At 67.1% G+C, this 57671-nt stretch carries 54 protein-coding genes (2 of these 54 running past the window's edge); 21 read left to right on the top strand and 33 right to left on the bottom strand.

Annotated elements, in window-relative coordinates:
• Positions 1-3385 carry the 5' portion of an ATP-dependent DNA helicase gene (locus tag C795_RS0110935; protein WP_017793804.1) on the bottom strand. It extends 41 nt beyond the left edge of the window, so 3385 of the gene's 3426 nt are visible here — the first part of the coding sequence; its start codon is at positions 3383-3385; its stop codon lies beyond the left edge, outside the window.
• Positions 3382-6654: a PD-(D/E)XK nuclease family protein gene (locus tag C795_RS0110930; RefSeq protein ID WP_017793803.1), complete on the bottom strand. Its 3273-nt coding sequence runs from the start codon at positions 6652-6654 to the stop codon at positions 3382-3384. The genes C795_RS0110935 and C795_RS0110930 overlap by 4 nt, the downstream gene beginning before the upstream one ends.
• A gap of 184 nt (positions 6655-6838) precedes the next feature.
• On the opposite strand from C795_RS0110930, the gene C795_RS0110925 reads away from it, so the two are divergent.
• On the top strand, positions 6839-7063 hold the full coding sequence (locus tag C795_RS0110925; RefSeq protein ID WP_017793802.1) for a DUF3107 domain-containing protein: 225 nt from the start codon (positions 6839-6841) through the stop codon (positions 7061-7063).
• A 127-nt stretch (positions 7064-7190) separates the two neighbouring features.
• Here C795_RS0110925 and C795_RS0110920 read toward each other — a convergent pair whose 3' ends face one another.
• The 3 genes from C795_RS0110920 to C795_RS0110910 are packed head-to-tail and all read right to left on the bottom strand — an operon-like array spanning position 7191 to position 10681.
• Positions 7191-8648: a bifunctional phosphopantothenoylcysteine decarboxylase/phosphopantothenate synthase gene (locus tag C795_RS0110920; RefSeq protein ID WP_026139622.1), complete on the bottom strand. Its 1458-nt coding sequence runs from the start codon at positions 8646-8648 to the stop codon at positions 7191-7193.
• A gap of 44 nt (positions 8649-8692) precedes the next feature.
• On the bottom strand, positions 8693-9943 hold the full coding sequence (locus C795_RS0110915) for a methyltransferase domain-containing protein (protein ID WP_017793800.1): 1251 nt from the start codon (positions 9941-9943) through the stop codon (positions 8693-8695).
• 18 nt (positions 9944-9961) lie between these two features.
• Positions 9962-10681, bottom strand: a complete 720-nt coding sequence (locus C795_RS0110910; RefSeq protein WP_017793799.1) for a ferritin-like fold-containing protein — start codon at positions 10679-10681, stop codon at positions 9962-9964.
• Between the two features lie 138 nt (positions 10682-10819).
• Between C795_RS0110910 and C795_RS15870 the strand changes: the two genes are divergently transcribed.
• On the top strand, positions 10820-12400 hold the full coding sequence (locus tag C795_RS15870) for a DEAD/DEAH box helicase (RefSeq protein ID WP_017793798.1): 1581 nt from the start codon (positions 10820-10822) through the stop codon (positions 12398-12400).
• Positions 12401-12496: 96 nt separating this feature from the next.
• On the opposite strand, the gene C795_RS0110900 is transcribed toward C795_RS15870, so the two are convergent.
• Positions 12497-12874, bottom strand: a complete 378-nt coding sequence (locus C795_RS0110900; RefSeq protein ID WP_157487074.1) for a hypothetical protein — start codon at positions 12872-12874, stop codon at positions 12497-12499.
• A 727-nt stretch (positions 12875-13601) separates the two neighbouring features.
• A complete protein-coding gene (locus C795_RS0110895; RefSeq protein ID WP_017793796.1) occupies positions 13602-14453 on the bottom strand; it encodes a PHP domain-containing protein in 852 nt (283 codons plus the stop codon).
• A gap of 47 nt (positions 14454-14500) precedes the next feature.
• Here C795_RS0110895 and C795_RS0110890 point away from each other — a divergent pair, with 47 nt between their 5' ends.
• The gene (locus C795_RS0110890) at positions 14501-15889 is read left to right on the top strand and encodes an aminopeptidase P family protein (protein ID WP_033349663.1); all 1389 of its coding nucleotides are present in this window, start codon (positions 14501-14503) and stop codon (positions 15887-15889) included.
• A 61-nt stretch (positions 15890-15950) separates the two neighbouring features.
• A complete protein-coding gene (locus C795_RS16655; RefSeq protein WP_157487073.1) occupies positions 15951-16502 on the top strand; it encodes a hypothetical protein in 552 nt (183 codons plus the stop codon).
• 25 nt (positions 16503-16527) lie between these two features.
• On the opposite strand, the gene C795_RS0110880 is transcribed toward C795_RS16655, so the two are convergent.
• From C795_RS0110880 to C795_RS0110870, 3 genes are all read right to left on the bottom strand, one after another.
• The gene (locus C795_RS0110880) at positions 16528-17571 is read right to left on the bottom strand and encodes an NAD(P)-dependent alcohol dehydrogenase (RefSeq protein WP_017793793.1); all 1044 of its coding nucleotides are present in this window, start codon (positions 17569-17571) and stop codon (positions 16528-16530) included.
• Positions 17572-17693: 122 nt separating this feature from the next.
• The gene (locus C795_RS15860) at positions 17694-18116 is read right to left on the bottom strand and encodes a YchJ family protein (protein WP_026139620.1); all 423 of its coding nucleotides are present in this window, start codon (positions 18114-18116) and stop codon (positions 17694-17696) included.
• A complete protein-coding gene (locus C795_RS0110870; protein WP_017793791.1) occupies positions 18113-19813 on the bottom strand; it encodes a DUF885 domain-containing protein in 1701 nt (566 codons plus the stop codon). The genes C795_RS15860 and C795_RS0110870 overlap by 4 nt, the downstream gene beginning before the upstream one ends.
• A gap of 129 nt (positions 19814-19942) precedes the next feature.
• On the opposite strand from C795_RS0110870, the gene C795_RS0110865 reads away from it, so the two are divergent.
• Positions 19943-20167 carry a hypothetical protein gene (locus C795_RS0110865; protein ID WP_017793790.1) on the top strand — a complete coding sequence of 75 codons (225 nt, stop codon included), beginning with the start codon at positions 19943-19945 and terminating at the stop codon, positions 20165-20167.
• A gap of 82 nt (positions 20168-20249) precedes the next feature.
• On the opposite strand, the gene C795_RS15855 is transcribed toward C795_RS0110865, so the two are convergent.
• Entirely contained in the window at positions 20250-21878 is a 1629-nt protein-coding gene (locus C795_RS15855; protein ID WP_083879227.1) for an aminotransferase class I/II-fold pyridoxal phosphate-dependent enzyme, read from the bottom strand.
• A 122-nt stretch (positions 21879-22000) separates the two neighbouring features.
• On the opposite strand from C795_RS15855, the gene C795_RS0110855 reads away from it, so the two are divergent.
• On the top strand, positions 22001-22915 hold the full coding sequence (locus C795_RS0110855) for a LysR family transcriptional regulator (RefSeq protein ID WP_026139619.1): 915 nt from the start codon (positions 22001-22003) through the stop codon (positions 22913-22915).
• A gap of 9 nt (positions 22916-22924) precedes the next feature.
• Here C795_RS0110855 and C795_RS15850 read toward each other — a convergent pair whose 3' ends face one another.
• The 7 genes from C795_RS15850 to C795_RS15845 all read right to left on the bottom strand — a co-directional run bounded on the left by C795_RS15850 (position 22925) and on the right by C795_RS15845 (position 30749).
• Complete coding sequence (locus C795_RS15850) at positions 22925-24376, bottom strand: MDR family MFS transporter (RefSeq protein WP_017793787.1); 1452 nt, start codon at positions 24374-24376, stop codon at positions 22925-22927.
• 87 nt (positions 24377-24463) lie between these two features.
• Positions 24464-25234: an amino acid ABC transporter ATP-binding protein gene (locus C795_RS0110845; RefSeq protein WP_017793786.1), complete on the bottom strand. Its 771-nt coding sequence runs from the start codon at positions 25232-25234 to the stop codon at positions 24464-24466.
• On the bottom strand, positions 25231-26076 hold the full coding sequence (locus C795_RS0110840; protein ID WP_017793785.1) for an amino acid ABC transporter permease: 846 nt from the start codon (positions 26074-26076) through the stop codon (positions 25231-25233). The genes C795_RS0110845 and C795_RS0110840 overlap by 4 nt, the downstream gene beginning before the upstream one ends.
• A gap of 66 nt (positions 26077-26142) precedes the next feature.
• A complete protein-coding gene (locus C795_RS0110835) occupies positions 26143-26943 on the bottom strand; it encodes an ABC transporter substrate-binding protein (RefSeq protein WP_017793784.1) in 801 nt (266 codons plus the stop codon).
• A gap of 192 nt (positions 26944-27135) precedes the next feature.
• The gene (locus tag C795_RS0110830; protein WP_017793783.1) at positions 27136-28449 is read right to left on the bottom strand and encodes an amidohydrolase family protein; all 1314 of its coding nucleotides are present in this window, start codon (positions 28447-28449) and stop codon (positions 27136-27138) included.
• A 24-nt stretch (positions 28450-28473) separates the two neighbouring features.
• A complete protein-coding gene (locus C795_RS0110825) occupies positions 28474-30090 on the bottom strand; it encodes an adenosylhomocysteinase (protein ID WP_017793782.1) in 1617 nt (538 codons plus the stop codon).
• Positions 30087-30749 (bottom strand): hypothetical protein, encoded by a 663-nt coding sequence (locus tag C795_RS15845; protein ID WP_026139618.1) that lies wholly within the window; start codon positions 30747-30749, stop codon positions 30087-30089. The genes C795_RS0110825 and C795_RS15845 overlap by 4 nt, the downstream gene beginning before the upstream one ends.
• Positions 30750-30796: 47 nt before the next feature.
• Here C795_RS15845 and C795_RS0110815 point away from each other — a divergent pair, with 47 nt between their 5' ends.
• A complete protein-coding gene (locus C795_RS0110815; RefSeq protein WP_017793781.1) occupies positions 30797-31132 on the top strand; it encodes a GNAT family N-acetyltransferase in 336 nt (111 codons plus the stop codon).
• A gap of 57 nt (positions 31133-31189) precedes the next feature.
• Here the strand turns inward: C795_RS0110815 and C795_RS0110810 are convergent, their stop codons facing one another.
• Positions 31190-31870: a hypothetical protein gene (locus C795_RS0110810; RefSeq protein ID WP_017793780.1), complete on the bottom strand. Its 681-nt coding sequence runs from the start codon at positions 31868-31870 to the stop codon at positions 31190-31192.
• 181 nt (positions 31871-32051) lie between these two features.
• On the opposite strand from C795_RS0110810, the gene C795_RS0110805 reads away from it, so the two are divergent.
• Together C795_RS0110805 and C795_RS0110800 are read left to right on the top strand one after the other, a co-directional pair.
• A complete protein-coding gene (locus C795_RS0110805) occupies positions 32052-32366 on the top strand; it encodes a DMT family transporter (protein ID WP_026139617.1) in 315 nt (104 codons plus the stop codon).
• 2 nt (positions 32367-32368) lie between these two features.
• The gene (locus C795_RS0110800) at positions 32369-32749 is read left to right on the top strand and encodes a DMT family transporter (protein WP_017793778.1); all 381 of its coding nucleotides are present in this window, start codon (positions 32369-32371) and stop codon (positions 32747-32749) included.
• 76 nt (positions 32750-32825) lie between these two features.
• Here the strand turns inward: C795_RS0110800 and C795_RS0110795 are convergent, their stop codons facing one another.
• Positions 32826-33500, bottom strand: a complete 675-nt coding sequence (locus C795_RS0110795) for a metal-dependent transcriptional regulator (protein WP_026139616.1) — start codon at positions 33498-33500, stop codon at positions 32826-32828.
• Between the two features lie 110 nt (positions 33501-33610).
• Here C795_RS0110795 and C795_RS0110790 point away from each other — a divergent pair, with 110 nt between their 5' ends.
• Complete coding sequence (locus C795_RS0110790; protein WP_017793776.1) at positions 33611-34012, top strand: DUF488 domain-containing protein; 402 nt, start codon at positions 33611-33613, stop codon at positions 34010-34012.
• On the opposite strand, the gene pdxR is transcribed toward C795_RS0110790, so the two are convergent.
• The gene (gene pdxR, locus C795_RS0110785; protein ID WP_017793775.1) at positions 34009-35433 is read right to left on the bottom strand and encodes a MocR-like pyridoxine biosynthesis transcription factor PdxR; all 1425 of its coding nucleotides are present in this window, start codon (positions 35431-35433) and stop codon (positions 34009-34011) included. The two genes, C795_RS0110790 and pdxR, sit on opposite strands and share 4 nt — an antisense overlap.
• A 93-nt stretch (positions 35434-35526) precedes the next feature.
• On the opposite strand from pdxR, the gene pdxS reads away from it, so the two are divergent.
• Positions 35527-36444: a pyridoxal 5'-phosphate synthase lyase subunit PdxS gene (gene pdxS, locus C795_RS0110780; RefSeq protein WP_033349531.1), complete on the top strand. Its 918-nt coding sequence runs from the start codon at positions 35527-35529 to the stop codon at positions 36442-36444.
• 15 nt (positions 36445-36459) lie between these two features.
• Here pdxS and C795_RS15835 read toward each other — a convergent pair whose 3' ends face one another.
• The 3 genes from C795_RS15835 to C795_RS0110765 form a co-directional block, all read right to left on the bottom strand.
• On the bottom strand, positions 36460-37251 hold the full coding sequence (locus tag C795_RS15835; RefSeq protein WP_017793773.1) for a DNA-methyltransferase: 792 nt from the start codon (positions 37249-37251) through the stop codon (positions 36460-36462).
• A 109-nt stretch (positions 37252-37360) separates the two neighbouring features.
• Complete coding sequence (locus C795_RS0110770; protein WP_017793772.1) at positions 37361-38545, bottom strand: enoyl-CoA hydratase/isomerase family protein; 1185 nt, start codon at positions 38543-38545, stop codon at positions 37361-37363.
• Between the two features lie 40 nt (positions 38546-38585).
• Positions 38586-39908: an MFS transporter gene (locus C795_RS0110765; protein WP_017793771.1), complete on the bottom strand. Its 1323-nt coding sequence runs from the start codon at positions 39906-39908 to the stop codon at positions 38586-38588.
• 195 nt (positions 39909-40103) lie between these two features.
• Between C795_RS0110765 and C795_RS0110760 the strand changes: the two genes are divergently transcribed.
• The 5 genes from C795_RS0110760 (at position 40104) to C795_RS0110740 (ending at position 44059) form a co-directional block, all read left to right on the top strand.
• Positions 40104-40940, top strand: a complete 837-nt coding sequence (locus C795_RS0110760) for a DUF3097 family protein (protein WP_017793770.1) — start codon at positions 40104-40106, stop codon at positions 40938-40940.
• 154 nt (positions 40941-41094) lie between these two features.
• Positions 41095-42006 (top strand): arginase family protein, encoded by a 912-nt coding sequence (locus C795_RS0110755; protein ID WP_017793769.1) that lies wholly within the window; start codon positions 41095-41097, stop codon positions 42004-42006.
• The gene (locus C795_RS15830) at positions 42003-42383 is read left to right on the top strand and encodes a hypothetical protein (RefSeq protein WP_017793768.1); all 381 of its coding nucleotides are present in this window, start codon (positions 42003-42005) and stop codon (positions 42381-42383) included. Before C795_RS0110755 ends, C795_RS15830 begins: the two co-directional genes overlap by 4 nt.
• Positions 42384-42392: 9 nt before the next feature.
• Positions 42393-43292 (top strand): alpha/beta fold hydrolase, encoded by a 900-nt coding sequence (locus C795_RS0110745; protein WP_017793767.1) that lies wholly within the window; start codon positions 42393-42395, stop codon positions 43290-43292.
• Between the two features lie 50 nt (positions 43293-43342).
• Entirely contained in the window at positions 43343-44059 is a 717-nt protein-coding gene (locus C795_RS0110740) for a tyrosine-protein phosphatase (protein ID WP_017793766.1), read from the top strand.
• Positions 44060-44092: 33 nt separating this feature from the next.
• Here C795_RS0110740 and C795_RS0110735 read toward each other — a convergent pair whose 3' ends face one another.
• Together C795_RS0110735 and C795_RS0110730 are read right to left on the bottom strand one after the other, a co-directional pair.
• Positions 44093-44341: a zf-HC2 domain-containing protein gene (locus C795_RS0110735; protein WP_017793765.1), complete on the bottom strand. Its 249-nt coding sequence runs from the start codon at positions 44339-44341 to the stop codon at positions 44093-44095.
• A complete protein-coding gene (locus C795_RS0110730; RefSeq protein ID WP_017793764.1) occupies positions 44338-44943 on the bottom strand; it encodes a sigma-70 family RNA polymerase sigma factor in 606 nt (201 codons plus the stop codon). Before C795_RS0110730 ends, C795_RS0110735 begins: the two co-directional genes overlap by 4 nt.
• Positions 44944-45014: 71 nt before the next feature.
• Between C795_RS0110730 and aroA the strand changes: the two genes are divergently transcribed.
• Genes aroA through bcp form a run of 3 tightly spaced genes read left to right on the top strand, consistent with a single transcriptional unit; the run spans position 45015 to position 48013 of the window.
• Positions 45015-46460: a 3-phosphoshikimate 1-carboxyvinyltransferase gene (gene aroA / locus C795_RS0110725; protein WP_051053800.1), complete on the top strand. Its 1446-nt coding sequence runs from the start codon at positions 45015-45017 to the stop codon at positions 46458-46460.
• Between the two features lie 2 nt (positions 46461-46462).
• A complete protein-coding gene (gene rsgA / locus C795_RS0110720) occupies positions 46463-47515 on the top strand; it encodes a ribosome small subunit-dependent GTPase A (RefSeq protein WP_017793762.1) in 1053 nt (350 codons plus the stop codon).
• Between the two features lie 18 nt (positions 47516-47533).
• Entirely contained in the window at positions 47534-48013 is a 480-nt protein-coding gene (gene bcp / locus C795_RS0110715; RefSeq protein ID WP_026139615.1) for a thioredoxin-dependent thiol peroxidase, read from the top strand.
• A gap of 130 nt (positions 48014-48143) precedes the next feature.
• On the opposite strand, the gene C795_RS0110710 is transcribed toward bcp, so the two are convergent.
• The gene (locus C795_RS0110710; RefSeq protein ID WP_026139614.1) at positions 48144-48548 is read right to left on the bottom strand and encodes a hypothetical protein; all 405 of its coding nucleotides are present in this window, start codon (positions 48546-48548) and stop codon (positions 48144-48146) included.
• A 189-nt stretch (positions 48549-48737) separates the two neighbouring features.
• Between C795_RS0110710 and C795_RS0110705 the strand changes: the two genes are divergently transcribed.
• On the top strand, positions 48738-48986 hold the full coding sequence (locus C795_RS0110705) for a WhiB family transcriptional regulator (protein WP_026139613.1): 249 nt from the start codon (positions 48738-48740) through the stop codon (positions 48984-48986).
• Between the two features lie 180 nt (positions 48987-49166).
• On the opposite strand, the gene argG is transcribed toward C795_RS0110705, so the two are convergent.
• Together argG and C795_RS0110695 are read right to left on the bottom strand one after the other, a co-directional pair.
• Positions 49167-50588, bottom strand: coding sequence for an argininosuccinate synthase (argG, locus tag C795_RS0110700; protein ID WP_026139612.1), 1422 nt, complete (start codon positions 50586-50588; stop codon positions 49167-49169).
• Positions 50589-50687: 99 nt separating this feature from the next.
• On the bottom strand, positions 50688-51524 hold the full coding sequence (locus C795_RS0110695; protein ID WP_017793757.1) for an aldo/keto reductase: 837 nt from the start codon (positions 51522-51524) through the stop codon (positions 50688-50690).
• A gap of 78 nt (positions 51525-51602) precedes the next feature.
• Between C795_RS0110695 and hrpA the strand changes: the two genes are divergently transcribed.
• Complete coding sequence (hrpA, locus tag C795_RS0110690) at positions 51603-55613, top strand: ATP-dependent RNA helicase HrpA (RefSeq protein ID WP_017793756.1); 4011 nt, start codon at positions 51603-51605, stop codon at positions 55611-55613.
• Between the two features lie 22 nt (positions 55614-55635).
• Here the strand turns inward: hrpA and C795_RS17705 are convergent, their stop codons facing one another.
• The 4 genes in view from C795_RS17705 to C795_RS15825 are tightly spaced (at most 44 nt apart) and all read right to left on the bottom strand, a layout consistent with a single transcriptional unit that may run on beyond the window.
• Positions 55636-55770, bottom strand: a complete 135-nt coding sequence (locus C795_RS17705; protein ID WP_017793755.1) for a hypothetical protein — start codon at positions 55768-55770, stop codon at positions 55636-55638.
• Complete coding sequence (locus tag C795_RS0110680) at positions 55764-56849, bottom strand: hypothetical protein (protein ID WP_017793754.1); 1086 nt, start codon at positions 56847-56849, stop codon at positions 55764-55766. Before C795_RS0110680 ends, C795_RS17705 begins: the two co-directional genes overlap by 7 nt.
• Entirely contained in the window at positions 56846-57358 is a 513-nt protein-coding gene (locus C795_RS0110675) for a general stress protein (RefSeq protein WP_026139610.1), read from the bottom strand. The genes C795_RS0110680 and C795_RS0110675 overlap by 4 nt, the downstream gene beginning before the upstream one ends.
• A 44-nt stretch (positions 57359-57402) precedes the next feature.
• On the bottom strand, positions 57403-57671 hold the final stretch of the coding sequence (locus tag C795_RS15825) for a YncE family protein (protein ID WP_033349527.1). It continues 913 nt past the right edge of the window; only the last 269 of its 1182 coding nucleotides appear in the window; its start codon lies off the right edge, out of view — the gene reads right to left on this strand; its stop codon occupies positions 57403-57405.

Raw genomic sequence — 57671 nt, 5'->3', positions numbered from 1 at the left:
AAAGCTGTTCGAGTTTGGCGAGGCTGCGCGGGGTGTCGCCGCGCAGCTCGATTCCCTCTGCTACATAGAACAGGGTAACGTCGATGCGCTCGGGCGCAATGCCCGCCCACTGTGCGTAGGCGTGCCGGTATAGGTCGAGCTGGAAGAACCTGCTCTCACGTTCCTCGTCGGTGGCGGGCGCACGGCCCGACTTCCAATCGACTACTTCGAACCGTGGCGCCCCGTCCGCCCCGATCTCTTCGAACACGGCGTCGAGCTTGCAAACCAGCGAGCGCCCCGCGAACGGAAGCACGACTTCCTGCTCGACTGAGATCGGTTGCCGTGCCGCCCACCGTGAACGTTCAAACTGGTCAATGAGGCGCTGTAGCTCGGCGGCGTCTTGGCCCAGGTTTTCTCCCTGGCCCACCTGCTGATCCGGATCGATCTGGGCGATCTCCTCGGACCCACGTGGTTCAAACCCCGCGAGGGTGAGGGCCGTGCCGCGAGCGGTCGTCGCCCGACGTTCGACCCACTCGTGAAACCGGTTGCCGACGCGGGTGCGCCGGAAGGGCCGCTGCGGCACCGGCCTAAGCCGCGTCCGTTCAGCGGTCACGGGATCATCGACGAACTCGTGGAACGTCGACGCGGTAATGCGGGCTGGGAGCGGCACTTCGGCGTCGCCCTGCCGCGTGTGGCGCTCGGCGAGCAGCAGCCGCACCGTCGGGTCAATGAACGAGGCGTCTTTATCAGCGCCCTCATCGTCGACGGCCGCCACGTCGAGCCGGGCCCGCAGCACATCGGCGGCTGCGAAGACGGCCGCGCCGCGCGCCCCGAGCGGGTCGAGCGGCCAGGTGAGGGTCAATTCTTCGCGCTCGCTCGGATCGCTTTCGTGGGCGCTTGCCTCGGGGAGGCCCGAGACCAGGCCCTGTTCCTGCAATTCCAGCAGAAACTCGGAGGGGACGCGTGCGCGGGTCTGGCCGCCCCAGAATGATCCGGTGACGAGCAGCCGGGAGGCGGAGCGCGTGACCGCGACGTAGGCCAGTCGGCGTTCTTCCTGCGCGTGCCGGTCCTTGAGCGCCTGCGCGTATTCGGCGATGCGCTCCTTGAGCTCCTGTTGGGTCTCCGAGATGCGCCAGTTCAGTGCGGGCCTGGCAGCAGCGTCGCCGCGCAGCTCATCGGGGATCTGGCCGGTGCGCAGCCAGCCGTTGCCGCTTCGGGCTTGCCCGGGAAACTCGCCTGCGACGAGCCGTGGCACTGCCACGAGATCCCATTCCAAGCCCTTGGACCCGTGCGCCGTGATGAGGTGAACGGTGTCGGGCGATGGAGCGGCGACGTGTTCGGCGACCTCGTCTGCCTCGGTCGCCCGTTCGATCCATTCGAGCAGCGAGGCGAGGGTGGCCGCGCCGTCAATGGACAGGAACTGGTCGACCAACTGTACGAACGAGTCGATGTTGGCGTGTGCCGCAGACTTGCCGGCGGTCGCCCGCGTCTCGTTGGCGTCGAGTTCGATGTCGAGGCGCAGGGCATACACCGTTTCGGTGATGAGCTCGGTGATGCTGCCACCGACGCCCAGGCGAAGCTCCGCCAGCATCTGGCCGGCCTCGCGCAGTCGCTCGAGGCCCGCGTCGCTCACCCCCGCGAATGCGCGGTGCCGCCCGGGCTTCATGCGTGCGAGCTGATCGAGGGCGTCCACGAGAGTGAATGCGCGGTCGGGGTCTGGCAGCACCCGGTCGGCCTCGCGGTCCCGATCATCGAGCGGCTGCTGGGTCACATCGCGATCGCCGAACCAACGGGCCGCGTCTCGCAGGCCGGCAAGGTCGGCTGCACCCACCTGAAATCTGGGGCCAGTCAGCACCCGGATGAGCTCGCTGCTGGCGTCGGCGTACCAAACGCAGCGCAGCACGCTCACAATGTCGGTGACCTCAGGGGTGGTCAGCAGGCCGCCCAACCCCACGATCCGGTTGGGCACGCCTGCATCGGTGAGGGCCGCAGAGAAGGCCGCCATGTGTGACCGCGTGCGAAACACGACGGCTGCCGTTGGGGGCTTGCCGTGTTCGGCGAGATGAGCTTTTCTCGCGTCGCGCATCCACGCCGCGAGTTCGAGGCGTTCTTCGTGCACAGTCTCGGGGAACCGCCAGTCGAGGGAGCCCGCTGCCGCGCCGGCTCTCGATTCGAGTCGAGGCACCTCGACCGCGGATTCTGCTGCGAGCGGTGCCGAAATCGCGTTGGCTGCGGCGAGCACGCTGACCGGGTTCCGCCAGCTCGTCGAGAGGGAGAGCGTGTCCGCGGGCACGCCCAGTCCGCCGAAGTCCTGGTGGAACGATGACAGGCCCTCGGCCGACGCACCGCGCCATCCGTAGATCGACTGGTGCGGGTCGCCGACGGCCATCACCGGCATGCCCGCGAAGATGCGCGACAGGAACCGGGTCTGCCCCACCGAGGTGTCTTGCACCTCGTCGAGAAGCACCGCACGGTATCGCCGCCGAATGCTGCTCACCGCTTCGGCGGAGCGTTCAATGGTGCGGGTCGCCAACGCCAGCTGGTCCGAGAATTCGAGCAGGCCGCGCCCCTGTTTTTCTTCGGAGTACGCGCGGGCGAGCCGCGTGATGAGTGGGGTCTCCTCGAGGGCTCGCAGCGCGTCGCGCACGGGCGCATAGAGTTTGCCGGTCGCCCCGGATTGGCGCTCTTTCTCGTTGTACGGCAGCTGTGCCACGCGGCCGAACTCGGTTACCACCTGGTCGACACGGTCAAACGAGGTGAGGTTGTCGGCCACCGAGTGGTCGAGCTGCAGGATGTGTCCCACGAGTTTGGCGATCGACAGGTCGCTTGTTACGAGTTCGGGGTCGCGGCTGTCGCGCACAATCGAGCGCGCGAGCCCCCAAGCCGTGGCCTCGTCGATGATCGCTGCACCGGGGGCTACCCCGGCGGCCACCCCGAACTCCTGCAGTACGGCCGCGGCAAACGCGTTGTAGGTGCTCACGTCGGGCAGCTCGAGTCCGTCGGTCAGCAGTGCGACTACTTCGGTGGCACGCGCCTGCTCGGGTTCGCTGAGCAGGCCGCGCTCGGACGCGTCCGTGAGCCGTTCGGCAAAGGTGGCGAGTCTGCCCGCGATGCGTTCGCGCAGCTCTCCCGCCGCCTTGCGCGTGAACGTCAGCCCGAGCACCTCATCGGGGGCCACGAGGCCGTTGGCCACCAGCCAGACGACACGGTTTGCCATCGTCTCGGTCTTGCCGCTGCCGGCCCCGGCCACGACAAGCGCGGTGCCGGCGAGGGGGTGTTCGATGACCGCCTGCTGCTCGGTGGTGGGTGTCAACGGCGTGTTCGGCGGCACGGTCAGGAGTTCGGCGATGCGCTCGGCACTAAACACGACGCCACGCTGCTCGGTCACCGATTCGTAAGCGGTCATGCTCGACTCACCGCCGGAATGATGTGGAGGTGGCAGTCCCCCGGTTTGTACTGATCAGAGCAGTGGTGTTCGACTCGGGCAACGAAATCCCCGGCGGCCATCACCTGAGCGGCCGCGGCGACTCGGTGCATGAATGACTCCCTCATGTCTTCGCTGCTGGGTGCCTGCGCACGTTCAACGAACTCGTTCTTCTTGGTGGCGTCGGGGTGCACGAACAGTAGCCGTGCCCCGCCCGTCACGGTCTCGGGCGGCGTCTCGCCCTCGGGGGTATCGAGCACGAATGATCCGAGTTCAACGCCAAGCTGGTACGCCTGCAACTGAGCGTGTTCGGCGGTTTCATTCGCGGTTGGAACGGTGCGCCCCGTCTTCAGATCGAGCACCGTCACTTCAAGTCGACCGTCCTCGAGCGTGCGCCCTTCCAACCTGTCGGCCGTGCCCCGCAGCAGCGCGCGTTCGATCGTCGCCCGAAAGCGGGCTTCCTGTCCGAGAAGCTCGCGCTGCGACCCCTCGAATTCCCGGAGGTAGCCCGCGAGCCCCTCGACCATCGATTGCGCGGTGCGCTCGGAGCGCTGAGATTCCCAGTCGGTGTCAAACTGCAGTTTGGACCACTGCGTCATCACCGCGTCGAGCAGCTTGGCAGGGTCGGGCTCGTTGACCGTCTCAAAGGCGTGGTGCACGAGCGTGCCGATGTTGGCCTGCAGGTTACTGCGGCCTCCGCCGAGGGCCGCGACGGCCCAGTTCAATGGGCATTCTTCGGCGCGCTCTAGCTGCGACGGGCTCACGGGCACCAGCGCCTCGGGGTCACCCGCAAGGTCGATGAGTGGGCGCTGAGTACTAGGGCCGCGCACCCCATACCAGGTGTCAGGGTGTGCCCCCGGAAGGCCTTCAGCGGCGAGCGCCGCGAGGGTGTGCATGGCCACCGTGTTGGTCGGATCTTGCACGAGCTCCCGTCGCATCTCTGCGGTGGCTCCGCGCAGTGTGAGTCGGGAGCTCGGCAACCCGTCGCAGCGATGCGCCTCGCCGAAGCGAAAGAATGCTGAGGGGTGCTGTTCGTCGTCGGCGACAGCCACGACGAGGAGGTCGTCACTCGCACGGCTGCAACTCAGCGTCAGCAGCCGCAGTTCGTCATGGATCGTGTCCCGGCGTGACGGCGTGCTCGCCTGGCCGCCCCGAAGCCACCGTTCGAGTGCGGTCGCCCCGAGCAGCATGCCTCGGGCCCGCAGGTTGGGCCAGCTGCCGTCTTGCAGCCCGAGCACCGCGACGGCCGCAAACTCACGCCCGATCGCCCCCTGTGGGGTCGTCACGGTTACCATCTGCCGGTCAGACTGACGTGCCAGCGAGTCCTCGGGAAGCGTGTTCTCCATGAGGTCGGTGAGGAGCTCGGCGATGGGCTGTGCGCTGTCGTTTTCCTCGTGTCGCTGCAACGCAAAGAACAGCCCCATCGCGGCGTCAAGGGCCCGGTTGGCCTCGTCGGCCCGCGCCGGCCTGCCGTCCAGTGCCTCAGCCTGGAGCTTGTCGGCGAGCTTCGTGCGGTCCCACACGGCCCAGAGGGTCTCGCGGGCGGTGCCACCGGCCAACCGCACCCGAGCCCCGGCCTCGGCTACAAGCCCGATCTTGCGCAACGCCCGGCCGCCCGCGCTGTCGACCACCGGCTCTGATCCGGGTGTGCCAAAGGCTTGAAACACCCGCTCCTCGATGGGTACCGGGTCCCGCCCAGCCGCGGCGGCTGCCCGCCGCTCGCTGATGAGCAGTTCGCGACGCAACCGACGCCTGGCGACTGGGTCGAGCCCACCGATGGGGCCGCTCACGATGTCGAGCACGTCGGCTGCTCCGAGCTGCTCGTACCCGAGGGCGTGCCGCAGCAGCGTGACGAGGTCGCGCACCAGTTGGTGTTCCCGCAGCACAATGCCACCCGCGGCAAGCGCCGTGGGCACCTGGTGCAGGGCCAGCGCACGGGACGTGCGAATCGCTTCGCCACGACTGCGGCAGATCACTGCCATGTCGCCCCAGTCGAGCGGGTCGCCGCCGTCGAGCCCGAGTCTGCGCGAGCGCAGCTGATGGGCCACGATGCCCAGCTGGTCGGTGACCGACTCCGCAAGGGTGAAGCGCAGTCGCGGTGTATCCCGAGTGGGCCCCTGCTGGCGCGACGCTATCGTCTCGGCGGCATCGGCATCCACATCGGCCCCGACTGCCGCAGCAGCCCCAGCGATCCCAATAGCCGCGCGCTGTGCCCCCGCCCCGCGCGCGCCGACACGACCACTCAGGTCGCGCACCAGCTCGCGCAGCGCACCGCGCTGCCTATGGGACTGCACCAGTACAACCCGCTGCTCACGCTCGCGCGCGGCGCCGCTGCCACCCCGGCGCACCAGCTCGCGCTCGGGATGCACTGCAAGCTCGCTCGCCTCACCCTGAAATGCAGCCGTCGAGACATCGGGGTCACCAAACGCCCACACCGTGCTGCCGCGCGCAGCGCAGGCCGCAACAAGGGCGAGGGACCCTTCTCCGATCTCTTGCGCATCGTCCACCAAAATGAGACGCGGCAGACGCATCCGTGCGGACGCGTCGATGCCTCCCTCGGCGAGCACAAGCGCGGCGGCCGCCCGCAGCAGCGCACTCGACGTGAACTCCCCCGGTCGTTCGACCGCCAGCTTCTGCGCCACCACATCGATCACCTCAAGCCCGGCCGCCCAGCGCTCGGCAAGGCCCCGATCTGGAGCCAAGGTTTGGGCGTCGCGCACCGCTTCAGCCGCCGCCGCCCGCACCTCGCTCGCGAGCTCGGCTCGACCTCGGGCGTAGTCGTCACTCACCCGCCACAGCTCGCGCAGCTCCCCGCGAAACGTCGGACCCACGAGTACCTCGGGCGGGAACACGCCGACGCTGGCGACCCCCGCCCCCGAGTCACCCTCGAGCAGCTGCGCAATCGCCTCGTCTTGCACCGTTCCGGTGAGGAGTCGCGGGGCTTCTTGACTGTGGAGTGCAGCCCCGCGGGCAAGAATGGAGAACGCCAGCGAGGTCGCCGTGCGCGCTGCGGTGCCTCCCATTGCGACGTCGGCGCGGGCTTCGATCTGCTGCCGCAGGGCGGCCGCGCTGAGCCTGTTTGGGGCGAGCGACAGTACGTCTTCCTCGCCCCACCCCGACAGACCCAGCGCACGCACGTGGGCCTCGACGAGGGTGGCCGTTTTTCCGCTGCCCGGCGCCCCCAGCACGCTGGCATGCAGCCCCGGGTCGAGCGCGAGTACGGCACGCTGCGAATCGTCGAAATCGATCATGGCCACAGCCTACTGGCGGCGTCCGACATCGCCGGGCGCGGCATCGTTCGGCTGCGCTCAGGGCGAACGAGGCACTTCGCTTCAGCGCGACCAAGCCCATCGCCCCTAGACTCAAGACAGGTATTCACGCCCAGGCATCTGCCGGGCACCCGTGGCCTCGCGCCACCGCATTCAAGGAGGCACCGTGGAAGTTCGCATCGGCATCAAGGATTCCCCCCGTGAGCTCACCCTCGAGACCGACCAGGCAGCTGCAGACGTGCGCAAGCTCGTCGAGGAGGCCATCTCAGGCGATGCTCCGCTGGTCGCGTTGACGGACGCCAAGGGCAACCAGTTTCTGATCGCCACGCGCTCCATTGCGTACGTCGAGCTCGGCGGCGAGACGACTCGCAAGGTCGGCTTCATCAGCTAAATTTGGCGCAACGCTGACGCCGGCAATGGTCTGACGCTCAGCGATCGACAGCGAACCCACCGCCCCGTGAACCACTAGGTTTCGCGGGGTGGTGGGTTCAGTCGTTTCTGGGGCGTGAACGTACCCGCTACAGCTCGCGCAGTTCCTCGCGCACCGCGTCGAGCAACCGATCGGCGACCCGCCGCTTGCTGCCCGAGGACCGAGTCACGACGTGACCATCCGCGTCGAGCACCATCAGCGCATTCTCGGCCGATTCGAACCCGGCCTCCCAGCCGACGGCGTTGACCGCCAGCAGGTCGACGCCCTTGCGCGCGAGCTTGCGCAGCCCGCGTTCAAGCAGTTCCTCATCGCTTTCCACCGTCTCGGCAGCAAAGCCCACGATGATCTGGTCCGCAACGCGCTCGCGCACGAGGCCCACGAGAATGTCGGGGTTCTCAACGAGCGTGAGTGTCGGCGCCTCACCGGGCGCATCTTCCTTGCGAATCTTGTGGTCGGACTGCTGCGCGACCCGATAGTCGGCCACCGCCGCCGCCATCACGATGGCCTGCGCTCCCGCGGCCGCGGCCCGTGCGGCCTCCTCGAGCTCGGCCGCTGTGCCGACGGGCACGATGCGTACGCCCGCGAGGTCACGCACGGGGGCGAGCACCGATTCATCAATATTGGCGGCCAGCAGCACGACCTTCGCACCGCGCAGCGCGGCGGCCGCGGCGACCGCGGCACCCTGCCGCCCGCTCGATCGGTTACCCAGGTAACGCACCGGATCAATCGGCTCCCGCGTGCCACCCGCGGTCACCAGCATGCGCACGCCCAGAAGATCCTGCGCGGGCAACGGCTCGCCCGGCTCCTGCGCAAACCACGCTGCCGCGACTGCGGGGGCAGGCGGCAAGGCCGCCGTCTCGCCCGTGGCCCCAGCGCCATCCGCGTCGAGCGCCTCCGGCTCAACGCCCTCGGCAACAAGGCTGTCGGCCTGAGCAGCCTCGGTAGCATCGGGGCCCGCCGCGGCAACGGGATCCGGATCAACACCGGGCGTCGCGCTCGCGTCGCCCTCGGCGCCCGAGATCTCGCCCAGCAGCGCGAACGCACGTGCCGCGATCTCCTCGGGCGCGCTCATGCGGCCTGGGCCCGAGTCGTCTCCGGTAAGCCGGCCGCTGTCGGGCCCCACCAGGTGCACGCCGCGGGAACGCAGGATCGCGATGTTGTCTTGGGTCGCGGGGTGCTGCCACATCTCGGTGTGCATCGCGGGCGCGATCAGCACGGGCGCCCGGGTCGCGAGCAGCGTCGTGCCGAGCAGGTCGTCAGCGAGGCCCGCGGTCATGCGCGCGATCGTGTTGGCGGTCGCGGGCGCGACGATCACGAGGTCGGCTCGCTGACCGAGCGCCACGTGCCGCACCTCGGGTACGTCCTCGTGCACCGAAGTGGTCACGGGGTGACGGCTAATCGCTTCCCAGGTGGGCTTGCCCACGAACCGGAGCGCGTCCGCGGTCGGCACGACATGCACGTCGTGCCCGTCCTCTACGAGCAGCCTCGCGAGCAGCACTGCCTTGTACGCGGCAATGCCGCCGGTCACTCCCAAAACGATGTTCACGGATTCATCTTCGCACTTTTCGCGCGCCGAATCCCCGAGCGCGGCTAGTGCCGTTCGAGCAGCACCATCACCTCGAGGTGATTGGTGTGCGGAAACATGTCGAATACACGCGCGCTCTGCACTGCAAAGCTCGGCATCGCGGCAAGATCGCGAGCGAGGGATTCGGGGTTGCAACTCGAATAGATCACGCGGTCGACATTCGACGCTTCGAGCCACCCCGCAAGGTCTGCGCCGATCCCACGACGCGGCGGGTTCACAATCACGAGCTCGGGCACCTCGGTCGCCGAGAGCGCAAACGCGGTCGCATCGGCCGCAACGAACCGCGCGTCGAGGCCCGCCTCCCGCGCGCTGCGCTCGGCCGAGGCCACGGCGGCCTCGCTGATTTCGACGCCGGTGATCTCGACGCCGGTGATCTCGACGCCGCTGTTTTCAACGCCGCGTTCGGGCGCGGGGGTGGTTGGTGAGCTCGCTCCGGATCCGGATCTCAGTGCCGGGGCGCAGTGCAGCGCGAACCCACCGACTCCGCAGTAGAGGTCCCACAGCGAGCGCGGGGCGGCCTCGGCAACCCACTCAGCGGCCTGGGCGTACAGCGCCCGCGCCACCGGGGTGTTCGTCTGAAAGAAGCTGCGTGGCAGCAGGTGCAGGGAGATTGCACCGAGCCGCATCGTGAGCGACGACCCGATGAGAGCGCGCTCCTCGTCCCCTTCGAGCACTGCCTTGTGCTCTGGCAGCAGGTTGACCGAGGCAGCCTCAATGTTGGGCACCAGCTCCATCAGCCGGTCGGTGAGCTGCGCGATGCGGTCGGCGGAGCGCGCGCTGCGCACCACGAACCGCAGCATTAGCTGCCCGTCGGGCGATGACGTGACGTGCACGAACTTGAGCTCGCCCCGACGTGCGGGCACGTCGTAGGGTGCGAGCTGCGATTCCTCGAGCAGCTGCCCGATGGCGGGAATCGCGGCGTGAATCTCGGGCGACTGAATCAGGCACTCGCGTAGATCAACGCCTCGCTGATCCGGGCCTAGGATGCCGAGGGTCACCCGCCCGGGCTCGCCACCCACCACGAGTTTGGCCTTGTTGCGAAACCCGCGCACCCCGCCCGCCACGCTGGGCAGCCAGGCAGCCTCGGGCACGTCGTGCAGCAGGCCGCGGCAGCGCGCCTCCTTGTCGGCGAGTTGACGCGCGTATGGTGTCTCGATGAGGGTGCACGACCGGCAGACCCCGCGCTCGAAGTAGTCACACTGCGGAGTCTGTTCGGGCAGTTCGCCGGTGGTGTGAAGAGAAATATGCTGTGGCATGGCGTGCAGGGGCGCGGGTTAGGCGGTGAGGCCGAGCGCGTCCATGCGCCGAATATGGTCGGCGATGAGCTCGGTAAACACTGGCTCAACCTCGCTCGCATCGAACTCGCGCCGTTCGCTCAGGGTCAACACCGCGCGCGATACGAGCAGGGTGTCCCCCACCAGGCGGCGGCCCCAGATCGCAAGCCAGCTGCCAAGCGCGGGGTCCGCCTCAAGCTCGCCCTCGAGCAGTGCCTTGACCTCGCCGCGGCCGGTCTCGCTCTGCAGAATGGAGATCGCCTCGGCACGAAAGCCGTCTTTGAGTCCAGTGGCGAGGCTCGCAAAAAAGTCATCGAACAGGCCGCCCACGAGGTACAGCGACAGCACGTGCTGGTGCCAGTCGCTCGTCTCGATGCGTTCGATATACGAGTCGATCACGCTGGCGTACGGCGCCATCAGCGTGTGCGGCTCGTGCCCGCGGTCTCGAATCTCTTGCGTGAGCCGCTGGTATTTCGCAAGAGTCTGGCCGGCCACGTTTGCGAGCACATTTTTGGCTTCCAGCGTCGGGGCGCCAGACACCGCGCGGGTTGCCGCTTCGTACAGCTCGAGCTGTAGGTACGCGGTCATGCCCAGGAATGGCAGGATCCCCGGCGCAAACTCGGCGAGCTCAACGCGTTCAGCATCGCCACCGTCCCCACGGGAGCGCAACTTGCGGGCGGGGGCTGACTGCCTGCGCAGGCCTCGGATCCATTCAAACACCCCGCCAGTTTAGCGTCGTAAGCACGAATCGCTGGAATAGACTGGCCAGGTACGTATTCACCGCGGGTGCCGCAGGAGCCCCGCAGCTGCGCCTTGAGTATTGCGTGCGCAGCACCGCACACCGACAAGGACGCACACGTGACGACTTTTCTCGAACTTGGCGTCGACCAGGATATGGTCGACCAGCTGGCCGCCAAGGGCATCACCGAGGCCTTCCCGATCCAGGAGCAGACGATTCCGCTCGCGATCCAGGGTCAAGACATTATCGGCCAGGCCAAGACCGGCACCGGCAAGACCTTTGGTTTCGGTCTTCCGCTGCTGCAGCGCATTGGCGCCAACCCCGAGCCCGGCGTGCAGGCACTCATCGTTGTGCCGACCCGCGAGCTCGCGGTGCAGGTTTACGAGGACCTCGAGCTGGCGGCCGTAGGCCGTGCCGCTACCGTCGTCCCCATCTACGGCGGCAAGGCCTACGAGGGCCAGATCGAGCAGCTGAAGGCCGGCGCTCAGGTCGTCGTCGGCACCCCCGGCCGTCTGCTTGACCTCGCCAGCCAGCGCCTGCTCGATCTCTCAAACGTGCGCGAGATGGTGCTCGATGAGGCCGACAAGATGCTCGACCTCGGGTTCCTCCCCGACATCGAGAAGCTGTTCTCGAAGGTGCCCGAGGTGCGCCACACAATGCTGTTCTCGGCCACCATGCCGGGCACGATCGTGACGCTCGCGCGCCGCTTCATGTCGAACCCCGTGCACATTCGCGCGACCGACCCCGACGAGGGCCTCGCACAGGCAAACATTGAGCACATCATCTATCGCGCGCACTCGCTTGACAAGGACGAGGTCATCGGCCGGATCCTGCAGGCGGAGGGCCGCGGCAAGACCGTGATCTTCATGCGCACCAAGCGGGCTGCGGCGAAGCTCCAGGAAGAGCTGAACGATCGTGGCTTCAGCACTGCTGGCGTGCACGGCGACCTGAACCAGGATCAGCGCGAGCGCGCCATGGCGGCGTTCAAGGCGGGCAAGAAAGAGATCCTGATCGCCACCGATGTTGCCGCCCGCGGCATCGACGTCGACGATGTCACCCATGTGATCAACCACACAGTTCCCGACGAGGAGAAGACGTACCTGCACCGCGTGGGCCGCACCGGCCGCGCTGGCCGCACCGGCATCGCGGTCACGTTTGTCGACTGGGAAGACATGCACAAGTGGGCGCTCATCAATAAGGCGCTCGAGTTCGGTGTGCCCGAGCCCGTCGAGACCTACTCGTCGTCACCGCACCTGTTCACCGACCTGAACATCCCCGAGGGGTCAAAGGGCCGCCTCAAGGCAACCCCCGTGAAGGAGAACGCCCCGGCACGCCGCGCAAGCGAGCGCTCGGGCACCCGCTCAGAGGGCGGGCGCGGCAACCGCGAGAACCGTGCCGAGGGCGAGACCTCGGGGGAGGGACGCACGCGTCGGCGCACCCGCAGCGCAAACCCGCAGGGACGCGGCCGCCACGAAGCACACGGCCACGAGCAGCACGGCCACGACCTCGACGGCGGCGGCGAGCCCGGCGCACCGTTCGACGGCTCACTGAAGTCGGCGGAGAAGACGGAGGACGGCGCGTCGAGCACCCGTCGCCGCCGTCGCCGTCGCCGCACCAGCGGCGACAACGGTGCAGCGCCCGGCAGCGAGTCAGCAGCGCAGACGAGCGAAGCTCCCGCGCAGGCAGCAGCCGACGCCTAGGTCACCGAGATGACGTCAGCCCACCGATCCCGGTATTGGGGTCGGTGGGCTGACGTCATCTACCGCGAGTGTTCGCAGCCTCTCAATGAACTGCAGCTAGGCGACGCACTGACCAAAGGTCTTTCTCGCCACCTGGTTGCCGTATGCGGCGACGGCAGGTGTGCCCAGGTTGGTGAGGCCTGTACAGGTGAGATTCTTGCCCACTTCGTTGCGGACAATGTACACACCACCGGCATCGGGGTGCGGGTCGCTCAGCGCGATATTCGTAACCGTCAGGTGGCCGCCGATGTGGTTGAAGAGCACACCAACCCACTCGCCAGCTTGACCGGTCACCGTGACGTTTCCGCGTACATCGTTGTTCTTCACCGACCACGGGATCACACCGCCACCACCCTGGAGCGAGATATGACCATTGATGCTCACCCCGTTGATCAGGACAGTTGCGGCATTGTTCGCAGTGATGTGTCCGCCCACGCGCACCGTAGAGTAGCCTTCGGGATCAGTGAGACACGGGTGTGCCGAATTGCCAGTCATAGACATTGGTTGACATCCGAGTCCTAGGAATGACCCGGGTCCGGCGGTGACATGGTTTCCGACCGTGATAGTTGACGGAGCACTCTGTGCATCGAGCATTGCGCCGTTGTTGACCGTGACACTACCTTTCACCGTGATCGTGGCCCCGGAGCCAACGCTGCAGGGGCCGTTCACCGTCATGCTCGAATACGTGCCTGACGGAATCTCGCCACCGTTGCAGGTATACGCTCCTCCACCGGGTGCCGCGAACGCGGGTGTGCCGACGAGGGAGAGTCCGGCAGCCACCGCCAAAATTGCTATTAGCCGCAAGGGCTTGTGAATGTTCATTGAACTTTGCCTTTCAGTACCCATGAGCTGGGAAGGCAGCCCGAGGTTCATCCCCCGCAAGCCCATGACTGTGAACGGTCGTATTTGGAGTCGCATCCCAGCGTCGCGCTCCGGAAGTACCGCCGCTCAGAGTAAGCAAGTTTTGGTCAAACCATACGCCCCTTCAATGCCGCAAACAAGAGACTTCAACAATTGCCCGAGTTCCCTCAGCAGGCCAAAGCCTCGAGCCAAGCTGTGAACCATGCTGTGGGGTTTGCAGTCGATCTCGGCATGCCGGTACGGGTGCAGGTCACCGAAGTATCCTCTACCCACCGCCGATTCGGCGGTAGGCAGACGTGTTTTAGTGCGGTGTTGCGACGATTGCCCGCAAGCGCTCCACGACCTCGACACCGGTGCGATGCTCACCCAGACGGTTTGGCTTGCCATCCCCGTGATAGTCGCTCGATCCGGTGACTTCGAGCCCCAGCTCGGCCGCCGCGGCCGTGAGTGGCGGAAGCCAGTCCCCGCGGTTCTCAGGGTGCGCCAGCTCGATGCCCCACAGCCCCGCTGCCGCAAGCTCGGCGAGATGCGCGACCGAGGTCGCGGCTCGCTGCCGAAACGCGGCGGGGTGCGCGAGCACCGAAACACCCTCTGCCGCACGGACAAGCCGGATCGCTTCGCCGGTCTCGATCGCGTAGGTGCCGAGGTAATAGGGCGAACCCGGGTGCAGCACCTGCTCGAAGGCCGTCGACCGGTCGACGAAATAGCCCTTGACGACGAGGGCGTCTGCGATGTGGGGGCGCCCCACGGTGGCGACATCGCCCGTTCCAACGACGTCCTCAAGCGTGATCGCGTAGTCGACCGACACGCGTCGCACCATTTCCTTGACGCGTACCAGCCGCGCATCGCGCACCTGCGTGAGGGCGGTGAACAGCTCGCCGTGCGCCGGGTTCATCCCGTAGCCGAGCAGGTGTCGCGAGTGCCCACGGTGCTTCGTGGTGATCTCGATCCCGGGCAGAAACGATACGCCGTGCTGCGCGGCGCCGGCCCGGGCCTCGCCCCACCCATTAATCGTGTCGTGATCGGTGAGCGCAAACCCGAGTAGCCCGACCGCTGCCGCCTCCGCGGCGATCTGGGTAGGGCTCGTCGTGCCGTCCGAGAACGCCGAGTGCGTGTGCAAGTCATAGCCGACATCGGCCAAGGGAAGCGCCATCCCGCCATTCTATGGTGGGCTCAGCCTCGAATGAGACAATGGCAGGCATGACCGAGAGCGCGCAGTCCACCCACGAGGTGGAGATCGACAACAGTAACCGCAGCACGACCCCCGATTCAGATCTCTTCAACTCCTATGTCTCGCAGCACTGGGCCGACCGCCCAGAGGAGACCCCCGACCTGCACGCGGCAGCTCCCTTCGCGGCCAACCGCCGCACCGCCCTCGGAGCACAGTTCGTTGGTGAGCGCCTCGTGATCGCTGCTGGCGCTATGAAGCAGCGATCAAACGACACGTTTTACCAGTACCGCGCCCACAGCGCCTTCGCGCACCTGACCGGGTGGGGGTCCGACTCGGAGCCCGGCGCCGTGCTCGTGCTCGACCCGATCGAGTCTGAGACCGCCACGCACGAGGCGACCCTCTACTTCCGTGAGCGCGCGGGCCGTGACAGCGACGAGTTCTTCGCGAACCCCGAGATTGGTGAGTTCTGGATCGGTGCCCGCCCGTCACTGGCGCAGGTGTCGGCCGCCCTCGGTGTGCGCACGGCCCCGCTCGCAGATTTTGCGGCGAACGACGCAGATCTCACACTAGAGCACACCAGCCTCGCCCGCGCGACGTCTGAGCTACGTCTCGTCAAGGACACGTACGAGCTCGCAGAGATGCAGGCCGCGGTCAACGCGACGGCAACCGGCTTCGACGAGATCCTGGCCGCCCTGCCGCGTGCGAGCGCGCACCCGCGCGGTGAGCGCATCGTCGAGGGCGTCTTCAACCAGCGTGCACGACTCGACGGCAATACGGTCGGCTACGAGACCATCGCCGCCTCAGGCCCGCACGCCTGCACGCTGCACTGGATCCACAACAACGGCCCCGTACTTGAGGGCGACCTGCTGTTGGTCGATGCCGGCGTCGAGATGGATAGCCTCTATACCGCAGACATCACGCGCACGATCCCCGTTTCAGGCACCTTCTCCGAGGTGCAGCGACGCGTCTATGACGCGGTGCTCGAAGCAGCAGATGCCGCGCGTGCGATCGTGCGCCCCGGGATCCGGTTCGGCGATGTGCATGAGGCAGCGATGGCCGTGATTGCACGCAAGACTCGCGAGTGGGGGTTCCTCCCCGAGGATGACAACACCGCGTACTACCGCCGCTACATGGTGCACGGCACGAGCCACCACCTCGGCATGGACGTGCACGACTGCGCCCAGGCCCGTCGTGACATGTACCTCGACGGCAAGCTCGAAGCAGGCATGGTCTTCACAATCGAGCCCGGCCTGTACTTCCAGCCCGACGACCTCACCGTTCCCGTCGAATACCGTGGCATCGGCGTGCGTATCGAGGACGACATTGTCGTGACCGCCGACGGCTGCGATAATCTCTCGGAAGATATTCCGCGCGACGCAGACGCCGTTGAGGCCTGGGTCCAGCGGCTGCGCGGCTAGTCCGCAGCGATAGATTTACCCTCAACGTCGCGAGACGTCACTACGAAGAATGGTGCAGAGCATGTCAGTCTCCCCCGGTACCCACGGGGCCTCGCCCTGGGTGCGCGTTCGCGCGGTCGGGGCAGTCGCGGCGGTGGCCGTGTTTCTCGGCACCGCCGCGCTGGCGCCGTTCTCCATTTCGAGTGCGTTTGCGCTCGACGGCAGTCCCCTCACGGCCGGGCCGGATCAACAGCTGCAGAGCCAGGCTGCGGGTGACGTCTCTCTCGTAGCCACCGACGTCGAGGGCATCGAAGTCGGCGGCAAGGCCTCGCCTCTCGTGACCAAAGGCGCCACTGCAGCGCTCTTCTCACTCGAGGAGTTTCTCTTCAGTGGCGTCGTGAACTGGAGCGGCTATCGCTTCACGTTCTACAGCCAGCAGGTGCTGCCCGGCCCGGGCCTGGAGATTCCCGGCCGGCACGTCAATGAGGGCGGCTTCGTCGCTGACGAGGACGGCTTCATTGTGCTCGCCGGATCGCACCCGAAGGGCACGGTCTTTGACACCCCGTTTGGCCACCAGGGCAAGATCTACGACCGCGGCACCTTCGGCAACCACCTCGACGTCTACATTCGGTAAGACGCCGAGGCAGGGTGCGTGCCGCCTACGCGTGCGGGGTGACGACCGCGCGGCCGCTGAGCTTGCCGTCGTGGAGGTCACGGTAGGCATCGAGCGCCTGGTCCATGGTGTACCTGGTCACGTTCGGGCTGAGCTTACCTGCGCGGTACAGCGCGACGACTTCGTACAACTCTTCGATAGTGCCCCAGTAGGTGTTGGTGAGCTCAGCCTCGTAGGGATTCGAGAAGAAGTCCCAGCTCGTGGGTCCACCCGCAACTCCAACGACTGTGATGCGGCCCTGGCGACGCACGACCTGCTGCGCGAGCTTGATCGTCGGGCTGATACCGACGAAGTCGAAGACCGCGTCCACACCCTGTCCACCGGTGAGCTCGCGGATGCGAGCTACCTGGTCGTCACCGCTGGCCACCGTGATCGCGCCTGCACGCTCAGCCTCGGCCATCGCCTCGGGCTTCATGTCTGTCGCGTAGACCTTCGCCCCCGTGATCGCCGTGAGAATCTGTACGGCCATCTGGCCGAGACCCCCGAGGCCAATAACCAGCGCGGTCTTGCCGCCGCCCGCGAGCTTGGGCAGCGACAGCTTGATCGCGTGGTAGGGCGTCAGGCCCGCGTCTGAGAGCGGGGCAGCGGCCACTGGATCCGCGTCGCCAAGCGGCACCAGGTTGCGCGCGGGCACCGTCATGTACTCGGCCATGCCGCCGTCACGGCCCAGGCCGGTAGCCAGGTAGGGCTGCTGCGCAGCGTTGTGGCAGTAGGTATCCTGACCGCGCGAGCATGCAGGGCACTGCCCGCAGCCAATGGGACCATAGGACAGGTAGGCGTCGCCCAGCTCAATCCCGGTGACGCCCTCGCCCAGTTCTTCGACCCAGCCCGAGTTCTCATGGCCGAGGGTATAGCTCGGGGCCAGCTGAGCGCCCATGTTCTCATCGAACTGTTCAAAGATTGCTACGTCCGAGTGGCACGCTCCCGCGCCAGCGATCTTGAGGAGCACTTCTCCGGGGCCGGGCTTTGGGCGCGCAACCTCCTCGATGGTGGGGAAAGTCTTCCATGCAGTAAACCGAACAGCCTTCATTGCATTTCCTCACTGCCGCATTGAGGTGGCGCATGCGGCTGCAGCGCCGTCCGAGAACTCAATGCTCATGCATCTACAGGCTACGACCCAAACACACATGTGTCACCGCTGTTCGCTCCCGGCTAGAACTCGGCGTCGCCGTCGATGTATACCCAGCGGCCAGCCGCATCACGCACAAACCTGCTGCGTTCGCGCTGCTCGAACCGGCCCTCGGAGGTGCGTCCGATCGCGGTGAAGGTGACATAGCCCTCCTGGTCGAACGGGCTCCCCGCTTCGACGCGCTCGATCAGCAGTCGACGCCAGGTCACGTCGGGGTCGATCTCGAGGTCGCCGGGGCGCGTTGAGGCATCCCAGCTGTACTCGAGGTAGTCGAGCAGCCCCAGCGCGAACGCCGCATAGCGCGAGCGCATGAGGCGCTCGGCTGTGGGCGCGGGCTCCCCCGCGTGGAGCGGACCGCAGCACCCGCCATAGGGCTCGCCTCTGCCGCACGGGCAGGCTACTTCGCTACCGAGCGCTGCTGTGCCCCTCGCCACTGCGCCGCTCATGGGCGAAGCGCCTGCTGCAGCGTGTCGAGGCGCACCCCGCCCAGCGCAAGCGCGCTCCGGTGAAAGTCCCGTATATCGAAGGGCGATCCGGATCCCGTAGCTCGCGCACGAGCCTCGTCCCTGAGTTCCTCCCAAATCCGCTGCCCAATCTTGTAAGCGGGGGCCTGCCCCGCCCATCCGAGATAGCGCAGCACCTCGAAACGCACGAAACTTGATTCCATGTTCACGTGCTGACCCATAAATTCGAAGGCGTAGTCGCCCGTCCAGACCCCTCCGCCGTCGGGGCGCTGCTTCCCCAAATGCACGCCGATGTCGAGCACAACGCGCGCCGCCCGCATGCGCTGCCCGTCGAGCATGCCAAACCTGTCGGCGGGATCGTCAAGGTAGCCCAACTGTTCCATGAGGCGTTCCGCGTAAAGCGCCCAGCCTTCCGCGTGCCCCGACGTACCGGCAAGCTGCCGGCGCCATTCGTTCAATGTGCCACGGTTGACGACGGCCTGGCCGATTTGCAGGTGATGGCCCGGGACGCCCTCGTGATACACGGTCGTGAGCTCACGCCAGGTATCAAATGTCTCGACGCCCGCTGGCACCGACCACCACATGCGCCCCGGCCGCGAAAAGTCATCACTCGGACCCGTGTAGTAGATGCCGCCCTCCTGCGTGGGCGCAATCATGCACTCAAGCGTTCGAATCTCGGCGGGCACATCGAACTGGGTGTCCCCCAGGTCGGCAATCGCGCGATCGCTCGTCTCTTGCATCCAGCGCTGCAGTTCTGCGGTGCCGTGCAGTTTGCGCGAGGGGTCGCGGTCGAGGTGTGCAATGGTCTCGGCAACGATGCCGGGGCGCGGGGAACCTCCGACGATCTCGGCCGCGATGCGTTCTTGCTCTTCGACCATGCGCGCAAGCTCTTCGATGCCCCACTCGTAGGTTTCGTCCAGGTCGACGCGGGCGCCCAAGAATCCTTCAGACGCAAGTTCGTAGCGTTCGCGACCGAACGCATCGGCTATGTGAGCTTGCGGTGCCAGGTCGGCCTCGAGAAACCCCGCAAACTCGGCGAATGCAGTAGAAGCCTCGGCCGCGGCGGCTTCGAGCTCGCGCACGAGTGTGGCGTCCACGCCCTCGGGTCCCGACTCTGCCTCGGATGCCTTCACCAAAGACCGAAAATACCCGGGAGCGTCAGCGGTGCCCGCGGTGCGTCGCACCTGCGCGGCGACCTCCGTCACTTGGCGCAGGGCGGGAGTCAATCTTCTCGAGGCGCCTTCGGCAAGCGACGCCTGATACCCGGCAATCGCCTGGGGCACCGCCCGCAGTCTGAGTGCGATGCGTTCCCAATCACTCACGGTGTCGGTCGGCATGAGGTCGAACACGTCGCGCATGTCTTGCATCGGCGACGCAATCACGTTTAGGTCGCGCAGATGCTCACCCATTTCGTGCTCAGCGAGCGACAAACGCAGCTCTGCCGAAAGGTCAGCGCGGGTTACACCATCAACAGCGTCGACTTCGGTGGCCGCGTCCAGCTGTGCAAGAACCCGACGCTCGGCCGCCGCGACCGCTTCGGCTCCAGCGGGTGAGTAGTCTGCGAGCGTGCTACTTTCGCGCCCGATATAGGTGCCGACTGTTGGCGCGAGTTCGACTATGGTGTCAACCCACCCCTCGGCGATCCGATCGATGGAGGTTGGGGTGCGTGCTGAGTCCATGCTTTGATCCTAGAGCCGGTCACCGGCATACGCCGCACAACATTCGGGCGGGCCACGGCCAGCCGTCCAACCGGCTAGGATGTTGGTATTGCCATTTTTCGGCCAATTCACACTCGCGAGGAGACATCCGTGAAGATCCGCACCCGTATTGCCACTGCCGTGACTGCAGCGTTCGCTTCGGTCTTCGTGGCCGCCCCCGCATTTGCTTCTGCCCCCGCGGTAGACGGCGCGAACCCCTTCTCGTCGGCAGGCCAGCCCGTAGATGTCGTCGCGATCTCGATCGTGGGCGTTGTCATCCTCGGCATTGTTCTCGTGGGCGCAACCCTCGTGGGCAACCTCTTCGAGAAGAAGTAACTGCCACACACGTACAACGCAAAGGGAGCGGGGCCAATCTGGCCCCGCTCCCTTTGCATTTGGCTGGGTTTTCTAGCCCCAACTAGTGCGGCTGCGTGGTGACACGAAACTGGCTGACGAGCGGATCGACCGCGCCGCGCACATACCCGGTCGGCGATGCCGCGACGGCGCGCAGAAATGCGACGGTCTCGGCGGTGATCTCTTCCCCCGGCAGCACATTGGGAATGCCGGGCGGGTAGGCCGCGAGCGTGTCGGCCGACACCCGACCAATGGCGTCCTCTGCCGAGACGAGTTCGCTGTCCCCGAAGTAGGCGTCGCGAGGCGAGGCCGAAAGCGCGCCCGGGGCGGGCAGCGTGGGGAAACCGCCGGTCGCGGCGGGGTCGGGGCTCAACAGGGCCGCCTCATCAGCCACGCTGCGCAGCGCCCGCATCACACGATCAATGTCGGGGGCAGCGAGCGCACCGATCACCGCGACCACGCTGGAGGCGGTCGACATCTCGAGATAAATGCCGTGCTCCTGGTTCATACGTCCACGCACCCAGTGGCCGCTCTGTCCGAGCCTGGACACATCGATGGGCACCCGCAGCAGGTCGGTCGCCACGATGTCGTCGTACTCGTTAAAGTGGTCGCTGATGACATCGAAGCGGGCGTCGGCGCGCAGCTCCTCGCGCAGCCGCTTCGCCGCCGCCACCGCGTCACCGATGCGCGCATCGCCCGCGACGAGCGCGTGCCGCGCGGAGTCGAGCGACCCCATCAGCACGCCGCTCATTGAGGTGGAGGCCGTCATCGAGAATGCGCGTTCCACGAGGGGCTCAAGCTGGGCCGCGAGCGGGCCGTGCCCCAGGTGCAGCATCGCAGATTGCGTTAGTGAACCGGCCAGCTTGTGCGTGCTCGAGATCACCAGGTCTGCCCCCAGCCGCACCGGTGACTCAGGCAGCTCAGGGTGGAACCCAAAGTGGGCGCCCCACGCCCCGTCAATAATGAGGGCGGCGCCGTGCGCGTGCGCAACCTCAGCGAGCCCTGCGACGTCCGCCGTCGAGCCGAAGTAGCTGGGCGACACCGCGTAGACGCTCGTCACGGGACGCCCCGCCGCAGCCTCCCGCTCAAGTGCGACATCAAGCGCCGCTGGCGTCAGCCCGTGGGAGATGCCGTGGCGCTGGTCGATCTCGGGCATCACGAAGGCGGGCAGGAGCCCCGACAACAGCACACCATCGGTGAAGCTCGAGTGCATGCTCCGCTGGATCAGCACGCGCTCCCCAAGCCCGCGCACGGCGATCGCGGCGGTGCGGTTCGCCTGGGAGGCACCGTTCGTGAGAAACCAGGTGCGCTTCGCGCCCCATGCTTCGGCCGCGAGTTCACGGGCGTGGGCGAGCGGAGAATCATCGCCGAGGTCGATGCCCTCGAGCATGAGCGGCGCGTCCATACGCACGACACGGTCACCGAACAGTTCACCCAGGTGGGCGGCGCCACCGGCTGGGTCGTTACCGTGCCCCGGCACCATCAGTGACAGCGGTGAACTCTCGGCAAAGCGTCGCAGCGCGTCTGCATAGGGTGTTTCCCGCTGCCCCGGCGACAGCCGTTCCACTAGCGGCCACTGTTGCAGCCCACACCCCGGCAACCCCGCCAGATTCTCGCGGTCAGCTGACGCGACGAATCCCTCTCCTGAGGCAACAACCGGGGACTCTGAGCGAGGTGTGTGCTGTTCGAACATGGTTTCAGCGTGGCGTGGATCACGGTGCCTGGGAACCCTCGAAACTCCTCCCGGGTACCATAGACTCTATTGAGCCAGGCTTCAACGTTGAGCCTGGGCACCGAGAGGACATGGGGTACTTCATGATCGATGTTCGTCAGCTTCAAGCCTTGAGCGCCGTCGCCGCCGAGGGTTCCGTCGCCCGCGCCGCCCTGCGCCTCGGGTGGAGCCAACCCACGGTCGACTATCACCTGCGCAATCTCGACCGCCTGGTGGGCGCCGACCTCACGACCCGCAGCACCCGCGGCTCACGCCTGACGACCGCCGGTACGCTGATGCTCGAGCGCGGCGAGGAGATTCTGAGCCTCGCCGAGCGCGCGCTCACCGACGTACGCGACCTCGCACAGCTGGGCCGGATCCGGCTCAGATTCGGCACGTTTCCTACCGCCGCGGCCCGGCTACTTCCCGGCATCGCGAGTCGCGTTGCCGAACTGGGCATCGAACTCGACGCGACGCTCGAGGAGCTTGCGCCGCTCGTCACCCGCGTCAATCAGCACACTCTTGACGCTGCACTCGTCTATGCTGCGGGCGGTTATCAGCTGCCGTTTCGATCTGAGGTGCACACGACGCATCTCTTCACCGACCCGATGCTGCTGGCGTTGCCCGAGGGCCACCCGGCCGCGAAGCATGCCTCATTCGATCACGAACGGTTGCTCGCACTCTCGGGCGACAGCTGGGTGATGGGATCAACGCCTGGCGATACGCTTGATGACCTGCTGCGCGAGGTGTTTGCGTCGGGCGGCCACAAGATTGAGGCCGCCATTCGCACCGATGATTACTCGGTAGTGCTCGGTTTGATCGCGGCGGGCATGGCTGTGGCTCTCGTGCCGAGTCTCCTGGGGCATACTCCCCCAGCGGGAGTCGTCTTACGCCCGATCGATGACCCGAGGTTTGCACGCGAGCTGATCCTGGCAGCGCCGGCGGGCCCCGGGGGCCCGTCGGCGGCCGTCAGGCAGCTCGCGGAGGTCGTGCGGCGCTCAATCAGCGCACTCGACTAGAGCACGCACCTAGTGTGCGGGCGCGGGCGCCTCGACGGCTTGGGGTGCCGGATCGCGTACAAAGAAGGCGAGCACGAACCCGACCGTCGACACCGCCCCGCCCAACAGGAACGCAGCCCGCGTTCCCGCCGCGAGCGCGTGAGGGTCAACCGCGGCGGGCGAACCAGCCGTCTGCACTGAGACGAGCGTCATGACCGTGATGAACAGCGCCGTGCCCGCGGCCCCAGCCACCTGCTGCGCCGTCGAGATGACTGCGCTGCCGTGCGAGGCGAGCTTCGTCTCGAGGGATCCGAGCGACACCGAAAACAGCGGCGTGAAGACTCCGGCGAGGCCGAGGCTCAGGCCCATGTGCGTAGCGAGGACCTGCCACAGCTGGGTCGTGTCGGTGAAGAGCCCCATGCTCCACAGCGCAAGCGCGGTAATCAAGGTGCCGGGAATCAGCACGAACTGGGCGCCGCGCGCGTCAACCATGCGACCCACGATCGGCCCGAGCAGGCCCATCATGAGACCGCCCGGCAGCATCAGCAGACCGGTCTGCAGAGTGTCGTAGCCGAGCACGCTCTGCACGTAGATCGGCAGCAGGATGAGCGATCCGAACAGCGCCATCGAGCTGAACACAAACAGGATGACCGACAGCGTGAAGGGGCGTGAACGGAAGGTGCGCAGATCGAGGAGCGCGCGGTCCTCCCGCTGCAGCACGATCTGGCGCCACACGAACAGTGCCAGCGCCACAAGCCCAATGACCACCGGTACCCACGGCGGCATCAGCGCAGATCCGTTCGCGGCATCGCCCACGAGGCTGAGCCCGTACACGAGTCCACCAAACGCCAGCACCGAGAGCAAAACCGAGAGCGCATCGATGGGCGCACGCCGCTGCTCGCCCACGTTGGGCATGCGTACCATTCCGAACACCAGCGCCGCGAGGGCGATCGGCAGCATCATGATGAACAGCCAGCGCCAGCTGAGCGACTGCAGAATCAAACCAGACAGCGTCGGGCCGAGTGCGGGGGCGACCGAGATCACAATCGCAATCCTGCCCATCATCTTGCCCCGCTGACGCTCGGGAACGAGAGTAACGACGGTGGTCATGAGCAGCGGCATCATGATTGCCGTGCCGCCCGCCTGCACGACTCGGCCGAGCAGCAGCACTTCGAAGCCGGGGGCAGTCGCCGCAATGAGCGTGCCCGCGGTGAAGAGCGACATCGCGGTCATGAAAAGGCTGCGCGTCTTCACTCGCTGAATCAACATGCCCGTAATCGGGATCACGATGCTCATCGTGAGCAGAAACGCGGTCGTGAGCCACTGCCCCGCAACGGCCGAAACGTGCAGGTCTGCCATCAGCTTCGGCAGGGCGACGCCCATCACCGTCTCGTTCAGGATCACGACGAACGCTGAGATCAGCAGTACCCAAATGGCGAGCTGCTCGGTAGGCCCAAACGGGCGATTCTCGGTTTTAGACATAAGAGATCAATCCTAGCGCGTGAAACTGAAAAGCGGCTTGGCGCGTAGGTGCCAAGCCGCTCGTCCTCCCCCAAATGGGAACGAAGTTTACTCCGAGAATGGGTCGCGCAGGCGCGAAAGGAACTCGCGCGTCTCTTCGCGCGTGGGGTGCTCGAAGATCTGCTCGGGCGTGCCCGACTCGATGATCACGCCGTCCTTGAGATAGACGACGCGGTCGGCGACGCGGCGCGCGAACGACATCTCGTGTGTCGCCATCACGATCGTCGATCCCGCTTCCTTGAGCTCTTTCACGAGATCCAGCACCTCGCCCACGAGCTGCGGGTCGAGCGCGCTCGTGATCTCATCGAGCAACAAGAGCTCCGGATCAGTCGCGATCGCGCGCGCAATCGCGACGCGCTGCTGCTGGCCGCCCGAGAGGCGATCCGGAAAGTCCTTGGCCTTGTCAGCGAGGCCAATGCGCGTGAGCAATTCAATTCCGCGCGCCTCCGCCTCGGCACGTGGGGTGCCGAATACCTTGCGCGCGGCGAGCGTGACGTTGTCAAGCACGTTCATATGAGGAAACAGGTTGTAGTGCTGAAACACGACGCCGATGCGAGCGCGCGCCTTGTCGGCATCGACGCGGGGATCGGTGATGTCGGTGTCCCCCAGCATGATCTGGCCGTCTTCGATGGGCTCAAGCAGGTTGATGGCCTTGAGCAGTGTCGACTTGCCCGAGCCAGAAGCACCGATGAGCACGACGATCTCGTGCTTGTGTACCGCGAGATCGATGCCGCGCAGCACGGCGTGGTCACCAAACTTCTTGTAGACGCCACGCACGTCGAGCACGGGAGCCTTCCCTGTGGTCTTTTCGACGGTCATACCGCTCCCCCAATTTGTTCACGCTTCTGGGCGCGCGCCGTAACCCAGTCAGTGAGCCGAATGAACGGCAGCGACAGCAGCACGAACAGCAGACCCGCCACCACGTAGGGCGTGAAGTTGTAGTACGTCGCGACCCCAATCTGGGCGGCGCGAACCGCATCGACGACGCCGAGCACCGAGATCAGGCCCACATCTTTCTGCATCGACACGAAGTCGTTCATGAGCGCGGGCGTCACCTTGCGCACGGCCTGCGGCAGCACGACGAGCCGCAGCGTCTTGCCGTGGCTCAGCCCGAGCGAGCGAGCCGCGAGCCGCTGCGACGGGTGCACCGCATCGATACCGGCGCGCAGCACCTCGGCGACATACGCCGAGTAGCACAGGATCAGCGCGATCGTGCCCAAGACTTGAACGGGCACGCGCCCCGTGAGCTCGAGCCCCGGCACGCCGAAGCCCACCAAATAGAGCACGAGCAGCACGGGGATGCCGCGAAACAGGTCGGTGTAGCCCGCAGCGAGCAACCGGATCGGGGTGAACACCGCACCCTTGAGAGTGCGAGCCACCGCAAGCAGTGTGCCGAGAATCGCTACACCGATTACTGCAAAGAACAGCACCTGAATGTTGACCCAGAGCCCCTCGATGATGCGCGGAAACGACTTGATCGCGACATCGAGGTCGAAGAAGCTGTCTTGGACGCGCGACCACCCGGGGCTCGACATGAGCACGAGCACGATGACTGCGGCGAACACGATGGTACTCGCGAGGCTCACGAAGATTGAGCGGCGACCGCGCGCGCGACGATACGCGCGGCGGTCGAGCTCAATTGCGCTGACGGTGTGGGTCAACTGGGGATCCTGTCGTTACTGGGGGTTACAGGGTGGCACAAAGCCAGCGTTGCTGAAAAGCTCTCGCTACTTGAGAACAGGAGCGCCCTGGTCGGCAATCCATTCGGCAGCGAGCTTGTCGAGCGTGCCGTTCTCGCGCAGCGTGTCGACTGCCTTCGAGACCTTGGGCGTGAGCTCGGAGCCCTTGGGCAGCAGGAATGCGAACTCGTCGCCGGCCTCGTCAGCAAGCTGACCCACGATCACACCGTTGTCGAGCTGCGCATCGCGCACGAAGAATGCGCCGGGCAGGTCGGTAATGAGCGCGTCAATCGTGCCGTTCTGGAGGGCTGCAACGACGTCGTCGAGGTTGTTGAATACCTGGACCTCTGCGGCGTCACCGAAGACCTTCTCGGCGGCCTGGAACGACGTGGTTCCCGAGGCGACACCGAACACCGTGCCATCGAGGTCCTTGATGGTCTTTGCCTTTGCCGCGTCGGTGCCCTCGGTAGCAACGATGGCCTGCGTGGTGACGTAGTAGGGGGTCGAGAAGTCAACTGCGTTCTCGCGCTCCTTGGTCGCCGAGAACTGCTGAATGTTGAGGTCGAAGTCCTTGGGGCCGGGAGCGATTGCGGCCTCGAACGGGGTGCGCACCCATTCAACGTCCTCAGGCGCGTATCCCATTTCTTCGGCAACTGCGTAAGTGACGGCGGATTCAAAGCCTTCGCCTGACTCGGGCTTGTTGTCGATCACCCAGGGGGCGTAGGCGGGCTCGCCCGTGGCGACAATGAGCTTTCCCTCGTCGGGGGCAGCGGCCGAGCAAGCGGAGAGTGCGAGTAGGGCGGCGGCGCCAGCGGCAACGGCGGCAACAGCGCGAGACGTGCGAGACATACGAGTACTCCTATTGAGGTGAGAGAGGTGTAACGAAACCTGTGGGCGCATCAGCGACAACCGTCCTCCAGTCTACGAGACGAAGGAGCTCGACCCGAATTCGGCGCGTAACACTCTGGTCACAGCCGTACTCGCTGCTTGCCAACCAGTCATCATGAGCCGGTGAGACCATGCGTCGTCAGCGCGAGCCTGCTATGCGTTGGCCGCGTTGAACTTTTCGACGCCCGCGACGATCGTGCGACGGGCGCGGCCTGCTCCTGCTTCCACGAGCTCGGCGAGCGCGACGTCGGGGTTGTGGGTGGGCACATCGAAGAAGGCAAGGTCGGCCATCGCGCCGACGCCGAGCTGGCCGATGCGATGCTTGCCCACGTGCAGCCCGAGCGCCTCGGCTCCTCCGAGTGTGGCGGCGCCGAAGAGGCGCTGGTGCAGGTCATCGCCGCGGTACCCCTGGTCGCGGGCGACCCGGTAGAGCTTGCCGACATCGGCGAGCAAGTCGAGCGAGGGCGACGACGACAGCGAGTCGGTGCCGACCGCGATCTGGTTACCCTCGCGCAGGTATGCGGCGACGGGCGGCATGTCGAGCCCGATGACCTCGTTGGAGCGCGGGCAGAGCGCGACGCTCGTGCCGCGGGCGCGCAGCAGCGCACGGTCCTCGGCGCTCACGTACACCCCGTGGGCGATATGGCAGTCGGGGCCCAGCACGCCCAGGTGGTCGACAAACTGGGTCGACGAGACGCCGATGCCGTGCGACCGCAGCGCCCTGAAGCTGTCGGCGCCGAGCTCGGGCCACGACCCGTGACCGCCCGGGCCCGCGTAGCCGTCGATACCGTCGAACTCGCGCTCCATGTGGGCTTCGGCGAGGTGGATGTGGAGCCGCAGCCCCTCCTCGCGCACAATGTCGGGCAGTTCGAGCAGCGGCTGCACGTCGAGCGAGTACGGCGCGTGCGGTGAGACGCCCGCGCCGGGAGGAGCGGGGATCGAGCGGATCTGCTCGCGCACCTCGTCTTTCGCGGCCTGCGTCCAACCGTCGTTGCTCGCTCCGTAGACCTCCCAGTAGGCGATGCCGTGCATGCCGGCGTCGTGCAGCGCCGACAGTGCCTCGCGGTCGGTGACCACGTCGGCCGCGGCCGTCACGCCCGCGGCGAGGCTCATCGCCGCTCCGTCTGCGGCGGCCGTGCCCCAGTCGTGCCCGACCCGGTCGTAGACCACGTCGAAGGCGTCGCCCCAGTCGTCGAAGCCGTTGTAGCTGCGGTTCGCGACCTCGGCCATGTGGGTGTACTGCAGGTGCGTGTGTGCGTTCACGAGGCCGGGTGCGAGCACACCGTCCCAGCGCTCCTCGCGGTACTTCGCGCCGCGCTCCTCAAGCGCCTCGAGGACCCAGCGGCGGTCACCCACGTGCAGGATCCGGTCACCCAACACCGCGACCGCCCCATCGGCGATGCGGGGGCTAGTCACGGGAAATACGAGGGCGGCGCTATAAACGACGATTTCTTGCTGGGTACTCACCCGCTAATCCTAGGCCGTCGCGGCTCACTCAGCCTGGGCGCGGTAGCGATGCACGCGCCACGGCTGCGCTGCGCCGCCCGCGCGCAGCTGCTCAGGATCCGGATCAGCACTGGCCCCGCGCGTGGTGAGCGCCGCGCGCGCCACGGCCCGTTCCTCCTCGGCCGACAGCGCGTGCACCCCTGGCGCGGGATGCTCGCGCATGAGCCGGGCGAGCGCCGCGAGCTGCGTCGCGAACGAGAGATCCATCACCTCGATCGGGTTGCCCTCGCTGGTGGTGTAGTTGACGCCACCGCCCCACGCGAGCACGATCGGGCCGCGGTCGGCTCCGGGCGCACGCCACTCGTCGACGCCGGGAGTGGTGCTCGCGGGCGTGTCAGTCCAGCCGCTCGCACGCAGCGAGTCGAGGGCGAGCTCGTCGTCGATGCCGCCCGCAACCGCGACCGCGGTGCCCGGCCGTATGAGGGCGAAGTGCGCCTCGGTGATTGTGTGCCACACGCCCGTCGCGCTCACGACCACATCGGCCTCGGCGATTGCCTCCGACATGGCGCGAGCCTCGAAACCGTCATGCAGCGCGGCTAGCGCACGCACCGGATCGTGTTCAACGACCGTCACACCCGCGCCCAGTGCCGCCGCAAATCGCGCCGTTCCCACGCCGACAGGGCCGTACCCAATCACGGCCCAGCGCGTGCCGCGCACGCCGCGGTAGGTGGCCGTGTCAAGCAGGTCGGCGATGGCGAAGACGCACGATTGGCCCGTGCCGATGAGGTTGTCGAAGCCCGTCTTCGTGCGGGCGTCGTTGACGGCGATCACCGGAATGCGCAGCTCGCCCGCGGCCGCCATCTCCCGGAGCGGGCGCACGCCACTCGTCGTTTCCTCCGCAGCCCCACGCAGCCGTTTGAGCGCTGCGGGGCGCTCGGTGTGGGCGAGGCGAATCAGATGCGACCCATCGTCGATCAGGTAGTCGGGGGCCCAGTCGAGAATGCCTGCCGCGTGCTGCGCGTCGACCGTGCGTGCTTCGGCTTCGGTGACGGGCTCGTGCGGCGCGAACACGGCCACGCGTCCGTCGTCGGCAAGCTCACGCGCGATCACAGGGTCGGTCTCAGACACGGCACTAAACACGGCAACCTCGCATCCCGCCTCGGCGAGCGTGCGTGTGAAGGCCGCGGTTTTGGGCTCGAGCACGAGGCTGACGGCGACGCGTGGCTTGGTGTCGGTGTGCGCCTCAGCGCCAGCCACCATGCCTCGCGCCAATTCGCGCGCAAGGACCGCGGTGGCGGGCATACCGCGCTCCGCCCAGGTAATGCGGGCGGCGGGATCCTCCCCGCGCGGCGAGGCGACCGAGCCGTCGAGCCCCACGATGACCGCGGGCAGGGTGTGTGCGGCGCTCGAGGCATGGGCTGCGTGCTGCTCCCCGATGTGGGCGACCGCCCCGCCATCAACGAAGACGAAGTCTGCGGGGGATCCGGCACTTACGGCGCGCACGCCCATGCGCGCGAGAGCCACGAGCAGCGCCTCTCGAGCCCCCTCGTGCTCGACGAGCACGAGGGCCGTGCCACTCGCAAGCAGTCGGTTGCCCGCGCGGGCGGCGGTGCGCACCGCGCGTTCGACTCGCAGGGCGATCTGCTGGGGGTCGTTTGTCACTTGTTGGTGCCCGTCTTGTCGTTGGATTTGTCGGCCTGAGCTTTCTCGGCTGCAGCCTTGTCTGCCTTGGCTTTTTCTGCTGCGGCCTTTTCGGCCTCGATTTGTTCCTGCCACTGCGCGCAGGCGCTCTGCCCATCGGCGGGAAGCGCGAGGGCCTCGCGGGCGGCGCTCGCAGCGGCCCCGACTTCCTCGGAGCCCTGCCAGGCGTAGTTCAAGACCTCACTGCCAGTCAGCTTTGCCACGCGGGCCGCTTGCTTCTGATCGTCTGTAAGGGTCTTCTGCACGGCCTTGATATCGGAGATCGCCGTCTTCGGCCACGCGTGCCCGGCCTCGTCGAGCGTCTTGGGGTCGAGCTCCTGGGCCGCGGTCTTGCTCGCCGCAGCAACCTCGTTCATGGCAGCCGCGAAGCGCCGAGTGTCGTCTTCACCGCGCGACAGGGTGAGCCGCAGCCGTTCGAGTTCAACGTCGGCAGCGTCCCACGCCGCGTTCACCGGGCATATCGCATCGAGGTAGATTCCGCCGGCTTCGCTGGCCGACAGCACCTCGGGCTCGGGCGCAGCCTCGGGCGGCCCACCCTGCCCGCTGCACCCGGCCAGCAGCAGCCCCGCGGTTGCGACGATGGCGAGCGTGAGTACGCGGGTTTGAAACTTCTTTTGCACACGTCCGAGGATAGCCGTGCCACAGGATGCGCGCGTAAGGTGTGGGTATGGCCAGATTTCTCGACGAAGCGCAAGCGGCCTCCGCGGGCTTTCACATCGCGCACGAACCCAAGGCCTCGCGGTATGTCGTATATCAGGGTGCAGGGGCCGATCGTCAGCTCGTGGGTGAGGCCCACTACTCGCTGCGGGGCGATCACTCAGTTGACTTCGATCACACGTCCGTCAGCCCCAGCCTGCGCGGCACCGGCCTTGCTGCCCTGCTCGCGCGCCGCGCGCTCACAGGCGATCAGGTGCGGGGTCGACAAATCGAGGCGTCGTGCTGGTTCATCGCGGGTTTTCTCGAGCGGCACCCCGAGCTGCGCTCCCAGGAGCACACCCCGTAGCGCAATAGATTCGCGCGCCGGGGCTGAGGAGCGCCGCACCTTGACGATGCGGTGCCGCTAGCTGCGTTCCTTGCGCTTGAAGATACGCTTCTTGGGTACTTCAGCACCGTCTGCGGGCTCTTCCCCTTCGGCCTGTGCCGATTTCTCGCGAATGAGCGACGTCAAGTCCTTCTCGATGAGCTGCTGAATGCGGTTATCGCGTTCGTTGCGGTATTCGTCGTTGTCACCGCCGCTGTAGTACGGGTGTGTCGCGCGGTCGGCGAGGGAGTCGCCGATCTCGTGCCAGGCCGCCTGGCGCGCACGTTCGGCGGTCTCCTCGAGATAGGTTGGGTCGGCGGCACGCTTGTGCAGTTCGGCCGCAACCTGCTCGTACACCTCTTGGCGGTGACGCAGCGTGCGGTTGTCGTCGTTGCCGTAATCTGATTCGCTCCAGGAGCTGCGCCCGGTGTCGCGAATCTCGTTGCGCATGCGCGAGATGTGGCGGGCGTCGCGCTCGCGTTCGACCGCGAGATCCTCGCAGGACTCACGTACCATCTCACGAATCTGGGTGACGTCGTAGTCCACCTGCCGCTTCAACGCATTCATAATGATTGCGTTCTTCACGGTCATGCGCACCGCAACGTCGGCCACCAAGAGGCCCTGTTCAACAATCTCTTCTACGGGGGCCAGCACGCGCTTCGGAAGCCGGCGGAGCCCTCGAGAGCTACTGCCCTTGCGTTTCTTCGATCTGCCGAACACTGCACTCCCTCCTGGCGCTCGTCGGCGCACTCCTCCATTATCTCTGATGCCTCCGACAAACGTGCATGCGCGCGCGGAAACCACCAAATGTGACAGACTGGGGGTGACCCCACGGCTGGGGTGCGGACGAGGGAGCAGTACCCGCACACTGACGACTGCCAGAAAGTACAGAGCCGTGGCAATTGCCTGGGTAATTTTGATCGCAAGTGGTCTTCTTGAAGCGGTCTGGGCGACCGCACTCGATGCGTCTCAAGGGTTTCGTAAACTCTGGCCTACCGTCACGTTCTTCGTGTCGATGATCGTGAGCATGGTTGGGCTGTCCTACGCGATGCAGCACATCCCCGTCGGAACGGCGTACGCCGTGTGGGTGGGGATCGGTGCGGTACTCACCACGGTGTGGGCCTTTGCGACCGGCGCCGATCGGATCACGCTCGCGCGCGTTCTGCTCCTCGCCGGCCTCATCGCCTGCGTGGCCGGCCTCAAGCTGGTGAGCTAATCATGACTGATGCTGCGATTGCACAGACTCCCGCTCGCGCTCCCAAACAGGCGCTCGCTCGCCACTGGGTGGTGCTGTTTGCCAGCGCCGTCCTCGAGGCAGTGTGGGCGATCTCGCTCGATGAATCCGACGGATTCACCGTGCTGGCACCCACGATCGTCTTCCTGATCACCAACCCCATCAGCCTGATCGGGCTCGGCTACGCGATGCGCGGTCTGCCAGTGAGCGTCGCCTACGCAATCTGGACCGGCACGGGAGCCGCCCTCACGGTGGCGGCCTCAATGCTGAGCGGCAGCGAAGAGCCCTCTGTGCTGAAGCTACTGTTCCTTGCCGGCATCATCGGCTGCGTGATCGGGCTGAAGTTCGCCCGCGACCCTGACTGATCTGAGACTCTCAGATCAGGGACTCTCGATCCGGATCATGCCGAAGCCGGGACTTCTCGCGCCTGCAGGCTCGATACTACGGAAGCGTTGACACCCACACGGCGGCGGCGGCGGCCGGGCCCAACCGCACGGGCTCGCCGCCGTCGACCCGCACGGTGACCGTCTCCGAGTAGGGCTCCCCCGGCAACACCTCAAGCACGGCATCGACTACGAGGCCCCGGCTCGCGAAGTACTGCAGCATCTCGTTGTCGGAATCCGAGATGCGCTCCACCATCACCCGGCAGGGTGCCTGCGCGTGCGTCAGCTGCACGGCGTCGGGGCGGTGCACGCGCCCGTCTGCGCTGGGGATGGGGTCGCCGTGCGGGTCACGCGTGGGGTAGCCGAGGGCGCGATCCACGCGATCGATCAACTGGTCGCTGACCGCGTGCTCGAGCCGGTCGGCCTCGTCGTGCACCTCGTCCCACTCGTAGCCCAACGTCTCGACCAAAAAGGTTTCGAGCAGTCGATGCCGACGAATCATGGAGACCGCGTGCTGCCGCCCCTCATCGGTAAGGGTGACGCTGCCGTAGCGCGCATGCCCGATGAACTCCAGGTCAGACAGCTTGCGCAGCGCATCCGACACGGTCGACAGCCGCACACCGGCAGCCTCGGCAATTGCCGAGTTGGAAACGGGCACCTCAGACCACTCCTGCAGGCTCCAAATGACCTTCAGGTAGTTCTGCATGCTCGGGGAAATATCGTCGACACTCACCCGCTCAGCGTACCCGGGCAGCTCTGCAGCCGCACCCGACCCGCGCGCCGCCCGTCTCAGTCGGCCCGACACCCCTGGCAAGTTTCGAGAGAGAGGAGCACACTGGAATTATGGATGTCAAGATCAAGCGGGTGTACGACACCCCGGCGACAACCGATGGGTTTCGCGTGCTTATCGACCGGCTATGGCCGCGTGGGCTCAGCAAGGAGCACGCCGCGGTAGACCTCTGGGACAAAGACGTCGCCCCGAGCCCTGAGCTGCGCCGCGAATGGCACGCCGACCCGCACGCGCACTCCCCCGAACGGTTCGCCGCGTTCGCCGCCGACTATCGCGCCGAGCTGTCGGCCGCGCCGGCATCGGCCGCACTCGATGCCCTGATCGTCCTCGCGCGTGAGCACGAGCCACTCACTCTCGTATACGGCGCCAAAGACGAGCACTCCAATCACGCGCTCGTGCTGCTCGAGGCACTCACTGCACGCGCGGGAGGGGCAGACAACACGGGCGGCAGCTAGCTGCGTTCCGCGTCAGCCAGCACGCCGCGCAGCACCGAGAGCGCCCGATCAAACCCCGCATCGTCGGGCCCACCCATGCCGATGACGAGGCCCGTCGATCCTGCGACGCTGTTCGCCTCCCAGTAACTACTGAGCCCAACGGCACCCAGCCCAGCAGCCGCCGCACGCTCGAGTACTCGACGTTCCTCGGCGGCGCCCCCGGGCACGAGCTCGATCACGGCGTGCAGCCCTCCGCTCATGGGCCGCACGCGCCACCCGGCCTGGCCGGCTAGACGTTCAGACAGCAGGTCACGCCTGCGCGCGTACCGCCGGCGCATGCGCGCGATGTGGCGGCGCAGCTCTCCCTCGGCCAGGTAGCGCGCGAGCGCGGCCTGCACGACTGCGGAGACGGGGCCGCCCAGGTCGAACCGCACCGGTTCGATGAGTCGTCGCAGCCCCGCTGGCGCGAGCATGAACCCGGCCGCCAGCGCGGGCGAGAGCGTCTTTGAGAACGTTCCGAGCAACACCACGGTGCCGGTGGCGGGATCGTCGAGCGCGGCGAGCGTGGGCAACGGGCTGCCGACGTGCCGCAGCTCGGAATCGTAGTCGTCCTCCACGATCACCACTCCCGTGCGGATCGCCCATTCGAGCAGCTCGCGCCGCCTGGCGAGCGGCAGTGATCCGCCCAGCGGGTACTGGTGGCTCGGGGTCACGATCATCACGTCGAGCACACCGTTCGGCAGTTCCCCCGTGACGAGCCCGTCCGCGTCCACGGGCAGGGCCACGATGCGGGCACCGTGCCGCGCGGCCACCTGCCGCAGCGACGGGTACCCCGGGTCCTCCACCCCCACCACGAGCGCGCGCCCACGGGTCGTGCCGAGCGCGGTCAGTAACAGCGAGAGCCCATCGCGCGCACCCGCGGTCACGATCACGTCACTGGGCGAGCGCCGCGTACCGCGCATCTGCCGCAGGTGATCTGAGATCTCCTCCCGCAGCCTGGCGTCGCCCAGCTCGGGCGCTGAGCGGTGGGCCAGGGTGGCGGCGTGGCGCCACGCCGATCGCCACGCGGGGCGATCGACCGCATCGGTGAGCGGTGTACCGGGCGCGAGCGGGCCGGCAACGGCGCGGGTCTCGGGCGCATGCTGATCCGGATCCCCGACGCCCTGGGCCGCGCGCGCACGATCGAGCCGCGGGTGCACGACCGTGCCACGACCGTGCCCCGCGAGCAGGTAGCCCTCGGCCACGAGCTGCTCGTATGCCGCGACGATCACACCCCGGGCGACGCCCACCCGCTCGGCGAGGTCGCGCGTGGAGGGCAGGGGCTCCCCCGGGCGCAGAGTGTCGGTGTCGATGGCCTCGCGCAACGCCGCCGCGACCTGAGCGGGCAGCGTTGCCCCGCCCGTTCGGTCGAGCGAAATCGGAAACTCGCCTGCACTACCCATGAGACCGTCCTCATAATTCACAAACCACTGGTCTACTGAGATTAGCCTCAAATGGATCTTGAAGTAAACCACTGGCTGCGAGAGTCTCGAGTCATGAGCATCAATAATCGAACCAGCATCCCGTCAACCGGCACCCCCGAAACCGCCGAGGCCGGTATCGCCCTGGCCCACGCCCTCGGCGGCGGCGTCATCATGGACGTCGTGACCCCCGAGCAGGCCCGTATCGCCGCCGACTCGGGCGCCATCGCTGTCATGGCACTCGAGCGGGTCCCCGCCGACATTCGCGCCCAAGGTGGCGTGGCACGCATGAGCGACCCCGACCTCATCGAGGGCATCCGCGCTGCCGTCGGGATCCCGGTCATGGCCAAGGCCCGCATCGGCCATTTCGTTGAGGCGCAGGTACTCGAGGCACTCGGCGTGGATTTCATCGACGAGTCAGAGGTGCTCTCACCCGCCGATTACACGCACCACATCAACAAGCGCCGGTTCAAGGCTCCGTTTGTGTGCGGCGCCACGAACCTCGGTGAGGCGCTGCGCCGCATCGCCGAGGGCGCCGCGATGATCCGGTCCAAGGGCGAGGCCGGCACGGGTGACGTGTCGGAAGCCACCCGGCATCTGCGCACGATCCTCGGCGAGATCGCCCAGCTAGCGGCGAAGGACGCAGACGAGTTGCCGCTCGCCGCGAAGGAGCTCCAGGCGCCCCTCGATCTCGTCGAGCGTGTGGCGCGCGAGGGTCGCCTGCCCGTGCCACTGTTCACCGCGGGCGGCGTCGCCACCCCGGCCGACGCCGCAATGATGATGCAGCTCGGCGCCGACGGCGTATTCGTGGGCTCGGGCATCTTCAAGTCGGGCAACCCCGCCAAGCGCGCCGCCGCAGTGGTGCGCGCGACCGCCGACTACGCGAACCCCGGCACGATCGCCGATGCCTCGCGCGGGCTCGGGGAAGCGATGGTGGGCATCAACGTGGCAGACTTGCCCGCACCGCACCGCCTCGCCGAGCGCGGCTGGTAGCGGGCAATCCCGGAGTTACTGAACGATGAAGTGCATCTCGGGGTCGGTGAAGCGTCGCAGCATGACCTTCGCCGCCTCGGGATTGTCGTCGATCAGCACGAACCGTCGGTACAGCTCCTCGGCCGCAGCCCCCGTGGTGCCGCTGCCCGCAAACGGATCAAGCACCCAGTCCCCCGGCCGCGACGATGCCTGAATGATGCGCCGCATAATACCGATCGGCTTCTGCGTCGGGTACCCCACGCGCTCTTTGCCCGTCGGCGACACGATCGTGTGCCACCACACATCGGTCGGCAGCTTGCCGAGCGCCGCCTTCTCCGGTGTGACCAGCCCCGGCGCCATGTAGGGCTCGCGGTCGACCGCTTCGGCATTAAAGAAATAGCGATCCGGATCCTTGGCATAGACCAGAATATTGTCGTGCTTCGTGGGCCAGCGCTTCTTGGTGCGCCCGCCGTAGTCGTAGGCCCAGATGATCTCGTTGATGAAGCACTCAGGCCCGAACATCGCGTCGAGGATCACCTTGGCGTAGTGCACCTCGCGGTAGTCGAGGTGCAGGTAGAGCGTGCCGTCCTGTGCGAGCAGTCGCCAGGCTTCCTCGATGCGCGGCTCGAGAAAGTTCCAGTAGTCGCGAAAGCGATCGTCGAAGGAGATCGTGCGCTCGCGGGTGACCGCGTAGCCCTGGCCGCGAAAGCCGAGCCGACCGCCTTCATCCACCTCGGTGCGCACGCCGCGCACCCGCTCGGTGTGTCGCTCGCGCCCAGTATTGAAGGGCGGATCCAGGTAGATCAGCTGAAATGACTCCGAGGGCATCGACCTCAAAATCGGCAGGTTGTCGCCCGCGTACACCTGGTTTGGCCCCAAAGAATCCCAGCGATCAGTCACCCGCCAATAGTAGTCGCCCCCGGCTGAGCGACCGGCGTTACAGCTCGAGTGCCCGCTCGTCAGGTCCCAACCGGGGGTCGAGGATGGCCCCCAGCTCAGCCTCGTCGAGGAGTTCGAGCGTCTCGGGCTGCCAGACCGGGTTGCGGTCTTTGTCGATGACCTGGGCCCGCACGCCCTCCGTGAAGTCTGGGCGGGGCGCTAGCCTGCCGAGCACCCGCAGGTCGTCGACGAGCACCTCGGCCAGCGTGAAGTCGAAGGCGCGGGTGCGCGCGATTTGGGCCAGCGTGACCGCTACCGAGGTGGGGCACATCTCGCGGATCGTGGCGGCGGTGCGGCCCGCAGCCCGCGCCTCGGCCTCGTCCGCGGCGGTCGCCCCCGCGATCCGGGCCGCGTCGCCGAGCCCGTCCGTCGCTTCGACCTCGGCAGCTTGCTCCAGCGCCGCGACGAGCCGCAGCGCGGCCTCGGCCGGCCGCGCGAATACCGCCCGCCAGTCGTCACCAAGGGCCTCCTCCGCGATCGGCCCCCACCAGGCCCCGACCGCGAGCATTGGGGCCTCGGTCACCTGATCCGGAGCGTTCGGGTCGGCAAATCTCGCGATCGCGGCCTCCGGATCCTCGCCTGCGGCGAGCGCCTCGCGCAGTGCGTCGAGTTCTCGTGACGGCACCAGCACGTCGGCAAAGTTCAGTGCGATGGCGTCCAGCGGGCCCATCTCGGCCGAGGTCATCGCCAGGTATTCCCCGAGCCGGTGGGGCGCGCGGGCGAGCAGCCGGTGCCCGCCCACGTCGGGTGCGATGCCGATGCGGGCCTCGGGCATGGCGAGGCGCGAGCGTTCGGTGACGACGCGGTGGTGGGCGTGTCCGGTGAGTCCGATGCCGCCGCCCATCGTAATACCGTCCATGAAACCGACGACGGGAATCTGCGAGGTGGCGACGGCGTGGTCGACGCGGTACTCGAGTGCGAGGATCTCGGGGCCCTGTTCGCCCGAGAGTTGCTTGATATCGCCGCCGCCGCAGAAGCCGCGGTCGCCCGCACCGTCGAGCAGGATGGCCTGCGAACCGTCGGTCTGCGCCGCGGCGACCGCCTCGCCGACCATCGCAAACATGTCGCGGGTGAGGGCGTTGAGCGCGCGCGGCCGGTTGAGGGTGATGCGGGTGATCGCGCCCTCGCGGCGTACGACCACGAGGGGATCAGTGGATTCGGGCAGCGTCGTTGCTGAGCTCATGTCAGCACCGTATCAGCCGGGGTTTGACGCGGGGTCGGTGCTACGGGCTCGGGTGGCGTGCGTCGTAGTGCATGAAGCCGTGGGCGGTGCGCGCGAGTACGAGCATGACGCCCACCACCACGATGCCGCCGAGCAGCGCGGGCGCCCAGAGCGCGATCGCGGTGGCGACGGCCCCTGCGTACAGGTCACCGACGCGAGGGCCGCCCGCGACCACCACATAGTAGAGACCTTGCATGCGGCCGCGCACCTCGTCGGGGACCGCGGTCTGGAGAATGGTGGAGCGAAACACCGAACTCACGTTGTCTGCGGCGCCTGCGCCTGCCAGGGCGAGCGCCGCGAGCGTGATCGCGGGGACCAGCGGATCGCCCGCGTCGTGCGCACCGTTCGTGAGTTGAGTGACGAGGAGGACAATGCCGAACAGGGCGTTGCAGACGCCGAATACGGCGATCGCGTAGGTGATGGCGCGACCCTGCCGGCGCACGCGGCCGAGGGTGCCCGAGAGCAGGCTGCTCGTCAGAGCGCCCACCGCGAAAGCCGCCGTGAGGGCGCCCACGGTGACCGCTCCGCCGCCGAGCACGAGGGCGCCCGCGGCGGGAAAGACCGCCTTGGGGTTGCCGAGGGTGGTCGCGATGAAATCCCATACGAACGTGGCGCGCACATTGGGTGCGGTCTTCAGAAATTTGAGGCTGGCGAGCACCGAGCCAAGTCCGAGACGCTTGCGACTGCCCGCGGGGCGCATGCGCGGCAGGCTCGCGACCCCCAGGAACGCGCCGACAAAGAGCACGGCGTCGGCGAGGTAGGTCCACGGATACCCGACCGCCGCGACGAGCAGTCCCGCGGTGGCGGGGCCGACGGTGACTGCGAGCCCCATCGAAATGCCGGTGAGGGCCGCCGCGGCCGGCAGGAGCTGGGCTGGGAGCAGCTGCGGCACGATCGCCCCGCGCGTGGCCCCCATGATGGTGGCCGAGGCCGCGTTGACCGCGGCGAGCGCGTAGTACGGCCAGGTGGCGGAGACGTCGAGAAACGCGATCGTCGTCATGGTGCCGATGCTGCCCCAGGCCGTGCAGGCCGTGACCAGCGCGACCGTGCGGCGGTCGAACGCGTCGGCGAGCGCACCGCCGATGAAGCCGGCGAGGATCATGGGGCCAATGGCCCACAGCGCCACGAACGAGACCGCGAGGGTGGACTGCGTGATCGCGTAGATGTGCAGCCCCACCGTGACGATCGTGATCTGAGCACCGATCTGGGCCACCGATGTGCCGACCCACAGCCGGGCAAACGCCGGGCTGTGCCGAAGTGGGGTCGTGTCGACGAGCAGGGCGCGCACGGAGCGGCGGCGTGGAGAGGCCTGGTCTTCGGTCACTACAGCACGCTATCGCAGCTCCGTGGCGCGGAGGTATCTCGGGCCGCCCGCCCACAAGCTCCGTATCATTCACGTATTCCGGAGGAACTGGGGGGAGGAGCTTCCGGAGTTACTCAATATGCCGGATCTGGCAATGCCGGATCCTGATCCACGCGCCGAGGCGCAGCACCGCGAGCATGCCCTAGGCTCGAAACCGTGTTTGACGACCGTTACGACCTCGATCCCGTCGCCCGCATGAAGCCCCGCCGCGGCCCCGTGGAGCGACGCCGTGTGCCGCTCGCCCGCGGCCTCGTCGTGGAGCACTCCGAGACCGAGTGGTGCGGCGCCGTCACCGGCGTGCGCGAGGGCCTGGTGCAGCTGGAGGATTACCGCGGCAAGGTGCGCGCCTTCGCTCTCACCGACGGATTCCTGATCGACGGCGAGCCCGTCGCGCTGGTCATGCCGCAGCGCAAGCCGCAGGGGCGCGCTCGCACCGCTTCGGGCTCGTTCGCGGCCCCGCCCGAGCGCGCCAAGGTCGCGATGCCCAGCCGTATCTTCGTCGAGGGCAAGCACGACGCCCAGCTCGTCGAGCAGGTGTGGGGTGCCGATCTGCGGGTGGAGGGTGTGGTGGTCGAACTGTTGCAGGGCGCCGACAACCTCGAGGCGGTGCTCGCCGAGTTTGGCCCCGGCCCCGGCCGTAAGGCGGGTGTGTTGCTCGATCACCTCGTGCACGGCAGCAAGGAGACGCGCATCGCCGACGCTATCGCGCAGGGCCCGCACGGCGGTCACGTCATGATCGTGGGTCACCCCTACGTCGACATCTGGCAGGCAGTGAAGCCCGCCCGCGTCGGCCTCGCATCGTGGCCCGAGATTCCGCGTTCGATCGAGTGGAAGACCGGCATCTGCCGTGCGCTCGGCTGGCCGGGCGACGAGCCCGCCGACATCGCCGAGGCCTGGGCACGCATTCGCGGCCGTGTGCGCAACTTTCGCGACCTCGAACCCGAGCTGGTGGGCCGCGTGGAACAGCTCATCGATTTCGTGACCGTCGACTAGCGCGCCACAGGATGCCCCGATCCGGCACAGAATTGACCGTGCCATCGCCCGCCAGTTTGCAAGCCAGCTTGCAGGCCATCTCGCCGCGCGAGGCGTAGCATAGAAGCATCGACTTTTAGAGGTCGCACAAGCGAGCAAAGGTAGCGAGGTCGCGATGTCTCAACCCGTGTTTTTCGTGATGCCCGAGTGGCAGGGATCCGCATCGTCGCGAGCCATGCGGCTCACCGAGGGCGCGCAGCTGCTGCGGGAGGACCTGCCCACCCGTGCCCGCATTGACGTTCCCGTACCCCTCGAGGCGGGCGACGCCCTCGGCACACCCGTGGCGCGACTGTCGAGCCTGATTCACGCCCGTGATTCGGCCCTCACCCTCCTCGCCGAGGCGACGGGCACGCCGATCATCGTCGGCGGCGATTGTGCCTCGTCGCTCCCCGGCCTCGAAGCGGCCGTGCGTCGCCACGGCAGCGACAACCTCGCGGTGCTCTGGTTTGATGCGCATCCTGACCTGCAGCACCCGAGCACCTCGCCGTCGGGTGCCGCCTCGGGAATGACGTTGCGGCACGCCCTCGGGGATGGCTCCGAGGATCTGCGCGCCCGCAACCCAATCAGCGCCGAGCGGCTCGTGCTCGTGGGAACGCGTGAACACGACCCCGAGGAAACCGAGGAGCTGCGGCGGCTGGGACTGTCGCCCATTGGTATCTCGGTGTTCGACGCGCTGCGCACGGAAACGGCCGCGGCAACTGAGACCGCCGAGGCCGCCGCCGGGCTCACGGCCCTGCAGCAACTCGCGGCCGTGATCGCAGAGCGCGTCGACGGTGCCACGCACGTCTACGTGCACATCGACCTCGACGTCCTCGATCCCGCAGAGTTCGGGTCGGTGCACGCCCCGGTGCCGTTCGGATTGCTGGTCGCCGAGCTCACGGGCATGCTGCGCGAGGTGCTGGGGCGCGTGCCGCTCGCCGGTGCCTCGATCTGCGAGTTTGCCCCGACGAACGCCGAGACCGCGGGCGACGACCTCCCCACGGTGCTGCGCATCCTGGCGGCACTGACCTCGGGGCGTACCGCGTGAGCGCCCCTGAGGCGGCTCACGCCCGGCCGCTCCCCCTCGCCTGGTTCGGCTTCGCCTACGCCACCTGCGTCGGGTTTGTCTGGGGCGCGATATGGAGCACGGGAAAGATCGAACGCGTCGACGGCCTCTGGGTATTTCGCGGTATGCCGAAGTGGACGTTTCGCCGCGGCGGCACCTGCGTCGGCGCGTGCTATCTCACCAACCAGAACGTCTCCAAGGCCGTGCTGCGGCACGAGCGCGTGCACGTCTCCCAGTGGCGCAGATACGGCCTCGCGATGCCGCTGCTCTATGCACTCGCTGGCCAGGACCCGCTGCGCAATCGCTTCGAGATTGAGGCTGGTCTCGAAGACGGCGGCTACGTGCGCCGCACCCGCTAGGCTGCCCCAATGATGATCGACGACGAGTTTCGGTTTCTCGCGGCAGACGCCGCACGTGTCGGCGCGCAGGCGCCCACGGTTCGGCGGGTCACGGCCCCACTCACCGACGGCCGTGAGGTGGCTGGGCTGAGGTTCGATCCGGATCATGCCCTGCGCATTGTCGCGCTGCACGGAGCCGGTCTCAACGCCCATAGTTTTGACCCGATGCTCATCTCGCTCGCGCTGCCCGCACTCGCAGTCGATCTGCCGGGGCACGGCCGCAGCTCATGGCGCGAGGACGCCGATTATGGCCCGGTGACGCTGGCGAGCGACCTCGTACCGGCGCTCGCCCAGCTCGCCCCGGAGCAGTCTCCGCCCGCGCCGTTTGCGCTCGTGGGGCATTCGCTCGGGGCGCTGACGGCGGCGCTTGTCGCGGCCGCAATTCCGAGCCGGGTGTCGCATCTTGTTCTCGTCGACATCACCCCGGGGGTACGCCCCACTGATGGCGCAAGCGCCGTGGCCGAGTTCGTTCAGGGGCAGCGCTCGTTTGCGACCGTCGACGAGATCGTCGACCGTGCGGTGGCGTTTGGTATCGGGTCGGACCGAGCCGCACTGACGCGCGGCGTCGCGCTGAACACGCGCCGCAGCGAAGACGGCCGACTGGAGTGGACGCACCACTTCGCGCACCTCGACGGACTGTCAGCCGCGAGCCCCGAGGGCGCGCTCGCGCCGTTGTGGGACGTGTTGGCCGGGTTGCCGATGCCGGTGTCGCTCGTGCGCGCTGAGTCGGGCATGGTGTCCGAAGAGCTCGCGGCCGAGTGGCGGGAGCGGCTCCCCCAGAGCCGAGTGCTCAGCCTCGCGGGCCCGCACAATCTGCACGAGGCCTGCCCGGCCGAGCTGGCCGCGGCCCTTCGCAGCCTGCTGACCTGAATTTCACGGCTTTTTCTGATCGCGCACGCGTGTCTGCAAGGATGGATGACATGCGCAACGACGTTCTCGCTATCGAAGGTACCTACAATTTTCGAGACCTTGGCGAGCTGCGCGCGGGTGACCGGCATACGCGAACCGGGCTGCTGTTTCGCTCGGACTCGCTCGCGCGTCTTGCAGCGTCGGGGCAGGCCCAGCTGCAGGAGCTCGGGGTCACGCGCGTCATCGATCTGCGCGACGACCTTGAGCGGCAGATCATGCCCGACGCACTGCCCGCGGGCATCGAGTTTGTGGCGCACCCCATCTTTCCGAGCGCGAGCGCCCACGTGGCGCGCCAGCTCGACATCTTCTCGCTCACCGACCTGATTTACGCGGAGCACGCCGACACGCTCGCCGCGGGCGTGACGATGCTCGCCGACGGCGGGCCCACCGTGTTTCACTGCACGGCGGGCAAGGATCGCACGGGTGCGATCGCCGCGCTCACCCTGCTCGCGCTGGGCGTCGACCGCGACGACGTGCTCACCAACTACGAGGCGTCGGAGGCTCATCTGCGAGGCGCCTGGTTTGACGAGCATGTCGCGGCCCTGCGCGCGCACGGCGTCGACGTGACGCCCGTGGTCGAGCAGCTCGTTGGCGCTTCGCCGGCCGCGGCACTCGATCGAACGCTGACGACCGTGGTCGAGGCGCGCGGTGGCGCGTTCACCTACCTGCGCGCGGCCGGAGTTACCGAGGCGACATTCGAACGGCTGAACGCACGCTTCACTGAATAGGGAGCGATGCGCGAGCGCGCCTGATCCCGCAGGCTACGCGCTCGTCGCGCCGCGCAGGCTCGACAGGATTGCATCTCGCAGCTGCTCGGGTGGGCAGTTCGCGTCCCGCTCTTCGATGCAGGCGCGCTTCACCACTCCCATGAGCTGACGGCAGACGTCTTCTTCGCCCTGGCATTCGGGGCACTCCGCGAGATGCTCACGGATCGGCGCCGAGTCCTCGGCGCACAGTTCACCGCGCAGCAGCTCGTACAGCTTGCCTTTCGCGCCGTCGCAGTCACTCATCGCGTTGTTCCTTTCTTTGAAGCTCTACCAGTACCAACGCCCTGCTCGGCGGCGTATTCCCCGAGCGCCTTTCTGAGCCGCGCGCGGCCGCGGTGCAACCGGCTCATCACCGTGCCGATGGGTACCTCGGCGATATCGGCGATCTCTTGGTAGCTGAAGCCCTCCACGTCGGCGAGATAGACGGCCATCCGAAAGTCTTCGGGGAGCTCGTTGAGCGCCGACGTAACGACGGAGTCGGGCGAGCGGTCGATCGCCTCTGCCTCGGCCGAGCGAGACGACATCGCCGTCGTCGATTCGGCACCTCCCAGCTGCCAGTCCTCGAGCTCTTCCACGACGCCGAGATAGGGCTCCCGCTGCTTCTTGCGGTACGTGTTGATGTAGCTGTTGGTCAGGATCCGGTACAGCCAGGCCTTGAGATTCGTTCCCTCGGCGAAAGATTCGAACGCGGCAAACGCCTTCAGGTAGGTCTCTTGCACCAGGTCCTGCGCGTCTTGCGGATTGCGCGTCATCTTCATCGCCGCCCCGTACAGCTGATCGAGCAGCGGCAGCGCCTCCCGCGTAAAGCGGCGCTCCAGGTCATTGGGCGTTGTGGATGTGGTCACACGCCGATCCTATCGGTCGCGGATTGCGAGGCTCAGGCATGTCGTACACAACCCGGGTAGACTCGGCGGTGATGTTGATCGCAAAGATGAATCAGGGTAAAGACGGCGACGAGGTCGGGTCGGGCGAAAGCCTCGAGGGCGAGGCCCAGCACTGGGCGGCCCCGAGCGCGCATTCCCCCGTGCACGGGCGGCTGCAGCTTCCCGCCTCGAAGTCCCTCACGGGCCGCGAGCTCGTGCTCTCCGCACTGGCCAATGCACCGGGCATGCTGCACGCTCCGCTGCACTCCCGCGACACCGACCTGATGGTCGAGGCAATGCGTGCGCTGGGCGCCCGCATCGAGGAGGTGCCCGGATCCGGCGCATTTGGTGCCGACCTGCGCATCACCCCCGCCGCTGAGCTCACGGGATCTACCACGATCGAGTGCGGCCTCGCTGGCACCGTCATGCGCTTCGTGCCGCCGGTCGCGGCGCTCGCGCTCGGGCCCGTCGCGTTCGATGGCGACCCCTACGCACGCAAGCGCCCCATGCGCCCGCTTCTCGAGGCGCTGAGCGCGCTCGGGGCAGACATTTCAGACGAGGGCCGCGGCGCCATGCCGTTCACCGTGCACGGCACGGGTGGGCTCGAGGGCGGCCGCGTCGAGGTCGACGCTTCGCTGTCGAGCCAGTTCGTATCGGCCCTGCTGCTCGCTGGCCCCCGCTTCACCAACGGCGTGCACGTCGTGCACACCGGCGAGCGGCTGCCGAGCGTGCCCCACATCGAGATGACGCTTGAGGCGCTGCGGGCCCGTGGCGTGCAGGCCTCCTCACCCGCCACTGGCGAGTGGAAGGTCGAGCCCGGCCCCATTGGCGCACGCAATCTGCGGCTCGAGCCGGACCTGTCGAACGCGGCCCCGTTCCTGTCGGCAGCGGGGGCGGGGGGCGGCAGCGTCACGATCACCGATTGGCCCGCCGAGACGACGCAGGTGGGCGACCAGCTGCGCACCCTGCTCACCGCGTTTGGTGCCACGGCGGAGCTTTCAGCAGACGGCGCACTCACGGTCAGTCGCAGCGGAGAACTCACGGGTGCGACCCTGCACATTCCCGAGGCCGGCGAGCTTTCGCCGACCTTCGTGGGTCTTGCAGCACTGGCCGGTCAGCTCGGGCACACGAGCCGCATCACCGGCATCGGTCACACCCGACACCACGAAACCAACCGGCTCGAGGCGCTCGTCGCCGAGATCAATGCACTCGGCGGCGACGCTGAGGAGCTTGAGGACGGCATCGAAGTGCGCCCAGCCCAGCTGCACGCCGGTGTCTGGCACAGCTACGCCGACCACCGCATAGCCACGACCGGCGCCCTCATCGGCCTCGTCGTCGAAGGCATCGAGGTCGAGGACATTGCGTGCACGTCAAAGACGCTGCCCCAGTTCCCCGAGCTCTGGCACGCCATGCTCGGCCTCGGCACGGCGCAGCCGTCGGGTGGCGACGTGCTGGGCCTGGGCGGCCTCGGCTCGACCCAGTACCTCGAGAGCTTCTGAGCATGAGCTGGCTCACCCCCGACGACAGCGAAGACCCCTACGCGGACTACGCTGAGCGGCTCCGTGTTCGCCCGAACCCCAAGGCGAACAAGCCACGCACCAAGCGGCGCCCCGAGCATGCCGAGTCCATCACCGGCATGATCACGGGCGTGGATCGCGGGCGCTACTCCGTGCTCGTGCCCGAGGACTCGGATCCGGCTGACGCGCGCGAGCGCGACGTCACCGCGGCCCGGGCGCGCGAGCTGCGTCGCACCCCCATCGTCATCGGTGACCGCGTGCAGCTCGTGGGCGACACCTCGGGCGACGAGGGGTCACTCTCCCGCATCGTGCGCGTCGACGAGCGCGCGACCCTGCTGCGCCGCAGCGCCGATGACTCCGACCGCGTCGAGCGCGTCATGGTCGCGAACGCCGATCAGATGCTGATCGTCGTGGCGGCGGCGAACCCCGAACCGCGCGTGCGGCTCGTGGACCGGTACCTCGTGGCCGCGTACGACGCCGGAATTCAGCCGCTGATCTGCATCACGAAGACCGACCTTGCTGATCCGGATCCGTTTCTCGCGCACTTCTCTGCGCTTGAGGTGCCGGTCTTCCGCTCGGCCTACGACGCCTGGCCGCTCGACGAGATTCGAGCGTCCCTGGCGGGCAAGACGACGGTATTCGTGGGCCACTCGGGGGTCGGCAAATCGACGCTCATTAACGCGCTCGTGCCCGAGGCGGACCGCGCAATCGGTCACGTCAACGTGGTGACAGGCCGCGGCCGGCACACGTCGTCATCGTCGGTCGCGCTGCGCGCCCGCACACCGAACGCGAGCGATGGCGATACCGGCTGGGTCATCGACACCCCGGGCGTGCGCTCGTTTGGGCTCGGTCACGTCACGAGCGAGGGGATCCTGCGCGGATTCACCGATCTCGCAGAGCTCATCGAGGCTTGCCCGCGCGGCTGCACCCATCAGGAGGACGCTCGAGACTGCGAACTCAACCTCGCCATCGAGAACGGCGAGCTCGACGCATCGGGTGCTGCGCGAGTCGAGTCCCTGCGCCGGCTGCTCAAGTAACGCCGATAGGCTGGCCGCATGAGTGAACGCGTGATTCTTGAACCCGGTCAGCCCGCCCCGGAGTTTTCGCTCCAGGATCAAGACGGCGCAACACGCTCCCTCTCGGAGTACCGAGGCGAACGGGTGGTCCTGTTCTTCTACCCCGCAGCAATGACGCCCGGCTGCACCAAGCAGGCGTGTGACTTCCGTGACTCGGAGGCCGCACTGCAGGCGGCTGGCGTGCGCGTACTCGGCATCTCGCGCGACAAGGTCGAGAAGCAGCGCAAGTTTGCCGACCGCGACGAGCTCGGGTACCCGCTGCTGAGCGACCCCGAGCTCGACGTGCACCGCGCCTACGGCGCGTTTGGCACGAAGAACAGCTACGGCCGCATCATCGAGGGCGTCATCCGCTCAACGTTCGTCATCGATGCTCACGGCAACATTGAGCACGCGCTCTACAACGTAAAGGCCACGGGCCACGTCGCTCGCGTGCGCAAGCTGCTCGGGCTCGACGCGTAACACCGCCGCACAGGCGCCAGGATCGCCCTGGCCGCCCGCAATTGCCCCGTGACACACATGCCCGGTCACATACATCTTGCTCGGGCGTCCTGGGGCACCCTGGGACGCCCGAGCCTTTTCAATTCTTCCGTTAGGCCCCCGTCTGCGCCACCTCGGGTCGAGCCATGATCGCGGCAGCGAACCCGATCAGCGCGATGGCGACGATGCCGAGCCCTAGCCACCACGGCCCGATGCCCAGCTGCAGGCAGCCGGTGCCACCGGCAAACGTCAGCACGTGAATCGCTACCGCGCTACTGCGTGCCCAGCTCGCACGGGAACGCACGACGCCGAAGAAGGTGACAGCCACCCACGCGAGCGACACGGCGCTCATGAGCACCAGGCTCACTTCTTGGGTCACGTCGCCCGGTTCGGCGATCGAACGCACGATCGTGAACCCGAGCACGGCGACCAGGCCCAGCGTCTCAAGCCCCAGCAAAACCTTGAGAATTGCCCAGCCCAGTTTCGACCGCACATGGCCAGTAGGTGTCGAGACCATTTCGGCTCTCTTTCTTATGAATTACAAAATGCCTATTGATTTGCTTGGTGTTCCGTGAAACTATATATTCCGTCGAGTTTCGCGCACACCGACGTGAGCATTCTCAGCCACGTATCAGGTAATTACGGCGCGAGTACTAGGCTATATGGCCTGACTCTCTCGTGCGCGTGCATTGAAGAGGAGATCAAGATGGATTGGCGCGAAGAGGCTGCGTGTCTCACGGTGGACCCCGAGCTGTTTTTCCCCGTGGGAAACACTGGCCCGGCAGTGGAGCAGATCGAACGGGCAAAGTCCGTTTGTGCACGTTGCACGGTCACCGAGATGTGCTTGCAGTACGCAATGGACACCGGCCAGGACTCTGGCGTATGGGGCGGTCTCAGTGAGGACGAGCGTCGTGCGCTGAAGCGCCGCGCAGCTCGCGCGCGCCGCGCGTCCTAAGGACCCTCTGCGGGTGCCCGTAACAAGCACCCGCAGCACGCGAAGAGCCCCGGATCACTGATCCGGGGCTCTTCGCGGTTTGGGCTGGCGCCATAGCTCCCACGTTCTGAGCCCCGGCGTACACACAACGGCGGCTGCCACGGGGATTCCCGTGGCAGCCGCCGTTGTGTGTACGAACGCTTAGTCGGTGCCAGCGTCGAACGCGGCAGCCAGGCCGAGCTCGTCGCCGTCGACGCTAATGCCCGTGACCGCGTCAGCGATCTCGGCTGCTCCGCCGGCCTCAAGCTTGCCCACGAGCTCAGCGACGGGGCCGCCTACGATGCCCATCGACGCGTACTGCTCGAGACGCTGGCGCGAGTCGGCGATGTCGAGGTTGCGCATGGTCAGCTGACCGATGCGATCCTGGGGACCGAATGCGGCGCCCACGGTGCGCTCCATCGAGAGCTTCTCGGGGTGGTAGCTGAGGTTCGGGCCCTCGGTGTTGAGGATCGTGTAGTCGTCGCCGCGGCGCAGGCGCAGCGTGACCTCGCCCGTGACTGCCGAGCCCACCCAGCGCTGCAGCGCCTCGCGCATCATGAGCGACTCGGGGTCGAGCCAGCGGCCCTCGTACATGAGGCGGCCGAGCTTGCGGCCGTCGTTGTGGTACGAAGCCAGCGTGTTCTCGTTGTGGATCGCGTTGACGAGGCGCTCGTACGTGATGTGCAGCAGCGCCATGCCGGGGGCCTCGTAGATGCCGCGCGACTTCGCCTCGATGATGCGGTTCTCGATCTGGTCGGAGATGCCGAGTCCGTGACGGCCACCGATCTCGTTCGCCTTGTAGACGAGCGCTACGGGGTCGTCGAAGACCTCGCCGTTGATCGCGACGGGACGACCGGCTTCGAAGCGCACCGATACCTCCTCGGTGAGCACCTCGACGTCTTCACGCCAAGCGGCAACGCCCATGATGGGCTCGACGATGTCGAGCCCGGCGTTCAAGAACTCCAGGTCCTTGGCCTCGTGGCTGGCGCCCCAGATGTTGGCGTCGGTCGAGTACGCCTTCTCGGTCGAGTCGCGGTAGGGGTAGCCGTTTGCGACGAGCCACTCGCTCATCTCCTGGCGACCGCCGAGCTCCTCAACGAACTGGCTGTCGAGCCACGGCTTGTAGATGCGCAGGCTCGGGTTGGCGAGCAGACCGTAGCGGTAGAACCGCTCGATGTCGTTGCCCTTATAGGTCGAGCCGTCGCCCCAGATGTCAACGCCGTCCTCCTTCATCGCGCGCACGAGCAGCGTGCCCGTGACCGCGCGACCGATGGGAGTCGTGTTGAAGTAGGTCTTGCCGCCCGAGCGCACGTTGAATGCGCCGGTTTGGAGGGCAACGAAGCCCTCCTCGACGAGCGCGCGCTTCGCGTCAACGTGACGCGCGAGCTCTGCGCCGTACTCCTTGGCGCGGGCTGCAACGCCATCGAGATCGGGCTCGTCATACTGGCCGAGATCGGCCGTGTACGTGCAGGGGATGGCGCCATTTTCGCGCATCCAGGCGACTGCGCACGAGGTATCGAGACCACCGGAGAAGGCGATGCCGACGCGCTCGCCCACGGGAAGAGAAGAAAGAACCTTGGACATGCTTCCTATCCTAGGGCGCGCGAGCGCCCTCTTCGTACGGGGAGCGGTTGAAACCGCCCCGATTTACTATCGGCAGGCCACTGGCCGGCCGCGAACTGGCTATCGGCCGTCGAACGTGCGGGGATCTGGCCCCAGGTTCTTGCCCTCCTCGAGCGCATCGATCGCGGCCATCTCGGCCGCCGAGAGCGAGAAGTCGAAGAGCCCAGCGTTTTCTATCAGCCGCTCACGGCGCGTGGTCTTGGGAAAGACGATGCGGCCCTGCTGCACGTGCCAGCGCAGTACGACCTGCGCCGGCGTGCGTCCGTGTGCCTGCGCCGCCGCAAGAATCTCGGGGCGCTCGAGCAGATCGGTGCGGCCGCGCGCGAGCGGCCCCCAGGCTTCAATCGCGATGCCGTGCTCGGCGCAGAACGCGCTGAGTTCGCGCCGCTGATGGAATGGGTGCGCCTCGATCTGATTGACGGCGGGCACGACGCCCGTCTCGTCGATCAGCTGCTGCAGGTCTGCGATCTCAAAGTTTGACACTCCGATCGCGGTTGCCCGGCCCGACGCGGCGATCTCGATGAGATCGCGCCACGCGGTGAGCGCCTCGCCAAACATGGGCTGCGGCCAGTGGATCAGGTATAGGTCAACGCGGTCGAGGCCGAGCTTGTCGAGGCTTTCCTCGAATGCTGCCGTGGCGCGCGTCTGGTCGCTGTTCCACAGCTTCGTCGTAATGAACAGGTCGTCCCGGGGCAGCCCGCTCGCTGCCACCGCGGCCCCCACGCCCGCTTCGTTGGCGTACAGGCTCGCCGTATCGATGTGGCGGTACCCCAGTTCGAATGCCTCGCTCACCACCCGTTCCGTGTCTTCCGGATCGATCTGGTAGGTACCCACACCCAGCTGCGGAATCTGGCTTCCGCGAGCAAGCGTGACGTGGGGAATCTGCAGCGAGGTCATCGAGTCTCCTTTGAGTACGGTTCTTCTTCAGTCTATGACGCCACGCCGCCGGGCAAACGCTGGGATACTAGGGAGGTCATGACACTGCACCTTCCCCACATCTCGTTCCCCGAAGAGCTACCCGTCTCGCAAATGCGCGACGAGATCCGCGAGGCGATTCAAGGCCATCAGGTCGTCATCGTCGCGGGCGAAACGGGCTCGGGCAAGACCACCCAGCTGCCCAAGATCGCGCTCGAGCTGGGTATGCAGCGCATCGCGCACACCCAGCCCCGACGCATCGCTGCCCGCACGATCGCGGAGCGCATTGCTGAGGAGCTCGGCTCAGAACTCGGCGGGCTGGTCGGCTACCAGGTGCGGTTCACCGACAAGGTTTCGGCAGACACCCGCGTCAGGCTCATGACCGACGGTATCCTGCTGAACGCGATCCACCGCGACCGCGATCTCAAGGCCTACGACACGATCATCATCGATGAGGCGCACGAGCGCAGCCTCAACATCGACTTCCTGCTCGGCTACCTGCGCACGCTGCTGCCGCGCCGCCCCGATCTCAAGGTGATCATCACCTCGGCCACGATCGACCCCGAGTCGTTCGCTCAGCACTTCGCCGACGTGAAGACGGGCAAGCCCGCCCCCATCATCGAGGTTTCGGGCCGCACCTTCCCGGTCGAGGTGCGATACCGACCGCTGATTGAGCAGATCGAGGTGCCGGATCCGAAGGGCGCGGGGCGCTCAGAGGGGAACGCGAAGCGTTCTCCTGCGCCCCGCGCAGACGCCACCGCGTCTGCGCCGAAGACGCGCACTGAGGAACGGGATCTGTTTGACGCGATCGGCCAGGCGGTCGATGAGCTCGGGCGCGAGGCTCCCGGCGATGTGCTGGTGTTCCTCTCGGGCGAGGCCGAAATTCGTGACGCGGCAGACGCACTCGGCGGGCATCTGCGCCGCTCGGCCCGCGGCGCCCGCACCGAGATTCTGCCGCTGTATGGCCGGCTCAGCGCGGCCGAGCAGCACCGTGTGTTCGAGCGCGGCACCCAGGGTGTGCGCCGCATCGTGCTCGCCACCAATGTGGCCGAGACCTCGCTCACCGTGCCCGGTATCCGCTATGTCATCGACGCCGGCACCGCCCGTATCTCGCGCTACAGCGCGAAGAGCAAGGTGCAGCGGCTGCCGATCGAGGCGGTCTCGCAGGCGAGCGCCAACCAGCGTTCGGGCCGCTCGGGGCGTACGAGCCCGGGTATTGCGATCCGGCTCTATAGCGAGGAAGATTTCCTCTCGCGCCCCGAGTTCACCGAGCCCGAGGTCCGCCGCACCGGGCTCGCCTCGGTGATTCTGCAGATGCTGTCGCTCGGGCTTGGCGAGATCGCTGAGTTCCCATTCCTCACCCCGCCCGACCAGCGTGGCATCGCCGACGGGCTGGGGCTGCTCGCCGAGCTGGGCGCGGTCGAGGCACTCGGGCGCGCGCGCGGCAAGGCGGCTCCCCAGGGACCCAGCCACCGCATCACCAAGATCGGGCGCGAGCTGTCTCGTCTGCCCATCGAACCGCGTTTTGCCCGCATGGTGGTCGAGGCGCGCGCCCAAGATGTCGTTCCCGAGGTGCTCGCGATCGTCGCCGGCCTCACCATTCAGGACGTGCGCGAGCGGCCACAGGCGGAGCGCGGCCGTGCCGACGAGCTGCACGCGCGCTTCAACGACCCGCACGGCGACCTTTCGACGCTGCTGAATCTGTGGAACTACCTGCAGAAGCAGCAGCAGGAGCGATCTTCGAGCGCGTTTCGGCGCATGTGCAAGGCCGAGTATCTCAACTTCTTGCGCGTGCGCGAGTGGATGGATTTGTATCGCCAGATCTCGCGCATCGCCGGGGTCAAGCGCGACGCTAGCACCGCTGAGACGGGCCCTGCAGAGGCAGAGTCGGGCGGCCCGAGCGAGGCGATCCACCGGTCGATCCTCGCGGGTCTGCTGTCGCAGCTGGGCGTGCGCGACGACAAGCAGGATCGCCGCCAGCCCGCGGGCCGCGGCGCCGCCGCGACCCAGGGCGCAGCGAAGCGCAAGCCGGCCCAGGAGTTCGTGGGGTCGCGCGGCACCCGGTTTGTGCTCTACCCAGGGTCGGTGCTCGCCAAGAAGCCACCCGAGGTCGTCATGAGCGTCGAGCTCGTCGAGACCTCACGGCTGTTTGCCCGCGGCAACGCCGTCGTCGACCCCGCGTGGGCCGAGGATCTCGCGGGCCCGCTCGCGAAGCGCCAGTACTCCGAGCCGCACTGGGAGAAGACGCAGGGCGCGGCCGTCGCCTACGAGCGCGTCACGCTCTACGGCGTCGCGATCGTGGAGCGTCGCCGCGTGCAGCTCGCCCGGTTCGACCGCCCGCACGCGCGCGAGCTGTTCATTCGGCACGCGCTCGTCGACGGCGACTGGGACTCGCCGCAGGCCTTCGACCGCGCGAACCGGCAGCTGCGCCGGGAGCTCGAACAGCTCGAGGAACGCACGCGCCGCCGCGACATCGTGAGCGACGACGAGTCCATCTTCGAGTTCTACGACCAGCGCATTCCCGCCGAAATTGTTTCGACGCGCAGCTTCGAGGGCTGGTGGAAGAAGAAGCGCCTCACCGACCCGCAGTTCTTGCACCTCAAGCGCGAGGACCTGCTCGAGGACGAGGCCGACGACGTCGATGAGCAAGAGTTTCCGCGCGAGTGGCAGCACGGCGACCAGCGCCTGCGACTGAAGTACCGCTTCGACCCCACGGCCGAGGACGACGGTGTGACCGTCAACGTGCCGCTGCCGCTGCTCCCCCGACTCGACGAGGCCGACTTCGAGAAGCTCGTGCCCGGCCTGCGCCAGGACCTCGTGACCGCACTCATCAAGACGCTCCCCAAGCAGATCCGCAAGCACGTCGTGCCCGCGGCCGACTGGGCACGCACTCTGCTCGCCGCTATCGAACCGCAGCTTGAGCGTGGGCAGGGCACCGAGGCGCCCGCGCTCACGGCGCTGCTCGCGACCGAGATCCGCCGCCGCACGAGCGTGCCCGTGAGTCCCGATGATTTTGATCCGGATCGGTTGCCTGCGCACCTCACTCCCACCTTCCGGGTGGTCGATGGCCGCGGTAAGACCGTGGGTACCGGCAAGAATCTGGGCGAGCTGAAGGCCGCGCACAAGCAGCAGGCGACGCAGGGCGTCGCGAAGGTCGCGGCGTCCGCGCTCCCCAAGAGTGAGCTCGAGCGCAAGAATGTGACGACCTGGACGTTTGGGACGCTGCCCAAGCACGTCGACACTGCCTACGCGAAGGGCCGTGGCCCGGGCGCGGGCGTCGTACGCGCGTACCCCGCGATCCTGGACCGGCGCACGAGCGTCGATCTGGTGCTCGTCGCCGATGTGGCCGAGCAGGCACGCCTGTCGCGGCGCGGTATTCGCCGCCTGCTGGTGCTCAGCTCGCCGTCGCCCGCGAGCTACATTCGCGAGCATCTGTCGAACCAGGAAAAGCTGCTGCTCGGGGCCGGCCCGTACCGCAGCCTAGACGCCGCGATCGCAGATGTCTCGCTCGCCGTGGCCGACGCCGCGATTCGTAAGCACGCCCCCGACGGGCTCGTCTGGTCTGCCGAGGAGTTTGAGCAGATTGCCAACGAGTACGCCCGATCGCTGATCAATGCCGTGTACGGCGCCATCGCGTTGACGGCGAAGACACTCGACGGTGTCCGTATGGCCCGCAAGGCGATCGACCAGGCGAAGTCGATTCAGGTACTCGGTCAGGTGGCCGACGCCGCGAAGCAGGTTGAGGGGCTCGTCTACGACGGGTTTGTCTCGCACACGGGCCTCGCACAGCTGAGTCGTTTGCCCGTGTATCTCGAGGCGTTGTGCCTGCGTATGCGCGGCCTCACCGAGAATCCCGGCCGCGACCGGGCTTGGCAGAATGAGATCGATCGCATGCTCATCCTGTTCTCGGACGCGGGCGGGCGCATTCCGCTGCCCGAGGGCGCCCCCGAGAAGCTTGTGCACGCTCGCTGGTTGATCGAGGAGCTGCGGGTGAGCCTGTTTGCGCAGCAGCTACGCACGGCCGAGCCGGTCTCGGGGCAGCGCATTCAGAAGTTGCTGCGCGACGTGTAGCTGACTGCGGGGCTGCGGCGTCTCAGCGCATTGCAGCCCAGTCAGGGTTGACGGCAATCGCGTGCACGCTGAACTCCCTACGCGGAAAGTCAACGCGGTCGATCTCGACCTCGACTCGGCGCTCGCCTGACACCGGATCGACGCTAAAAATCAGCATGCTGTCCAAGCGGTCAAAGGAACGAGACTTCCTCCGCTGCACCCAGGTCTCATCGGCGGCAACGCTGAACACTTTCCCGGCGGCAGGGGCAACGACCTCGGAACCGAAGCCTGCGACGCCGCTGTGCAAAGTCGATCCATCGGTGCCGCGAATCGAGCCGCTGAGATCCCCGATTCTTCCGCCTCAAGCACGGTCGTGCGCCCCGTTTCAGCGCTGTCGGGTGCCGGCAGCTCGACCGACCACAGGTACCCCTCTACCGCCCAGAACAACCGCCCATCCTGCACGAATGATGAAGATGGCGCCCAACCCTGTACCCGGTCGGGGTATCGGACGAGGTACTCGACGGGCGCGCCAGATTCTTGGTTCCACACCCGCAACAGCTGAGTGGGCTGCGGGTCGTCTGAAACATCGCCGAGGCCAAACACGCGGCCATCAAAGCACACGAGCTGCTCGACGTCGTCGAACGGGCCGAAGCGATCGAAGTCGTTCGCCTCAGGCGTCACCTCGTGTATTCCTGAGCCGTCCACCATGACGACGCTGTCGCCGCAGCTGGCGATCTCAGGGTTCACGTATCCAATGTCAAGCGCTGTTGCCCCACCGGCAGCTGCGTCGACCATGACCAACTGCTGCCCGTGGGCCGAACCGTTCAACACGGCAAAGCCGTTGGCCGTGGCGACCCGCGTGCGTTCCGAAAGTGATTCCCGTTTCTCTCGTGGAGTCGCAAGGTCCATCTGCACGAGGTCGTCCGCACGCAGGAGGTACTCGTGAGTCGGGTCCCCCGTGCTCAGCCCGGCCTCCGTCCACTCCAGCTTCGAGCGTTCAAAGCCGCGCTCCTCGAGCAACGCCGATCGGGTATCACCCGCTTCGTTTACCAGCACCAGGTACGAGCGGTCGTGAGCGTCGAGCCGCAGCGCGGCGACCGCGTCTTCAAGCCCAAACGACTCGGTGATCGTGGATGCCTTGAGATACCTCACGAGCGGCGGCCCGCCAATGATGACGGCCAGTACCAGCGCGAACGTCAGCGCGATCGCGACGGTTCCGCGGGCTTCAACCCTGCGGTGTTGTGCGCTGCGGGTCACTCGCCAGCGTCAGCGGCGCCACCCGACAGGACGCGGCGTGCGTCGTGCAGAAGGTCAGCATCGGTCAAGAGATCGTAGCGCGTTGCCACCATCTGCATCACCGAGGAGAAGTCACGGCGATTGCGGTTCATAGAGTACGACAGCACACCAAACAGCATGCCGAATCCGGCACCAATCACCAGTGCGGCCAGAAACACGCCAACGATGGCCGAGTTGTCGGGCTGGAAGATGAACAGCAGTAGCCCCAGAAACAGGCCGAGATAGGCCCCCGAAAGCGCACCCATGAGCGCGACACGGCCGTAGGTCAGTCGACCGGTGACGCGTTCAACGCTGCGCACGTCGTTGCCCAGGATGCTGACCTGCTGCACCGGAAACCCGGCGCGGGCCAGCACGTCGACCGCGTGCTTCGCGTCTTCGTAGCGGTCGTAGGTCGACACGATCTCACCCGTCGGCAGCTCGGGCGTCAACATCAACTGACGGCGTGATCCGGGGGTCGTCGGTGTGCTCATGTTCCCAATCCTGTCACAGCAGCGTGGAGAAATCACTCGCCGCGTCAGCGCGTGGTGAAAGCCACCACCGCCTGCGGGTACCCCGGCAGTGGGATCTCGCGCACGCCAAGATCGTCGAGTGCCACGAGCGTCAGCCCATCCCATCCGGCATCGCGAGTGTTTCCCCCCGCTACCGCCGCAAACTCTCGCCCCGACGCGTCTCGCCACACCGCTACGGTCTCGTGTGGCACTTTGAGAGACACCTCTCGTTCAGCGCCGGAGTCCAGATCCAGAATCGACAGGTTGGCGACTCCCGTGGCGCTCCCAAATGATC

Source organism: Leucobacter salsicius M1-8, from assembly GCF_000350525.1.
In the GTDB taxonomy this organism is placed as follows: Bacteria; Actinomycetota; Actinomycetes; order Actinomycetales; family Microbacteriaceae; genus Leucobacter; species Leucobacter salsicius.
The sequence above is the reverse complement of the archived record's forward strand: the minus strand, read 5'-3'. Positions and strand labels throughout refer to the sequence as shown.

Coding starts and splice junctions, on each gene's coding strand:
- C795_RS0110930 (WP_017793803.1), bottom strand. CDS start 6,654: ATGATCGATTTCGACGATTCGCAGCGTGCCGTACTCGCGCTCGACCCG.
- C795_RS0110915 (WP_017793800.1), bottom strand. CDS start 9,943: ATGCCACAGCATATTTCTCTTCACACCACCGGCGAACTGCCCGAACAG.
- C795_RS0110895 (WP_017793796.1), bottom strand. CDS start 14,453: ATGGCGCTTCCCTTGGCCGATGTCGGCTATGACTTGCACACGCACTCG.
- C795_RS0110890 (WP_033349663.1), top strand. CDS start 14,501: ATGACCGAGAGCGCGCAGTCCACCCACGAGGTGGAGATCGACAACAGT.
- C795_RS16655 (WP_157487073.1), top strand. CDS start 15,951: ATGTCAGTCTCCCCCGGTACCCACGGGGCCTCGCCCTGGGTGCGCGTT.
- C795_RS0110880 (WP_017793793.1), bottom strand. CDS start 17,571: ATGAAGGCTGTTCGGTTTACTGCATGGAAGACTTTCCCCACCATCGAG.
- C795_RS15860 (WP_026139620.1), bottom strand. CDS start 18,116: ATGAGCGGCGCAGTGGCGAGGGGCACAGCAGCGCTCGGTAGCGAAGTA.
- C795_RS0110870 (WP_017793791.1), bottom strand. CDS start 19,813: ATGGACTCAGCACGCACCCCAACCTCCATCGATCGGATCGCCGAGGGG.
- C795_RS15855 (WP_083879227.1), bottom strand. CDS start 21,878: ATGTTCGAACAGCACACACCTCGCTCAGAGTCCCCGGTTGTTGCCTCA.
- C795_RS0110855 (WP_026139619.1), top strand. CDS start 22,001: ATGATCGATGTTCGTCAGCTTCAAGCCTTGAGCGCCGTCGCCGCCGAG.
- C795_RS15850 (WP_017793787.1), bottom strand. CDS start 24,376: ATGTCTAAAACCGAGAATCGCCCGTTTGGGCCTACCGAGCAGCTCGCC.
- C795_RS0110845 (WP_017793786.1), bottom strand. CDS start 25,234: ATGACCGTCGAAAAGACCACAGGGAAGGCTCCCGTGCTCGACGTGCGT.
- C795_RS0110835 (WP_017793784.1), bottom strand. CDS start 26,943: ATGTCTCGCACGTCTCGCGCTGTTGCCGCCGTTGCCGCTGGCGCCGCC.
- C795_RS0110815 (WP_017793781.1), top strand. CDS start 30,797: ATGGCCAGATTTCTCGACGAAGCGCAAGCGGCCTCCGCGGGCTTTCAC.
- C795_RS0110800 (WP_017793778.1), top strand. CDS start 32,369: ATGACTGATGCTGCGATTGCACAGACTCCCGCTCGCGCTCCCAAACAG.
- C795_RS0110790 (WP_017793776.1), top strand. CDS start 33,611: ATGGATGTCAAGATCAAGCGGGTGTACGACACCCCGGCGACAACCGAT.
- pdxR (WP_017793775.1), bottom strand. CDS start 35,433: ATGGGTAGTGCAGGCGAGTTTCCGATTTCGCTCGACCGAACGGGCGGG.
- pdxS (WP_033349531.1), top strand. CDS start 35,527: ATGAGCATCAATAATCGAACCAGCATCCCGTCAACCGGCACCCCCGAA.
- C795_RS15835 (WP_017793773.1), bottom strand. CDS start 37,251: ATGCCCTCGGAGTCATTTCAGCTGATCTACCTGGATCCGCCCTTCAAT.
- C795_RS0110770 (WP_017793772.1), bottom strand. CDS start 38,545: ATGAGCTCAGCAACGACGCTGCCCGAATCCACTGATCCCCTCGTGGTC.
- C795_RS0110755 (WP_017793769.1), top strand. CDS start 41,095: ATGTCTCAACCCGTGTTTTTCGTGATGCCCGAGTGGCAGGGATCCGCA.
- C795_RS0110745 (WP_017793767.1), top strand. CDS start 42,393: ATGATGATCGACGACGAGTTTCGGTTTCTCGCGGCAGACGCCGCACGT.
- C795_RS0110740 (WP_017793766.1), top strand. CDS start 43,343: ATGCGCAACGACGTTCTCGCTATCGAAGGTACCTACAATTTTCGAGAC.
- C795_RS0110735 (WP_017793765.1), bottom strand. CDS start 44,341: ATGAGTGACTGCGACGGCGCGAAAGGCAAGCTGTACGAGCTGCTGCGC.
- aroA (WP_051053800.1), top strand. CDS start 45,015: ATGTTGATCGCAAAGATGAATCAGGGTAAAGACGGCGACGAGGTCGGG.
- rsgA (WP_017793762.1), top strand. CDS start 46,463: ATGAGCTGGCTCACCCCCGACGACAGCGAAGACCCCTACGCGGACTAC.
- bcp (WP_026139615.1), top strand. CDS start 47,534: ATGAGTGAACGCGTGATTCTTGAACCCGGTCAGCCCGCCCCGGAGTTT.
- C795_RS0110710 (WP_026139614.1), bottom strand. CDS start 48,548: ATGGTCTCGACACCTACTGGCCATGTGCGGTCGAAACTGGGCTGGGCA.
- C795_RS0110705 (WP_026139613.1), top strand. CDS start 48,738: ATGGATTGGCGCGAAGAGGCTGCGTGTCTCACGGTGGACCCCGAGCTG.
- argG (WP_026139612.1), bottom strand. CDS start 50,588: ATGTCCAAGGTTCTTTCTTCTCTTCCCGTGGGCGAGCGCGTCGGCATC.
- C795_RS0110695 (WP_017793757.1), bottom strand. CDS start 51,524: ATGACCTCGCTGCAGATTCCCCACGTCACGCTTGCTCGCGGAAGCCAG.
- hrpA (WP_017793756.1), top strand. CDS start 51,603: ATGACACTGCACCTTCCCCACATCTCGTTCCCCGAAGAGCTACCCGTC.
- C795_RS17705 (WP_017793755.1), bottom strand. CDS start 55,770: ATGCTGATTTTTAGCGTCGATCCGGTGTCAGGCGAGCGCCGAGTCGAG.
- C795_RS0110675 (WP_026139610.1), bottom strand. CDS start 57,358: ATGAGCACACCGACGACCCCCGGATCACGCCGTCAGTTGATGTTGACG.